This window comes from Chryseobacterium sp. ON_d1, from assembly GCF_006829085.1.
GTDB lineage: Bacteria > Bacteroidota > Bacteroidia > Flavobacteriales > Weeksellaceae > Chryseobacterium.
The window spans coordinates 173,014-229,560 of sequence record NZ_BJTC01000009.1 but is presented as its reverse complement, the minus strand read 5'-3'; the positions used below and the strand labels follow the sequence as shown (position 1 = coordinate 229,560).

The 56,547-nt window shown below is 36.8% G+C and carries 63 protein-coding genes and 2 tRNA genes (2 of these 65 cut by a window edge); 32 read left to right on the top strand and 33 right to left on the bottom strand.

The features are described 5' to 3' along the window. Positions 1–2,458, top strand: the 3' portion of a protein-coding gene (locus CRS_RS15755; RefSeq protein WP_142724974.1) for a pitrilysin family protein. Its footprint begins 407 nt before the window's first position; 2,458 of the gene's 2,865 nt are visible here — the last part of the coding sequence; its start codon lies off the left edge, out of view; it ends in the stop codon at positions 2,456–2,458. 75 nt (positions 2,459–2,533) lie between these two features. On the opposite strand, the gene CRS_RS15750 is transcribed toward CRS_RS15755, so the two are convergent. Beyond that, positions 2,534–3,118 (bottom strand): DUF3109 family protein, encoded by a 585-nt coding sequence (locus CRS_RS15750; protein ID WP_142724972.1) that lies wholly within the window; start codon positions 3,116–3,118, stop codon positions 2,534–2,536. Between the two features lie 6 nt (positions 3,119–3,124). Beyond that, the gene (locus tag CRS_RS15745; RefSeq protein ID WP_142724970.1) at positions 3,125–4,030 is read right to left on the bottom strand and encodes a DUF6427 family protein; all 906 of its coding nucleotides are present in this window, start codon (positions 4,028–4,030) and stop codon (positions 3,125–3,127) included. Between the two features lie 42 nt (positions 4,031–4,072). Here CRS_RS15745 and CRS_RS15740 point away from each other — a divergent pair, with 42 nt between their 5' ends. Beyond that, entirely contained in the window at positions 4,073–4,306 is a 234-nt protein-coding gene (locus CRS_RS15740; RefSeq protein ID WP_002976854.1) for a hypothetical protein, read from the top strand. Positions 4,307–4,389: 83 nt separating this feature from the next. On the opposite strand, the gene CRS_RS15735 is transcribed toward CRS_RS15740, so the two are convergent. The 5 genes from CRS_RS15735 to CRS_RS15715 all read right to left on the bottom strand — a co-directional run bounded on the left by CRS_RS15735 (position 4,390) and on the right by CRS_RS15715 (position 7,509). Next, complete coding sequence (locus tag CRS_RS15735) at positions 4,390–4,827, bottom strand: universal stress protein (protein ID WP_142724969.1); 438 nt, start codon at positions 4,825–4,827, stop codon at positions 4,390–4,392. A 59-nt stretch (positions 4,828–4,886) separates the two neighbouring features. After that, positions 4,887–5,492, bottom strand: a complete 606-nt coding sequence (locus CRS_RS15730; RefSeq protein ID WP_142724967.1) for a fumarylacetoacetate hydrolase family protein — start codon at positions 5,490–5,492, stop codon at positions 4,887–4,889. 96 nt (positions 5,493–5,588) lie between these two features. Then, positions 5,589–5,987, bottom strand: coding sequence for a DUF2007 domain-containing protein (locus CRS_RS15725; RefSeq protein ID WP_142724966.1), 399 nt, complete (start codon positions 5,985–5,987; stop codon positions 5,589–5,591). A gap of 2 nt (positions 5,988–5,989) precedes the next feature. Next, the gene (locus tag CRS_RS15720; protein WP_131435691.1) at positions 5,990–6,754 is read right to left on the bottom strand and encodes a 3'-5' exonuclease; all 765 of its coding nucleotides are present in this window, start codon (positions 6,752–6,754) and stop codon (positions 5,990–5,992) included. A 41-nt stretch (positions 6,755–6,795) separates the two neighbouring features. Continuing rightward, a complete protein-coding gene (locus CRS_RS15715) occupies positions 6,796–7,509 on the bottom strand; it encodes a phosphatidylcholine/phosphatidylserine synthase (RefSeq protein ID WP_142724964.1) in 714 nt (237 codons plus the stop codon). An 89-nt stretch (positions 7,510–7,598) separates the two neighbouring features. Between CRS_RS15715 and CRS_RS15710 the strand changes: the two genes are divergently transcribed. The 9 genes from CRS_RS15710 (at position 7,599) to CRS_RS15670 (ending at position 18,505) form a co-directional block, all read left to right on the top strand. Beyond that, on the top strand, positions 7,599–9,527 hold the full coding sequence (locus CRS_RS15710; RefSeq protein ID WP_142724962.1) for an LTA synthase family protein: 1,929 nt from the start codon (positions 7,599–7,601) through the stop codon (positions 9,525–9,527). Positions 9,528–9,738: 211 nt separating this feature from the next. Then, positions 9,739–10,158 carry a DUF2147 domain-containing protein gene (locus tag CRS_RS15705; protein WP_142724961.1) on the top strand — a complete coding sequence of 140 codons (420 nt, stop codon included), beginning with the start codon at positions 9,739–9,741 and terminating at the stop codon, positions 10,156–10,158. Between the two features lie 236 nt (positions 10,159–10,394). Next, the gene (locus tag CRS_RS15700; protein WP_101239556.1) at positions 10,395–11,375 is read left to right on the top strand and encodes a pyruvate dehydrogenase complex E1 component subunit beta; all 981 of its coding nucleotides are present in this window, start codon (positions 10,395–10,397) and stop codon (positions 11,373–11,375) included. 114 nt (positions 11,376–11,489) lie between these two features. Further along, positions 11,490–13,484 carry a KUP/HAK/KT family potassium transporter gene (locus CRS_RS15695; RefSeq protein ID WP_142724959.1) on the top strand — a complete coding sequence of 665 codons (1,995 nt, stop codon included), beginning with the start codon at positions 11,490–11,492 and terminating at the stop codon, positions 13,482–13,484. A gap of 65 nt (positions 13,485–13,549) precedes the next feature. Continuing rightward, positions 13,550–14,023, top strand: coding sequence for a Fur family transcriptional regulator (locus CRS_RS15690; RefSeq protein WP_027374694.1), 474 nt, complete (start codon positions 13,550–13,552; stop codon positions 14,021–14,023). A gap of 3 nt (positions 14,024–14,026) precedes the next feature. Beyond that, complete coding sequence (locus CRS_RS15685) at positions 14,027–15,766, top strand: OstA-like protein (RefSeq protein WP_142724958.1); 1,740 nt, start codon at positions 14,027–14,029, stop codon at positions 15,764–15,766. A 95-nt stretch (positions 15,767–15,861) separates the two neighbouring features. After that, positions 15,862–17,037 (top strand): aspartate aminotransferase family protein, encoded by a 1,176-nt coding sequence (locus CRS_RS15680; protein ID WP_142725011.1) that lies wholly within the window; start codon positions 15,862–15,864, stop codon positions 17,035–17,037. Between the two features lie 187 nt (positions 17,038–17,224). Beyond that, entirely contained in the window at positions 17,225–17,611 is a 387-nt protein-coding gene (locus CRS_RS15675) for an START-like domain-containing protein (protein WP_002976884.1), read from the top strand. A gap of 78 nt (positions 17,612–17,689) precedes the next feature. After that, positions 17,690–18,505 carry an aminotransferase class IV gene (locus tag CRS_RS15670; RefSeq protein ID WP_142724956.1) on the top strand — a complete coding sequence of 272 codons (816 nt, stop codon included), beginning with the start codon at positions 17,690–17,692 and terminating at the stop codon, positions 18,503–18,505. A gap of 87 nt (positions 18,506–18,592) precedes the next feature. On the opposite strand, the gene CRS_RS15665 is transcribed toward CRS_RS15670, so the two are convergent. Together CRS_RS15665 and CRS_RS15660 are read right to left on the bottom strand one after the other, a co-directional pair. Beyond that, on the bottom strand, positions 18,593–19,174 hold the full coding sequence (locus CRS_RS15665) for an N-acetylmuramoyl-L-alanine amidase (RefSeq protein WP_142724955.1): 582 nt from the start codon (positions 19,172–19,174) through the stop codon (positions 18,593–18,595). Between the two features lie 105 nt (positions 19,175–19,279). After that, complete coding sequence (locus tag CRS_RS15660) at positions 19,280–19,828, bottom strand: YqgE/AlgH family protein (RefSeq protein ID WP_142724954.1); 549 nt, start codon at positions 19,826–19,828, stop codon at positions 19,280–19,282. A gap of 24 nt (positions 19,829–19,852) precedes the next feature. Between CRS_RS15660 and pdxH the strand changes: the two genes are divergently transcribed. Further along, positions 19,853–20,494, top strand: a complete 642-nt coding sequence (gene pdxH, locus CRS_RS15655) for a pyridoxamine 5'-phosphate oxidase (protein ID WP_142724952.1) — start codon at positions 19,853–19,855, stop codon at positions 20,492–20,494. A 438-nt stretch (positions 20,495–20,932) separates the two neighbouring features. Here the strand turns inward: pdxH and CRS_RS15650 are convergent, their stop codons facing one another. Then, entirely contained in the window at positions 20,933–21,223 is a 291-nt protein-coding gene (locus CRS_RS15650) for an HU family DNA-binding protein (RefSeq protein WP_002976900.1), read from the bottom strand. A gap of 399 nt (positions 21,224–21,622) precedes the next feature. Between CRS_RS15650 and panD the strand changes: the two genes are divergently transcribed. The 8 genes from panD (at position 21,623) to CRS_RS15610 (ending at position 29,029) form a co-directional block, all read left to right on the top strand. Continuing rightward, on the top strand, positions 21,623–21,973 hold the full coding sequence (gene panD / locus CRS_RS15645) for an aspartate 1-decarboxylase (protein ID WP_002976902.1): 351 nt from the start codon (positions 21,623–21,625) through the stop codon (positions 21,971–21,973). 3 nt (positions 21,974–21,976) lie between these two features. Next, entirely contained in the window at positions 21,977–23,005 is a 1,029-nt protein-coding gene (locus CRS_RS15640) for a lysylphosphatidylglycerol synthase transmembrane domain-containing protein (RefSeq protein ID WP_142724951.1), read from the top strand. A 167-nt stretch (positions 23,006–23,172) separates the two neighbouring features. Continuing rightward, entirely contained in the window at positions 23,173–23,748 is a 576-nt protein-coding gene (locus CRS_RS15635; RefSeq protein WP_142724950.1) for a TerD family protein, read from the top strand. 27 nt (positions 23,749–23,775) lie between these two features. Then, entirely contained in the window at positions 23,776–24,453 is a 678-nt protein-coding gene (locus tag CRS_RS15630) for a TerD family protein (protein WP_142724949.1), read from the top strand. Positions 24,454–24,535: 82 nt separating this feature from the next. Continuing rightward, positions 24,536–25,174, top strand: a complete 639-nt coding sequence (locus tag CRS_RS15625) for a VWA domain-containing protein (protein ID WP_142724948.1) — start codon at positions 24,536–24,538, stop codon at positions 25,172–25,174. Positions 25,175–25,191: 17 nt separating this feature from the next. After that, positions 25,192–26,235: a TerY-C metal binding domain-containing protein gene (locus CRS_RS15620; protein ID WP_142724947.1), complete on the top strand. Its 1,044-nt coding sequence runs from the start codon at positions 25,192–25,194 to the stop codon at positions 26,233–26,235. A 50-nt stretch (positions 26,236–26,285) separates the two neighbouring features. After that, positions 26,286–27,512, top strand: a complete 1,227-nt coding sequence (locus CRS_RS15615; protein WP_172617092.1) for a PP2C family serine/threonine-protein phosphatase — start codon at positions 26,286–26,288, stop codon at positions 27,510–27,512. A gap of 5 nt (positions 27,513–27,517) precedes the next feature. Next, positions 27,518–29,029: a helix-hairpin-helix domain-containing protein gene (locus CRS_RS15610; RefSeq protein ID WP_142724945.1), complete on the top strand. Its 1,512-nt coding sequence runs from the start codon at positions 27,518–27,520 to the stop codon at positions 29,027–29,029. Between the two features lie 93 nt (positions 29,030–29,122). On the opposite strand, the gene CRS_RS15605 is transcribed toward CRS_RS15610, so the two are convergent. From CRS_RS15605 to CRS_RS15580, 6 genes are all read right to left on the bottom strand, one after another. Beyond that, complete coding sequence (locus CRS_RS15605) at positions 29,123–29,563, bottom strand: N-acetyltransferase (protein ID WP_142724944.1); 441 nt, start codon at positions 29,561–29,563, stop codon at positions 29,123–29,125. A 15-nt stretch (positions 29,564–29,578) separates the two neighbouring features. Then, the gene (locus CRS_RS15600; RefSeq protein WP_142724943.1) at positions 29,579–30,100 is read right to left on the bottom strand and encodes a 3'-5' exoribonuclease domain-containing protein; all 522 of its coding nucleotides are present in this window, start codon (positions 30,098–30,100) and stop codon (positions 29,579–29,581) included. Between the two features lie 204 nt (positions 30,101–30,304). Beyond that, positions 30,305–31,504 carry a tyrosine--tRNA ligase gene (gene tyrS / locus CRS_RS15595; protein WP_142724941.1) on the bottom strand — a complete coding sequence of 400 codons (1,200 nt, stop codon included), beginning with the start codon at positions 31,502–31,504 and terminating at the stop codon, positions 30,305–30,307. Positions 31,505–31,977: 473 nt separating this feature from the next. Continuing rightward, entirely contained in the window at positions 31,978–32,568 is a 591-nt protein-coding gene (locus CRS_RS15590) for an NAD(P)H-dependent oxidoreductase (protein WP_142724940.1), read from the bottom strand. A gap of 204 nt (positions 32,569–32,772) precedes the next feature. Beyond that, positions 32,773–33,267, bottom strand: a complete 495-nt coding sequence (locus CRS_RS15585) for a GNAT family N-acetyltransferase (RefSeq protein ID WP_142724939.1) — start codon at positions 33,265–33,267, stop codon at positions 32,773–32,775. Next, positions 33,245–33,865: a TetR/AcrR family transcriptional regulator gene (locus CRS_RS15580; RefSeq protein WP_142724938.1), complete on the bottom strand. Its 621-nt coding sequence runs from the start codon at positions 33,863–33,865 to the stop codon at positions 33,245–33,247. Before CRS_RS15580 ends, CRS_RS15585 begins: the two co-directional genes overlap by 23 nt. A 98-nt stretch (positions 33,866–33,963) precedes the next feature. Here CRS_RS15580 and CRS_RS24765 point away from each other — a divergent pair, with 98 nt between their 5' ends. After that, on the top strand, positions 33,964–34,098 hold the full coding sequence (locus CRS_RS24765; RefSeq protein WP_262711793.1) for a hypothetical protein: 135 nt from the start codon (positions 33,964–33,966) through the stop codon (positions 34,096–34,098). Beyond that, on the top strand, positions 34,098–34,457 hold the full coding sequence (locus CRS_RS15575) for a hypothetical protein (protein WP_142724937.1): 360 nt from the start codon (positions 34,098–34,100) through the stop codon (positions 34,455–34,457). Before CRS_RS24765 ends, CRS_RS15575 begins: the two co-directional genes overlap by 1 nt. 81 nt (positions 34,458–34,538) lie before the next feature. On the opposite strand, the gene CRS_RS15570 is transcribed toward CRS_RS15575, so the two are convergent. Further along, positions 34,539–36,911 (bottom strand): outer membrane beta-barrel family protein, encoded by a 2,373-nt coding sequence (locus CRS_RS15570; protein ID WP_142724936.1) that lies wholly within the window; start codon positions 36,909–36,911, stop codon positions 34,539–34,541. A 136-nt stretch (positions 36,912–37,047) separates the two neighbouring features. Here CRS_RS15570 and CRS_RS15565 point away from each other — a divergent pair, with 136 nt between their 5' ends. Together CRS_RS15565 and CRS_RS15560 are read left to right on the top strand one after the other, a co-directional pair. After that, the gene (locus CRS_RS15565; protein ID WP_142724935.1) at positions 37,048–37,623 is read left to right on the top strand and encodes a Crp/Fnr family transcriptional regulator; all 576 of its coding nucleotides are present in this window, start codon (positions 37,048–37,050) and stop codon (positions 37,621–37,623) included. A 59-nt stretch (positions 37,624–37,682) separates the two neighbouring features. Next, complete coding sequence (locus tag CRS_RS15560) at positions 37,683–38,702, top strand: NAD-dependent epimerase/dehydratase family protein (protein WP_142724934.1); 1,020 nt, start codon at positions 37,683–37,685, stop codon at positions 38,700–38,702. 10 nt (positions 38,703–38,712) lie between these two features. Here the strand turns inward: CRS_RS15560 and CRS_RS15555 are convergent, their stop codons facing one another. Next, the gene (locus tag CRS_RS15555) at positions 38,713–39,336 is read right to left on the bottom strand and encodes a hypothetical protein (protein ID WP_142724933.1); all 624 of its coding nucleotides are present in this window, start codon (positions 39,334–39,336) and stop codon (positions 38,713–38,715) included. A 193-nt stretch (positions 39,337–39,529) separates the two neighbouring features. Here CRS_RS15555 and CRS_RS15550 point away from each other — a divergent pair, with 193 nt between their 5' ends. Both CRS_RS15550 and CRS_RS15545 read left to right on the top strand, forming a co-directional pair. After that, entirely contained in the window at positions 39,530–40,093 is a 564-nt protein-coding gene (locus CRS_RS15550) for a TetR/AcrR family transcriptional regulator (protein WP_142724932.1), read from the top strand. 39 nt (positions 40,094–40,132) lie between these two features. Then, positions 40,133–41,536 (top strand): MFS transporter, encoded by a 1,404-nt coding sequence (locus CRS_RS15545; RefSeq protein ID WP_142724931.1) that lies wholly within the window; start codon positions 40,133–40,135, stop codon positions 41,534–41,536. 84 nt (positions 41,537–41,620) lie between these two features. Here the strand turns inward: CRS_RS15545 and CRS_RS15540 are convergent, their stop codons facing one another. The 13 genes from CRS_RS15540 to CRS_RS15480 form a co-directional block, all read right to left on the bottom strand. After that, a complete protein-coding gene (locus CRS_RS15540; RefSeq protein WP_142724930.1) occupies positions 41,621–42,898 on the bottom strand; it encodes a serine hydrolase in 1,278 nt (425 codons plus the stop codon). Between the two features lie 81 nt (positions 42,899–42,979). Continuing rightward, positions 42,980–43,711, bottom strand: a complete 732-nt coding sequence (locus tag CRS_RS15535; protein WP_142724928.1) for a bifunctional 2-polyprenyl-6-hydroxyphenol methylase/3-demethylubiquinol 3-O-methyltransferase UbiG — start codon at positions 43,709–43,711, stop codon at positions 42,980–42,982. A gap of 234 nt (positions 43,712–43,945) precedes the next feature. Beyond that, positions 43,946–44,359 carry an SRPBCC family protein gene (locus CRS_RS15530; protein WP_142724927.1) on the bottom strand — a complete coding sequence of 138 codons (414 nt, stop codon included), beginning with the start codon at positions 44,357–44,359 and terminating at the stop codon, positions 43,946–43,948. A 2-nt stretch (positions 44,360–44,361) separates the two neighbouring features. Beyond that, positions 44,362–44,865 carry an SRPBCC domain-containing protein gene (locus CRS_RS15525; protein WP_142724926.1) on the bottom strand — a complete coding sequence of 168 codons (504 nt, stop codon included), beginning with the start codon at positions 44,863–44,865 and terminating at the stop codon, positions 44,362–44,364. 68 nt (positions 44,866–44,933) lie between these two features. Next, positions 44,934–45,254, bottom strand: coding sequence for a helix-turn-helix transcriptional regulator (locus CRS_RS15520; protein ID WP_142724925.1), 321 nt, complete (start codon positions 45,252–45,254; stop codon positions 44,934–44,936). Positions 45,255–45,410: 156 nt separating this feature from the next. Continuing rightward, on the bottom strand, positions 45,411–45,611 hold the full coding sequence (locus CRS_RS15515) for a YqaE/Pmp3 family membrane protein (RefSeq protein ID WP_228451271.1): 201 nt from the start codon (positions 45,609–45,611) through the stop codon (positions 45,411–45,413). A 27-nt stretch (positions 45,612–45,638) separates the two neighbouring features. Next, positions 45,639–46,022 carry a tetratricopeptide repeat protein gene (locus CRS_RS15510; RefSeq protein WP_142724923.1) on the bottom strand — a complete coding sequence of 128 codons (384 nt, stop codon included), beginning with the start codon at positions 46,020–46,022 and terminating at the stop codon, positions 45,639–45,641. A gap of 94 nt (positions 46,023–46,116) precedes the next feature. Then, positions 46,117–46,189, bottom strand: a tRNA-Lys gene (locus tag CRS_RS15505). 4 nt (positions 46,190–46,193) lie between these two features. Continuing rightward, a tRNA-Lys gene (locus CRS_RS15500) sits at positions 46,194–46,268 on the bottom strand. A 10-nt stretch (positions 46,269–46,278) separates the two neighbouring features. Continuing rightward, a complete protein-coding gene (locus CRS_RS15495) occupies positions 46,279–47,589 on the bottom strand; it encodes a hypothetical protein (RefSeq protein WP_142724922.1) in 1,311 nt (436 codons plus the stop codon). A gap of 23 nt (positions 47,590–47,612) precedes the next feature. Continuing rightward, positions 47,613–47,981 carry a DUF1801 domain-containing protein gene (locus CRS_RS15490; protein WP_142724921.1) on the bottom strand — a complete coding sequence of 123 codons (369 nt, stop codon included), beginning with the start codon at positions 47,979–47,981 and terminating at the stop codon, positions 47,613–47,615. A 154-nt stretch (positions 47,982–48,135) separates the two neighbouring features. Continuing rightward, positions 48,136–48,552 carry a hypothetical protein gene (locus tag CRS_RS15485; protein WP_142724920.1) on the bottom strand — a complete coding sequence of 139 codons (417 nt, stop codon included), beginning with the start codon at positions 48,550–48,552 and terminating at the stop codon, positions 48,136–48,138. Positions 48,553–48,564: 12 nt separating this feature from the next. Continuing rightward, positions 48,565–50,583 carry a M3 family metallopeptidase gene (locus tag CRS_RS15480; protein WP_142724919.1) on the bottom strand — a complete coding sequence of 673 codons (2,019 nt, stop codon included), beginning with the start codon at positions 50,581–50,583 and terminating at the stop codon, positions 48,565–48,567. A gap of 211 nt (positions 50,584–50,794) precedes the next feature. On the opposite strand from CRS_RS15480, the gene CRS_RS15475 reads away from it, so the two are divergent. From CRS_RS15475 to rimM, 6 genes are all read left to right on the top strand, one after another. After that, positions 50,795–51,325 carry an SRPBCC family protein gene (locus CRS_RS15475; protein ID WP_142724918.1) on the top strand — a complete coding sequence of 177 codons (531 nt, stop codon included), beginning with the start codon at positions 50,795–50,797 and terminating at the stop codon, positions 51,323–51,325. Between the two features lie 143 nt (positions 51,326–51,468). Continuing rightward, positions 51,469–51,918, top strand: a complete 450-nt coding sequence (locus CRS_RS15470; RefSeq protein WP_142724917.1) for a hypothetical protein — start codon at positions 51,469–51,471, stop codon at positions 51,916–51,918. Positions 51,919–52,038: 120 nt separating this feature from the next. Beyond that, a complete protein-coding gene (locus tag CRS_RS15465; RefSeq protein WP_142724916.1) occupies positions 52,039–52,674 on the top strand; it encodes a DoxX family membrane protein in 636 nt (211 codons plus the stop codon). A gap of 46 nt (positions 52,675–52,720) precedes the next feature. Further along, on the top strand, positions 52,721–53,230 hold the full coding sequence (locus CRS_RS15460; RefSeq protein ID WP_142724915.1) for a nitroreductase: 510 nt from the start codon (positions 52,721–52,723) through the stop codon (positions 53,228–53,230). Positions 53,231–53,387: 157 nt separating this feature from the next. Next, positions 53,388–53,951: a 30S ribosomal protein S16 gene (locus CRS_RS15455; RefSeq protein WP_142724914.1), complete on the top strand. Its 564-nt coding sequence runs from the start codon at positions 53,388–53,390 to the stop codon at positions 53,949–53,951. Between the two features lie 14 nt (positions 53,952–53,965). Beyond that, positions 53,966–54,508 (top strand): ribosome maturation factor RimM, encoded by a 543-nt coding sequence (gene rimM / locus CRS_RS15450; protein ID WP_142724913.1) that lies wholly within the window; start codon positions 53,966–53,968, stop codon positions 54,506–54,508. A gap of 53 nt (positions 54,509–54,561) precedes the next feature. On the opposite strand, the gene CRS_RS15445 is transcribed toward rimM, so the two are convergent. Continuing rightward, a complete protein-coding gene (locus tag CRS_RS15445; RefSeq protein ID WP_142724912.1) occupies positions 54,562–56,214 on the bottom strand; it encodes a serine hydrolase in 1,653 nt (550 codons plus the stop codon). A gap of 94 nt (positions 56,215–56,308) precedes the next feature. Further along, positions 56,309–56,547, bottom strand: partial view of an AraC family transcriptional regulator gene (locus tag CRS_RS15440; protein ID WP_142724911.1) — the end only. The gene runs 676 nt beyond the window's last position; only the last 239 of its 915 coding nucleotides appear in the window; the start codon falls outside the window, past its right edge; it ends in the stop codon at positions 56,309–56,311.

Below are 56,547 nucleotides of genomic sequence, written 5' to 3'. Positions count from 1 at the left end.
AATGGAAGACTGGGCATTCAATGCAACACTTTCTGATGAACAGATCAATAAAGAAAGGGGAGTTGTGCTGGAAGAATTAAGATTGGGGCTTGGAGCAGATAAAAGGATGATGGATAAATATCTTCCGAAGTTTTTGTACAAATCACAATATGCAGAAAGGCTGCCGATCGGAAAAAAAGAAATTTTGGAAAACTTCAAACCCGATGTGATCCGAAAATTCCACCAGGACTGGTACAGACCGGATCTGATGGCGATTATCGTAGTAGGAGATATCAATGTAGATGAGATCGAAAAAAAGATCAAGGATAATTTCAGTAAATATAAAAATCCTTCAAATCCAAGAGAAAGAAAATCTTTTGATCTTCCCAATCACAAAGAAACTTTAGTAGCTATTGAAACAGATCCGGATGCTACCAATTCTATGGTACAGTTTATCATGAAAGATGCTGAGGCCTACAAACCGGATGTAACAATTGAACAGTACAATCAGAGCCTTATAGAAAACCTTTCAACCACAATGTTGAATAACAGATTGAGAGAACTGATCAATTCTACAAATCCACCGTTTACTTTCGGATCAGTATATCACGGAGGAACGTATGCAAGAAGCAAAGAAGCCTTCCAGGGGTTTGCCATGGTAAAAGAAGGAAATCAGCTGAATGCATTGAAAGTTCTGTTAGAGGAAGTAGAAAGAGCCAAAAGATTCGGTTTTACACAATCTGAACTCGACAGAGCAAAATCTCAGGTCCTTTCCAACCTTGAAAGATCTTATAACAACAGAGATAAAACAGAAAGTGATATGCTGGTAGGAGAGTATGTAAGAAACTTCCTGGAACAGGAGCCGATTCCTGGAATTGCGTGGGAATATGAAGATACCAAATCTTTCTTACCGTCTGTTACCCTGGCGCAGACCAACGAAGTCATCAAGAAAATGGTGAAGGATGACAGCAGGGTAATTGTGATCACCGGCCCTAAAAAAGACAATATAACCATGCCTACAGAAGCAATGGTTCTGAATACATTTGATGCAGTGAAAATGGCAGATCTTAAACCTTATGAAGAAAAGGCTACCATTAAAAATTTAGTAAAACCTTTCAAATCTGAAGGGAAAATTGCGAAAACAGAAACGGATGCCAAATTAGGGACAACAACCTGGACTTTAAGCAACGGGGCTAAAGTAACTTTCAAGAAAACAGATTTTAAAGATGATGAGATTGTATTTACAGCGAGAAGTTTAGGCGGAAATTCTATTATTCCTGATGCTGATTTTAATAAAACGCAGTTTGCTTTCTCAGCATTGTCAGAAGCTGGTGTTGGTGGATTTTCCAAAGCAGATCTTACCAATTATCTTGCCGGTAAACAAGTAAACGTGAATCCAATGGTAACTGCTCTCTTTGAAGGGGTTTCCGGAAGGACTACCCAAAAAGATTTGGGAACAGCGATGGAACTTATGTATGCCTATTTTACAAATCTGAACTATAATCCTGCTTCTTTCAATGCTTATAAAGAAAAGCAGTCTGCCATGCTGAATAATCTTTTGTCTAATCCACAGACTTATTTTGCGAGCGAACATGCCAAATTCATGAATCAGAAAAACCCTAGATTTATAGGTCTGTTCCCAATGGAGAAAGATTGGGCGAACACCGATTATAAAAAAGCATATGATATCTATAAAGAAAAATTTGCCAATGCAGGAAACTTCCATTTTTATTTTGTAGGAAATATTGATGAAGCGAAATTCAAAGACCAGGTGCTGCAGTACATTGCAAGTCTTCCTTCATCAGGAAAGGCTGGTATGTTCAAAGATACAGGATACAGACAGATGACCGGAGATTATACCAAGGTGTATAAAAAAGGTAAAGATCCGAAGAGTATGGTAACCATTTCTTATGCAGGAGAAGCTCCTTATAATGAAAAAGAAGCATTGGCTTTATCAGCTCTTGGAGAAGTGGCAACCATCAAAGTGATCGAAAAACTGAGAGAAGATGAAAGCGGCATCTATGGCGGAGGAGCAAGAGGAGGAATGAATAAAATTCCTTACAATTCCTACAATTTCAGCATCAGCTTCCCTTGTGGCCCTGAGAATGCTGAGAAGCTTACGAAAAGCGCTATTGCTGAGCTTCAGAAACTGATTGATAAAGGACCTGAGCAGAAAGATCTTGACAAATACAAGGAAGGAGAATACAATGACAATAAAACAGAACTGAAAGATAATATGTTCTGGATGAATGCTATTGCCAAGAATCAACTGGACGGAAGTGATAAGTACGATATCTTGAATTATCAGGATAAAGTAAAAGCGCTTACAGTAAAAGACCTTCAGGATGTTGCTAAAAAATACCTTACAAAAAGTAGAATTGTAGCGACTTTGATGCCGGAAGACGGATGGGAAAATGCTAAAAAAGAAGAGGCTAAAAAGGTAGAAACTGTGACGGTAAAAGCAGGAGCTGCCAACTAGTCAACTTTTTGCTGACAATAAGAAAACCGCAGATTTTTCTGCGGTTTTTGTTATTTAATTCAAATACGTATCAGGTTAAGAACCATATTCTTTTTTCCATTCATCAGCTGCTTCGCTCAGAACATTGTAGAATTCTTCGCCGTATTTTCTGATCAGCGGAGTTTTTAAGAACTTATATACAGGAACCTGAAGCTCTTTTCCAAGGGTACAGGCATCGCTGCATACATTCCACTCATGATAATTCAATGCAGTAAAGGCAGAATATTCCGTAACACGGATCGGGTAGAGGTGACAGGAGATCGGTTTTTGCCAGTCTACAGCACCATCTTCATACGCTTTTTCAATACCACATTTGGTAATTCCTTTTTCATCGAATGTTACATAGGCACATTCGCGGTTCTCCACCATAGGAGTAACATACATTCCGTCGTGCGGATCAGTAGTCCATGTTCCCTGTTCTTCAAGGGCTTTGATTCCTTCCTGGGTGAGGTAAGGTTTTATTTTATCAAAAATACTGTCCAATATTTCAAGCTCGCTTTTATCCAACGGAGCTCCTACATCTCCTTCCACACAACATGCACCTTTACATTTTGTAAGGTTGCAAACAAATTCTTCGGAAAAAATTTCCTCGGAAATCAATTTATCGTCTATCTGAATCATAATTTCTTAAAATAAATCAAAAACTGTACCTGCCTTAAAGGTAAGCAGGCTAATAATAATAAGCCATACACTGGCTTCACGCATCCAGTATTTAGGTAAAAATCTCATCATTCTGCTCAGGATAATGCTTGAAGGAAATGCCAGAAGAAGCAGGTATTCATAGCTTTTATTCATGTACAGGATAATAGAAATAAGCTGTGCTACAGAAAAGACCAATAGAAAGGTATATTTATACCTGCTTATCGGACTCTTCTTATTATAATTTTTAAAATGGTCATATACAGCATAAATAAGCATCAGAACCACGGGAATTAATGGCAGAAGTTCTGTGTAATCCGTTACCGGTTTCATTTTTCCAAATGGAAAATAATCGATATTCCATGATGTGAACTGTACAAAATACATGACAGAAAAATAACTGAATATAATCAAAACAATTCCCAGCAGAAATCTGAAAAGATTCAGTCCGATCTTGGCAGAGGTGGCAATCACGTGGATGATCACAAAAACAGCCATCGGCCAGGTAGTAGGGAGAAAAATAAAATTCAAAGCTACTATAGAGCCTACCAACACATAAGATTTTTTTCTGATATCCTCATCTGCACTGGTCAGAAGAAGGATAAGAAAAGAGTTGGTAAGCAGTGAAACGGCGATTCCTATATCCAGGTTCCCGGGGTATAGCCCGAAAATAAAAAAGGTATATAAGAATAAAGGCAGATGGGTCTGATAATTAAGAGCGATACTGTGAAAACAAAAATATCCCAAAGCAATTCCCAGAAAAGTTATTCCGGCAACAATAGCTTCGTAAGTGTTGAAATTCAGTATGTTAAATATTACGACTACTAAAAGAAGAAAACCAATATAAACAGGAATTGAAAAAATATTGCTTTCTTTTGAAAGTAATTTAAACATTTTTTATAAATTTGTACAAAGTTAATTTAAAAAAGGAAAATAATGACGTCTTTCTTTCTATTCTTAAGCAAAGTTTTCAAATGGTCTTTCGGTTTCTTTGATGCTTTCGGTAATGTTTTAAACTGGATTCTGTTTATCGTTTGCTGTGTACTGTTCACTTATTGGTGTTATGTACTGGTGGTTACACTAGGTGGTGACAAAGATAAAGACTATTATTCTCCAACGGAAGGTAAGCATCCTTACTACGATCCGAATATCTACAAAAAAGAAGGTTAATTAATTGGTTATATAGTAAAAAACCGATCAAACAATATGCTTTGATCGGTTTTTTTATTACTAACGATTAAAATTTTCTTTTCTTAGTCGTGAATCGGAAGTACCAGAACAGGAATGCTTGAACTTTTCGTAATTCCTTTTGTTAAACTTCCCACGAATACATCATAGATTCCGCTTCTGCCATGTGATCCCATCACAATATAGTCTGCATTTTTTTCTTTTGCATGTTCCAGAATAATATCTTTTGCAATTCCCTGTTTCAAAAGGTGTTCACAATCAATATCATGGCCGATGATTCTTTGCTCAATTTTATTAAGCTGTACCAGCTCTTCTCTGATTTCGTTGGCTTCCACTTCCGGAAAATATTGAAATCCCATATCACCAATGGCAAAGCCGATATCTGATGGCGCTACGTGGATCAGGTAAATTCTGCCGTTAAGCTGTTTTGCAAATTTTATGGCACCGTCTACCAGTTGGTCTGTCTTGTCCCCAAAATCTACGGGTAATACAATATTTATCATAACCTCTAATTTTGTTACCTAAAGGTATGAAAAATTTGTCATATTCTGATGTTAAATACTTATAATATTCGGATATCAAGGATTTTTTCTTCTTCAAGATAAGCTTCCAGGATATCATTTTCATTTACCTTTCCAACCCCTTTCGGAGTTCCTGTGAAAATAAGGTCTCCTACTCTTAACGTAAAGTATTGGGAGGCAAAAGCAATAATGTCGTCAAAGTTGAACATCATATCTTTTGTATTGCCATCCTGTACTTTCTCTTTATTTTTTAATAATGAAAACTGAAGGTTCTCCAGACTGAAATTTTCTTTTTTAAAGAAGTTGCTTACCACAGCAGAACCGTCAAAACCTTTGGCAAGCTCCCATGGAAGCCCTTTTGATTTCAGTTCGCTCTGAAGATCTCTTGCCGTAAAATCTATTCCCAAACCTATTTCTTCATAATGCTTGTGTGCTGTTTCTTTCTGAATATATTTTCCTCCCTTTGAAATTTTTAATACCACTTCAAGCTCGTAGTGGATATCATTTGAAAATTCAGGAATGTAAAAATCATTTCCTTTCAGAACGGCGGTGTCCGGTTTCATAAAAATAACCGGATTCTCTGGAATTTCGTTTCCAAGTTCTTTTGCATGCTCACTGTAATTTCTTCCTATGCAGATGATTTTCATAATTCTTTTATTTTATTTTTTTGACTTCGTCATTGTGAGGAACGAAGCCATCTTCCTTTTTATTGATACAGCTTAATGGATATTAATTTCTATTGGCTAATGGGTAAACTCATTCCCGCAATAATAACATTTGAATTTATGGCTCGTCAGAAAAGAAATTCCGAAGAAACTGGTGGCACTGTCGTCCCTGTAAATATGATTGGAACCACATTTCGGGCAGGCAAAGTCAAATTCGGGATCCTCAATGGTGTGTTCTACTTCCAGCGAATATTGTTCATTGTCTTTGTAATCCTGCAGAATCTGTTGGGCCTTTTCCATATCATCCTCAAATACCTGGAGCTGTATGCCGCCTACCGCCTGTGAGAGAAGCCAATCCGACTGGATGAGCTGCTCATTCGCAATGAAACTGTTAATCCCGTTTTCAGCCAGGATCTGTTTGTCCCTGTTAGCTTCAAGGGCAGTTTCATAAAATTTAAAACGAACTAGGTCAGACATATTTAAAATCTGCTTGAGAGTTGAATCTTTGTAAAAATTTTCTTGGTGTACAACGGAAAGTCAGCATTCTGCAGCCATCCGAAATACCCTAAATCTTTTTGAAACACTGCTTTCACACCCTGACCTTTATATTTTCCAAAGTTGAAAACTTCTTCCATTTTCTCGTTATATCCTATAAATCCGGCAAGATCTGCATTTTTATTATGGAACGTAAATTCACTTAGTGGTGCTATCTCATTCGGTATATCGTCATATTTTCCCACCTGCGCATCCAGAACTTCGAATGTTGCCATGACATCAGCTTCTGCAGAGTGTGCATTTTCCAGTGTTTTTCCACAGTAAAACTGATAAGCCGCCCCTAAATTTCTGGGCTCTTTTTTATGGAAAATAGTCTGTGCATCTACCAGTCTGAATTTGCTCAGATCAAAATCCATTCCTACTCTTAAAAGTTCTTCAGCCAAAAGCGGAACATCAAATCTGTTGGAATTAAAACCACCCAGATCACTACCTGATATCATTTCCATAATTTTAGCGGCAATATCCCTGAAAGTAGGAGCGTCTTTTACATCTTCGTCATAGATGCCGTGGATTTCACTACATTCCTTAGGAATCGGCATTTCCGGGTTGACACGCCATGTTTTGCTTTCTCTGGAAGCATCCGGGTTTACCTTTAAGATACAGATTTCAACAATTCTGTCTTTTCCGATGTTGGTCCCTGTGGTTTCCAGGTCAAAAATACAAAGTGGTTTATGGAGTTTTAAATTCATGTTGATGATTAATAATTTGAAATGTGTTCTATTGAAATATGTTATTTTAACTGTCCCTGAAAAATAAGAGACACCAATATATAATAAATAACAAGCATCGGGATTCCTACTACCTGAAATAAAGCCAGAATAATAATTCCCCCTGCCAGTAATACAATTTTAGGGTAGTTATCTTTTAACTGTTTTGATTTGAATTTCATCGCCATCATCTTGATCGGACTGATCAGAAGCCATGATGTAATAAGAGTCAGCAGAACCAATAGCAGTTCATTGTTAAATAAAAAGCTGAAAGTTCCGGTTTCCTTAAAGGCATAATAAAGACCAAAAAGTAAAACGGTATTGGTAGGCGTGTTTAATCCCTTGAAATAATAACGCTGTTCTTCATCAAGATTGAAGATAGCAAGCCTTAGACAGGAAAATACAGTAACAATAATCCCGATGTATTTGATGTCAAATGGAAAGTGAATCCCAAGAAGTTCAGTTCCAAAAGGTTCAAGTGCTTTATACATTGTAAGGCCTGGAATCACTCCAAAGCTCACCATATCGGCAAGAGAATCAAGCTGAAGACCAAGGTTGGAGTTTGATTTTAAAGCCCTGGCCACAAAGCCGTCAAAAAAATCGAAAATCGAAGAGAGAATAAGGCAGATTGCTGTTGTCTGATAATCTCCTAAAATAAGATGTATTGCACCTACACACCCCGCAAATAAATTTGCCAGGGTTAAGGCATTGGCCAGATTATTCTTTATAAAATCCATAAGCACAAAATTACAGTTTTTAAAAATTCTAACTCAAAATAATCTGAACTAAAAAATGCATTAAAGTGATTTTGATGTAAATTTGCCCCATGAAATTTTTAAAAGGATTTAGAAAACAGGAAGTTCTGGTATTGGTATACAGGATTTTTCTGGCCTATGTTTTTTATCAGATTGCCAGGCTTTTATTCTGGTATTTTAATAAAGATCTTATTAAAGTTGATTCCGTTTCAGAATATATAAAGCTGGCCTTTCATGGTACTGCTTTTGATACCACCGCTATTCTGTACGTCAATGCGTTATTTATACTTCTTAGTTTATTACCTTTGGTAATCAATACGAAGAACGTTTTTCAAAAAATACTTTTCTGGCTCTATTTTATCACCAATGGTATTGCCTATGCGATGAACTTCGGGGATTTTATTTATTATAAATTTTCCCAGGCGAGGCTTACTTCAGCGGTATTTCAGGTAGCAGAGCATGAGTCTAACGTTTATAAAACGCTGATGATTTCTGTTGGGCAGCATCCTTTTGTGCTGATCTGGTATGTAGTGCTGATGATTCTTTGGGTTTTCCTTTATAAAAAAGTAAAAGTAGAGGAGCTGAAACCTGCCAAGCTGCTTCCCTATTTTCTGACTTCCATTCTGACTTTATGTATTACTGCTGTATTGGTGGTGGGGGGAATCAGAGGAGATTTTAAACACAGTACAAGGCCTATCAATATGGTGGATGCTACGCGGTTTGTAACAAATCCACTGCAGGGAAATATGGTGTTGAACAGTACATTCTCATTTTTCAGAACTTTAAATACCAATAATTTTAAGGAAGTTCATTTTGTGAGTGAAAAAGACATCGAAGAGTATGTACAGCCTTATAAAGTGTATGACAGAAAAGTAAAAAACCGTCCCAATATTGTTATTTTCATTGTAGAATCTTTCAGCAGAGAATATTCCGGTGCTTTTAATAAAGACAAAAATATCAAAGATTATATTTCTTACACCCCGTTTATGGACAGTTTGGCTGGTCAGAGTCTTATTTTTCCCAATACTTTTGCAAACGGAAGACAGTCTATTCATGGGATGAGCAGTGTTTTGGCCGGAATTCCCAGTCTTACTGACGCATTTACGGGATCTCCATATTCCAATCAGAAAATTCAGTCTATTGTTTCTGTATGTAATGATCTGGGATATGATACCTCCTTTTATCATGGGGCACCCAACGGTTCAATGGGATTCCTTGGATTTGGAAATATTTTAGGATTTAAACATTATTTCGGAAAAACAGAATATAACCATGATGAAGATTTTGATGGCATGTGGGCGATTTGGGATGAACCTTTCTTGCAGTATTTTGCTAAAAATGTAGGAAAAAAACAACCTTTTATGACCACTGTATTTACCGCTTCATCACATCACCCTTTTAAAATTCCGGAAAAATATAACGGGAAATTTAAAAAAGGGAGGATAGAAATGCATGAACCCATCCAGTATACTGATTTCGCCATCAAAAAATATTTTGAAACTGCCAAAAAGCAGCCTTGGTTCAATAATACCATCTTTGTTTTTACAGGAGATCATACCAATCAGGTATATTATCCGGAGTATGAGAGAGCAATGAACCGTTATGCCGTTCCGTTGATTTTTTATTCTCCAAATCCTGAATACCAGCTTAAAGGAGTCAGTCAGGAAATTGCACAGCAGGCAGATATATATCCTACCCTGGCAGATCTTATCGGATATGATAAACCCATCAGAAGCTGGGGAAGAAGTCTGGTGAGTGATAAGAAGTATCCTTTTATTGTTGTGAACTCAGACGGAAGCACGGAGCAGTTCATGATCGGAAATTATATTTACCGTTTTGATGGAAAAGAATTCATAGGCGTGTATGACAAATCTGATCTGGGTCTTGAAAAAAATCTGATCAATGAAGTTAAAAATCCTGAAGTAGAACAGGGGAAGAAAACCGCAAAGGCCTGGTATCAGGATTATATGGATAGGGTGATTAACAGGAAGCTGTATTAGAGTGAAATGGTGAAAAGGTAAAACAGCAAAAACGTATAATTGCAAAAACATAACGGGCTGATTGAAATTTAGCTTTTTTACCTTTTAACGATTTTACTTTTTTATCCTCTTTATGCTTTGTATAATAAAAGTTTTTGTTTGTTGAAAATTAATTTATACTTTTATAAAATACGTAGACAAGAATATTGTATCAATTAAAACTATAAGAAATATGAAAAAAATATTGTTAACATTCGCGCTTTCTTTATTTAGTATGCTAACGTTTGCGCAGATAGAAGGAAAGTGGAAAACAATAGATGATGAAACAAAACAGGCAAAATCTATTGTAGAGATATTCAAGAAATCAGACGGAAAATATTATGGAAAAGTTTCCCAGCTATTGATCAAACCGGCTGAACCTAACTGTACTTCTTGTAAGGATGACAGAAAAGGAAAACCGATTTTGGGTCTTGAAATTATCAGAGGATTGAAAAAGGATGGTGATGAGTTTACCGGAGGAACCATTACTGATCCTAAAACAGGAAAAACGTACAAATGTACCATTACAAGAAGCGGAGATAAACTGAATGTAAGAGGTTACTTAGGATTATCTTTATTAGGAAGAACTCAGGTTTGGGAGAAATCTAATTAATTCAGGTTTATATAAAATTTAAAACGGCATTTCAGCAATGAAATGCCGTTTTTTTGTGAATGAAAATGTTGTGTAAAATTTTCGGAACCTGGAAAAACCATAAGTTCTAAGTAGAAAGAAGGAAAATTCATTTTAAATACAGTTAATATTATAACTTCTCATTGAAATGAGATGGCTTTTTATGATGTGTATCATAAAAAAACACTATTTTTGTAGTCTAAATTTTTCAAGAAAATATGGCAGAATATACTTTTCGTGAGGTAATTGCGCAGGCAATGAGCGAGGAAATGCGTAAAGACGAATCCATCTACCTGATGGGAGAGGAAGTTGCAGAATATAATGGTGCATATAAAGCTTCAAAAGGAATGCTGGATGAATTTGGTCCGAAAAGAGTAATTGATACACCAATTGCAGAGCTTGGATTTGCAGGGATCTCTGTAGGAGCTGCAATGAACGGTAACAGACCTATCGTAGAATTTATGACATTCAATTTCTCCTTGGTAGGAATTGATCAGATTATCAATAACGCTGCAAAAATCCGCCAAATGAGTGGTGGACAGTGGAACTGTCCAATCGTTTTCCGCGGCCCTACTGCTTCTGCAGGACAATTGGGAGCTACCCATTCCCAGGCTTTTGAAAGCTGGTATGCTAACTGCCCGGGACTGAAAGTAGTAGTACCTTCAAACCCTTATGATGCAAAAGGATTGCTGAAAACCGCGATTCAGGATAATGATCCGGTGATCTTCATGGAATCTGAGCAGATGTATGGTGATAAAATGGAAATTCCTGAAGAGGAATACTATCTGCCAATAGGAAAAGCAGATATCAAGAGAGAAGGTAAGGATGTAACTCTGGTTTCTTTCGGTAAAATCATGAAGTTGGCTATCCAGGCTGCTGAAGATATGGAAAAAGAAGGAATTTCTGTAGAGGTTATTGACCTTAGAACAGTTCGTCCTTTAGATTTCGATACTATTTTGGAATCTGTGAAGAAAACAAACAGACTGGTTATTTTGGAAGAAGCGTGGCCGTTTGGTTCTGTATCTTCAGAAATTACTTATATGGTACAGCAAAAAGCATTTGATTATTTAGATGCTCCTATCAAGAGAATTACTACTCCTGATGCACCTGCACCTTACTCTGCAGCATTGTTTGCAGAATGGTTCCCTAAACTTGAAAAAGTAAAAGAGGAAATCAAAAAAGCGATGTACGTAAAATAGTTATAGAAAAAAACTTCCGAAAGGAAGTTTTTTCATTTATTATATTCATGAAGAAAAATTCTTGACGTCATAAAATTAGTATAAATTTGCGCCTTTAAAATAAATTAAGCTGATATGGCAGAAGTTACAGAAGATGGTTACCACTTCGATCTAAAGAAACTTTCTTTTATAGGAGTTTTAGTGTCTCTAGGAATTGTTTTTGGAGATATTGGTACCTCTCCGCTTTACGTAATGAAAGCAATTGTGAATGCGAGATCTCAGGGGAGCAATATGCCTTTCAATGAATACATAGAAGGAGCTCTCTCCTGTATTATCTGGACCCTTACTTTGCAGACCACAATAAAATACGTGATTATTGCTCTGAGGGCAGATAACAAAGGTGAAGGAGGTATTCTTGCCCTGTTTTCACTGGTAAGAAACCTTAAGAAAGGATGGCTGTATCTCATTGCGATTATTGGGGCTGCAGCCCTTATTGCAGACGGTGTAATTACTCCATCACTGACGGTAATGTCAGCTATTGAAGGTCTTGAAATTTATAACCCACATACACCGGTGGTTCCTATTACCATCGGAATTCTGATTGCTATTTTTGTGGTACAGCAGTTTGGAACCAGCTTTATCGGAAAGTTTTTCGGTCCTGTAATGGTAGTTTGGTTCTTAGTATTGGGAGGTCTTGGAGTAATGCATTTAAGCGAGAATTTTGAGATTTTAAGATCATTCAATCCTTATTACGCATATAAACTGATTGTCAACTCACCAAGTGCAATTGTTATCTTAGGGGCTGTTTTCCTTTGTACAACCGGAGCAGAAGCACTGTATTCAGATTTGGGTCACTGTGGGGCTAAAAATATCAGAGTAAGCTGGGCATTTGTTAAGATCATGCTTATTCTAAATTATCTTGGACAGGGAGCATGGCTTTTGACTAATTATAACAAACCCGGATTCTCTGTTGTTAATCCGTTCTTCGGAATTATGGAAGAATGGATGATCATCCCGGGAGTAATTTTAGCCACAGCCGCTGCTATTATTGCCAGCCAGGCATTGATTACAGGTTCTTTTACCATATTCTCAGAAGCAATGTCCCTTAACTTATGGCCGAATCAGAAAATTGATTATCCTTCAGGGGTTAAAGGACAAATGTATATCCCAAGAATCAACTGGGGACTTCTTATCCTGTGTATCATTGTCGTTCTGCATTTCAAAGAATCTGGGAAAATGGAAGCCGCTTACGGTCTTTCCATTACCGTAACCATGCTGATGACAACAGTGCTGTTGGTATTCTGGCTGCTGAAACATAGAGTAAGCAAAGTTTTGATTTTGTTTTTCGCATTAGTCTATATGGCTATCGAATTAGGATTCTTCAGTGCGAACATCATCAAATTCATGGAGGGAGGATGGATTACCGTTGTATTGGCGGGTTCTATCGGAGTTTCTATGTATGCATGGTATAACGGAAGATTAATAAAAACAAGATTTATCCAGTTTGTCAAAATAGAAAAATATGTGTCTATTCTTAAAGACATGAAACTGGATGAAACCATTCCGAAATATGCCACAAACCTGGCTTATCTGAGCAGAGCAAAAAGAAACGATGAAGTGGAATCAAAGATTATTTATTCCATCATCAAAAAACAGCCAAAAAGAGCTGACCATTATTTCATCCTGAGCATCGTAAACCAGGAAGATCCATACACGTTCAGATATACCGTAGACGAAATTCTTCCGGGAACAGTATATAAAATCAATTTCCTCTTAGGGTTTAAAGTAGACCGTAGAATCAACGATTATTTCAATATGGTATTGAAGGATTTAATGGCAGACGGAACCATTCCTTCCAGAAGCAGTCATCCTTCTTTAAGAGCCCATGATATACCGCCGGATCTTAAATATGTAATCATAGATAACACCTATATCAACGATATTCTTTTAACTGTTAAACAGAAGATTGTTCTTAACATTTACAACTTTGTGAAGTATATCGGAAGTGATGACTTTAAGGCTTGGGGAGTATCTTCTCATAATGTTGAGGTAGAATCTGCACCGATTACAGAATTGACAGTTTATGATAATAAGATCGAGCAGTCCGGCTATTTCCGTCACAACTCTTAATCCTTTAGTATTTACCATAATATCTATTTAAATAAAATTCAATAAATTTGTAGATAATTTTTTTAATGGATACAGTACAAAAAGAAAAAAATATAGCTTTGATCAAGGATGTGTTGAGAAACTACTTATTAGAAAAAGGGTTTAGAAACACTCCTGAAAGATATACGATATTGGAAGAGATTTATAATATGGATCATCACTTCAACGTTGATGATCTGTATCTTCTGATGATGCAGAAAAAATATCATGTTTCCAAAGCAACGATTTACAACACTATTGAAATTTTCCTTGATGCAGGATTGATCCGTAAGCATCAGTTTGGAGAAAAGACATTGACCTCTTCATCTTATGAAAAATCTTATTTTGATAAACAGCATGACCACCTGGTGATCTACAAAAAAGATTCTGATAAAGAAATTGAAGAAATTATTGAATTCTGTGACCCAAGAATTCAAGGAATCAAAGAAGCCATTGAAGAAGCATTTGGCGTAAAAATTGATTCTCATTCGCTGTATTTCTATGGCACTAAGAATGACTAATTAATGAGAATAGCTTTTTTTCTGTTACTCTTTATTTCTACGCTAAGCTTTGCGCAGGATAAAACCCCTGTGAAGCGAGATCCTTATTTGCAGGCTCCTTCACCCACTCAGCCTAAACAGGTGAGACCTGAAGATAAAGTAAAGATCATCCATGCGGACGAGATCAAGAAAAACCCTGAAAAATACGATGGGAATCAATATTTTACCGGAAATGTTCAGATTGAACACCAGGGCTCCATTCTTACAGCAGATGAAGTTGTTCTGTATAATGAGGAAAATTTTGTAAAAGCAATAGGCAATACAAGACTTCAAAACACAGACGGTTCTGTAATTACTGCAGGAGAAATGGAATATGATGCCAATACCCAAAAAGGTGTTGCCAGGAAAAATGTAGTTCTTACCGATCCCAAACAAACCATAAAAACAGACATTCTGTATTATGACAGATTAGCCAATCAGGCTTATTTCAATACAGGAGGAACGATTTCTGACGGCCAGAATGTAACCTATGCCAAGGTAGGAACTTATTTCCTTAATACAAGAGTCGTAGACCTTACCGGAAATGTAAAAATTGAAACCCCTCAGTATACAATAGAAGGGCCTAATATTAAGCAGAATCAAAATACGAAAATTGCTGATTTTATAGGTCCTACAACTATTACCAGCAAAACCAATCCAAGAAACAGAATCTATACTGAAAAGGGGACTTATAAAATGGATACCAAGGAGGCTTATTTAAACAAAAACTCCAGGATCTTTTATAATGAGAAAATCCTTACCGGGGATGATATGTATTATAATCAGATTTCAGGATTCGGTAAAGCAACAGGAAATGTAACCCTTGATGATCCTAAGGAAAGGAGATATATAAAAGGAGGTTACGGAGAAATTTTCGAGAAGAAAGACTCTGCCATGATGACGAAAAGTCCTTATGCTGTAAAAGTAATGGAGAAAGACTCTATTTATTTTGCAGCTGAAAAAATCATCTCTTACCAAAGACCGGATTCCCTGGATGTCAAAGTGAAGAAAAGCTACCTGAGAGCCTTTAAAAAAGCCCGTATTTATAAATCCAATGCACAGGGAAGAGCAGATTCTATTGCTTTCAATGAAACGGACGGAATTATGCACATGTATACCAACCCTATTCTTTGGAGTGGTGAAAAACAGGTAACGGGAGATAAAGTGGAAGCTTACTTCAATACCCAGACAGAAGATATTGATTCTTTAAAAGTAATCGGAAATGCCTTTGCTATTAGTAAAGTAGACTCTCTGAATCTTAAAGATGAGTTCAATCAGGTCAAAGGAAAATTCATGACGGTATACTATGAAAAGAATGCCATTAAAGAAGCAAGAGTAGTAGGAAACGCCCAATCTATTGTCTATGTGGATGATACTGATCAGGAAACCAAAAAGCCGGAAAGAATAGGGATTACGCTTTCCACCTGCGGAATTATCGGAGCATTGTTTGAAGAAAGGGCATTACAGATTATTTCATGCAGTATCGGAGCGGCTTCAGATACCTATCCCATGAGTATGATAGAACCTTCAAAAAGGAAATTCCCGGATTTTAACTGGAATACGAAAGACAGGATCAGAAAATGGCGGGATATCCTCGTAGATAGTCCCAACAACGAAGAAATACAATATACAGCTGATAATGAGCTCTTCGATAAAGCCCAGAAAGCCATTGATGATGAAAGAGCAAAAGAAGAAGCTAAAAAGCCTAAACGAACAAGAAAATAATAAAATGACCAGTATTCGCTGGTCTTTTTTATGGATTAATTTTAACCTTTAATGAATCTTTTATAGCTTTGCTGAAATTTTTGGAGACAATGGAAATGCATAAAGATTTTTTTATATATCAGGCTCAAACCACAAAATTTGCGGCAGGTTTTGAAGTTGAAAAAGCAGAAGGAAGCTATATTTATGGTACAGACGGAAAAAAATACCTTGACTTTGTAGCAGGAGTTTCTGCCAATACGCTGGGGCATTCACATCCTAAGATCGTAAATGCAATCAAAGAACAGGCAGATAAATATCTTCACGTAATGGTATATGGCGAATACGCGCAGGAAAAACCTGTTGCCCTATGCAGACTGCTTGCAGAAGCCACTCCGGAGCCTTTAGAAGTTACCTATCTTGTAAACAGCGGCGCAGAAGCTATTGACGGAAGTTTAAAGCTGGCAAAAAGATATACAGGAAGAGAGGAAATTGTTTCCTTTAAAAATTCCTATCATGGAAATACCCATGGTGCCTTAAGTGTTTCAGGAAATGAGACCCACAAAAGAGAATTCCGTCCCTTACTGCCGATGGTTTCTTTTATCGAATTTAATAACGATGAAGATCTTGATAAAATCACGGAGAAAACTGCATGTGTAATCCTGGAAACCATTCAGGGTGCTGCAGGATTTTTGGTTCCTGCCCGAGACTATCTGATCAGATTGAAAAGAAGATGTGAAGAAGTAGGAGCACTTCTGATTCTGGATGAAATACAACCAGGATTTGGAAGAACAGGGAAGTTATTCTCTTTTGAACACTTTGGAATCGTTCCGGATATTCTGGTAATGGGTAAAGGAATGGGAGGAGGAGTTCCTGTAGGCGCTTTTATGAGTTCCAGAGAAATTATGGAAACCCTTTCACATTCACCAAAGCTTGGACACATCACTACTTTTGGAGGAAATCCGTTAATTGCGGCAGCAAGTTATGCTACCTTAAAAGAAGTTCTGGATAGTGGCCTTATGGATGAGGTGGATGAAAAAGAAAAGCTCTTCAGAGAACTTTTGGTTCATCCTAAAATCAAAAATATAAATGGTAAAGGATTGATGCTGGCTGTAAATCTAGGAACTCCTGAATATACGCTGGAAGTAGCCAAAAAATGTATGGAAAGAGGGCTTATTGTTTTCTGGCAGCTGTACAGAAATGAATACCTGAGAATCTCTCCGCCGCTCACCTTATCAATGGATGAAATCCGAGAAGGATGTCAGATTATCCTGGATATATTGAATGAAAATTAAAGTATAAACCTCTCCAGAAAGGAGAGTTTTTTTATGTTTAGCATGGCAGTTTTAAGCCTTAAAACTTAGTCTGATAAAGATTTGAATCCGGTGATAAATATCATACAGATTCTTTAAAAAAGTATTTGTTTTTTTGCGTAATAAAAAAATTAATTTATATATTGCGGGACGATAAAACAAAGATTATATGGCGAAACATAAAGTCCATTACGAATTTCCAATGCACTGTTTATCAGAGATTTTATATGAATATCTGGCGACTGCAGAGGGATTGTCTGAATGGTTTGCGGATGAGGTAACAGAGAAAGGCGATGATTTCTTTTTTAGCTGGGGCGGAGGGCCTGCTGAGAAGGCCACTTTGATCAGATATAAGCCTGAAGGTTTCGTGCGTTTCAGATGGGAAGAAGATGAAGGAACTAAAAACTTCTTTGAAATGACTATCGTTATAGATGATATTACAGAAGATCTCTCTCTTAATATTACAGACTTCTGTGAAGATGGTGATGAAGATGAAAACGCAATGTATTGGGAGAATCTTATTGAAAACCTCAGAATAAAATTAGGTGCAGCTTAATACTGTACTATATTAAATGATAAAACTGATGAACGATTTATCGTTCATTATTTTTTTGTAAATAAATCATATCAAAAATTGGAAAATCAATATTTTACATCAGACGAGTTAAATGTAAAGAACAGAGCATTTCTGTGGGGTGACTCAGTAAAGGTTTCTTTCTTTGTAAGAAATGGTAGTTTGATCATGGACGAAGAATGCTATTTTTTCCTGATGGCTTCCATGAGAAAGATGAGAATGAATATTCCTTTAACGTACACGCTGGAGTTTTTTCAGACACTTTTTCATAAAGATATTATTGAAGGTAAAGGAGTGAAAAACGGAATTGTCAATTTTCAGGTATTCAGGAATAATGATGGTATTATTTTGGCAAAATCCTCTGTCTCTTATTTTTATGAAGTAACAGAAATGGAGGATGTGCTGGCTGTTCATCGAAGGCCTCTGGAACTGGATATGATCAAAGAAATTAACGTTAATAACAACCTTTTGAGCAATATCAGGGTTCACTGTCCGGAAAATATCTACGGGGAGATCTATGCTCAGGAAAACGATCTTGACGATGTAATTCTCCTTAATCCGAATAAAAGAATTGCACGTACCACTACAGGAAATCTTCTTTTTTTGGAAGGTAATGTTATCAAAATACCAAGACAGACCGAAGGTGCTTACATTTCTCCTTTAATGGAAAATTTTGTTACTTTCTTACATAAAAATAATCTTGCCGATATCCAGGAACATGAGATTATTGCCTTTGAATCGCAGAAGGCCGAGGAAATTTTAATGATTTCTGAAGAGAAAGGTATATTTTCTGTAGGTAAAATAAGAAATAAGACTTTTGAAACCGCCCGTTTCTCAGAATTGGTAGCAAGCTGGAAGTCCGGTTTTAATCAATAAAAAAATTGACAAACCCGGTAAACAACAAAGTTCCAGAAGTCCTTTACCGGGTTTTATTCTGAGTAAATCAGAAATTGTTTTTTTTATTTAATACTCGTTGATAATTTCAACGAATTTCTGTGCGATTTCTTTCTGCCCTTTTTCACTGGTAATATAATTCCTGTTATCAGAATTATTGATGAACCCAAGTTCTACCAATACAGCAGGTGCTTTGGTTTCTCTTAGTATATGAAGATTGCGCTCTTCAATTTTACGGGCGTTGAATTTCTTGTAAATTTTCCCAGCCAATTCTTTTGAAACATCAGAATTCTGAACATAGACTTCAAATCCGTTGTCTGATCTTTCTTTTTGTGGAGAGTTGTTAACATGGAGGGAAATAACCATTTCAGGATTCAGCTTATTGATCTGCTCTGTTCTTTCAGATAGGGTAGGATAGCTGTCCGAATCCCTTGTTAGAATAACCTCATATTTATCCTGGTTTTCATTGATCTTCTGGATTTCCTTAGCAACGCTTAATGAAATATTTTTTTCCAGCACTTCACCATACGTTGCCCCAAAATCATTTCCGCCATGCCCGGCATCTATGACAATGTATTTTTTATTGGTAGGAGTAAATGATAAAAACGCTGTAGAAAATATTGATAAAGCAAGTAATGTAATACCTTTCATATCAGTGATTTTAGTTTTTTCAAAGAACGGAAAAACTTTCTTTAAAATTGGTTAAAAGAATCTTAAAGTTTGTTAATTGTCAATTTGATACGAAAAATATACTTTTTAATTGAGTGAAATGTCTTCAGGTGAATTGGCCCAAAGGAGAAATTCTCCTCCAAGATTCTGCATAATAGATTTCCAGAGTGTCTGATCGTTGGGAAGCGTATAATCCAGATTGTAAACATCCACTACCGTCCACATTTTTCTCTGCACTTCAGTATCCAGCTGGTTAGGAGACCATCCGGAATATCCTGAAAATATTTTAATATGTTCAATATTGAGTTCACCACTCAGCACAGCATTAATGATACGCTCTATATCTTCTGTAAGATAGTATTCATCAGTAATATCTGTATAGATTTCCGTGACTCTTTTGCCTTTTACAATGAAAAAAACTTTATCATTTTCTACAGGACCTCCATCATATACTTCAATTTTAAAGTCAAAGAAATCTTTGAATTTGCTACTCATCTGGCTGTTCTTTTTATTCAATATCAAACCAAATGCACCACTTTCATTGTGTTCAATAACCAATACTACCGATCTTGAAAAAATATCGCCGGAAATGTCAGGTGTCGAGATTAATATTTTACCTTTGTATGAGTGATTCATACTCAAATTTAATAAAAAAAAATTATGGAAAACCTGCACGACAAAAGAAAAGTGTATGAGAAATCCCAACTTATTGAAAGTGAGATCAAACAAAATCCAATAGAGCAGTTCAGAGACTGGTTTTTGGACGCAAATGAGAATCCGATGATCTCAGAAGCTAATGCTATGGCGGTTTCTACAGTGGAAGAAGATGGATGTCCGAGAACAAGAATGGTCCTTCTTAAAGCCTATACTCATGAAGGATTTATTTTTTATACCAATTACAGCAGCAGAAAAGGAAAAGCAATAGAAAACAACCATAAGGCCTGCCTGCATTTTTTCTGGCCTAATCTGGAACGCCAGATTATCATTAAAGCGGATCTTGAGAAAGTGGCTGAAAATCTGAGTGACGGGTATTTTCATTCGAGACCGAAAGGAAGTCAGCTGGGAGCTGTTGTATCTCCGCAGAGCCAGGTGATTCCCAACAGGGAATTTCTGGAAGATAAGTTAAGAGAGCTTGAAAAAGAATATGAAAATACGGAAGTTCCAAGACCTGCCCATTGGGGAGGGTATCTTGCAAGACCTTATGAAATAGAATTCTGGCAGGGAAGACCAAATCGTCTTCATGACAGGATTATTTATCAGCTTGAAGATCTTGACTGGAAAATTTCAAGATTGGCGCCGTAACGGAAAAATTACGAATTGCCAATAATATCTCAATAGAAGCGGGTTTTAATCCGCTTATTTTTATGGTGCATAATGATAGAGGCTTCAGTCAAAACTTATTCAGTTTGAACAGAATAATGACAACATTTGTCATATTAGATTACCTTTTAAGTTTTGGCTAAAGCCGTGGGAATTGATATTTATTTTTAAACGGGCTAAAGCCCGTTCCTATTGAATAATGTCTTTTTCAAATGTAATAGATTCTTTTTATGGCTAAATTTATTAATAGAGGCGGGTTTTAACCCGCTTATTTTTATGATGCATGATCTAAAGGCTTCAGCCAAAACTTAATACTTCTAAACCCCTTAAAACTTCTTAATGGTTTAATTCTCTATCATCATTTAAAATAAAAAAAGGCTGTTTCTAGAAACAGCCCTTGAATTTTTGTAATCTGAATGATTATTTTTTCTTAGCACCTGAAACTGCGTTTGATAAATCAGCTCCAGCTTTGAATTTAGCAACTTTTTTAGCAGCGATCTTGATCGGTTTTTTAGTTGCAGGGTTAATACCTTGTCTAGCTGCTCTCTCAGCTACTGAGAAAGTACCGAAACCTACTAGAGAAACTTTTCCGTCTTTTTTCTTTAAAGTAGTAGTTACGTTACCAATGAAAGATTCTAGAGCAGCTTTAGCTGCAACTTTAGTGATACCTGCATCTTTTGCGATTGCGTCGATTAATTCAGACTTGTTCATAATTTTTAATATTAAAGTTAGTTCGTAATTATAGCAAATATAGTACTATTTTCTAATTGTGCAATTTTTTTATTAAAACTTGTACAATTTTTTTGCTTTTCAGTGAAATCAGTTAAAATATGATAATTCTAATTTTCACAGAAAATCTACGTTACGGGTTACTAAAATCATGCCAAATGCTTATGTTTATTGACTTTAGCAAAAAGTAGATATTATTTCCTCTATTTATTAAATCCTAAATTTTGTATAAACAATTAATATTTTTAACCATATGATTATTAAATCTATAAGTAATTATTGTAATCCTTGTGTTTTGTAAAATTAAACCCCTGTGTTTGTGGGAGTTTTTTAATGAGAGTAAAGACCCGATTTATTAATTTTTATTAATAAATTTGCAACATGTTAATAGAAGTTTTCAAGTCCAAAATCCATAGGGTGAGAGTAACTGCCTCTGACCTTAATTATATAGGGAGTATAACGATAGATGAAGATCTTATAGAAGCTGCCGGCCTGGTAGTAGGAGAGAGGGTCTATATCGTCAATGTGAATAATGGAGAACGTTTTGATACGTATGTGATCAAAGGGAAAAGAAAATCTGGAGAAGTATGTCTGAACGGGCCTGCTGCGAGAAAAGTACAGAAAGATGATATCATTATCATTATTGCTTATGCACAGATGACACCTGAGGAAGCAAAAGATTTCCAGCCAAAAATTGTTTTCCCGGACGAAAAAACAAACCTTCTTACGTAGTACATGGAGAAAATATCAAAAAGTCCAGTAAAAACAATAATTACAATAGTAATATCGCTTGCTTTTGCAGGCTTTTTTTTATGGCTTGCTTTAAGAGGGCTTGATTTTAAAACTATTCAGAAATCTCTGGCAAAAGCCAATTATCTTTGGGTGCTGTTGGCTTCCGTATTTGGGCTTCTTGCCTATGGGTTCAGAGCGATCCGCTGGAATCTGATGCTGGAACCTTTGGGGTACAGGATTTCAAATTACAATGCGTTGTGGTCAATATCTTTCGGTTATCTGATGAATCTTACGATCCCTAGAAGCGGTGAAGTGGCAAGAGCTACTGCTTTGTATGGAGTAGAGAAGGTGCCTGTAGACAAATCTTTTGGAACTATTATTCTGGAAAGGGTAGTAGATCTTATCTGTATGCTTGGTTTCTTAGGACTGACTTTACTGTTTAAATATGAGGCTATTCTGTCATTCTATAAAAATTCAGGAATCAATATGAACCCCAACAAGATCATGCTGGCTCTGTCAATTCTGATTGTAGGGACAGTTCTGTTTTTTGTATTTAAAAAGAAGCTTTCAGGAATTCCGTTTTTAGGAAAAGTGGTCGGTTTTATCGATGGCATTTTTCAGGGACTCACATCAATATTTAAATTAAAAGAAAAAGGAAAGTTCATCCTTTATACATTAGGAATCTGGATTTGCTATTATCTGGCTGCTTATCTTGTATGTTTTGCTCTTCCTGAAACATCTGCATTTACCTTCGCAGACGGTTTTTTTATTATCGTAGTAGGAACATTGGGAATGATTATTCCTGCCAGTGGGGGGATCGGAGCCTATAATCTTGCTATGAAATACGGTTTTATGGCACTCTTTATCTCTGTAGGGAAAAGTGCTGATTTCGGAGGTGAAATGGGACTTACCTATTCCTTTATTTCTTTACCGCTGCAAATTGTAATTATGTTGGTCATGGGCTTGATTTCTATTCCTATGCTGGCAAAAGCAAGAAATGTGGCTGTTGCAGATAAAAACTTTGAAAATTAAGGCTCAACACACTTTTTTATACTATACAAGGTTCAATTTTTAATTGGACCTTTTTTATATAATGTGGCTTAAATGGGCTGTATGGAATATTTTTTAATAAATAAATTTGGTTAATTCGTAAATCAAATCTATCTTAATGCAAAAAATAATTCATAATATAAGACACTATGGCAATTAATCTACAGAAAGGGCAAAAGATTGAAATAGGATTGACGAAAATGACTATTGGACTAGGCTGGGATCCCAATGAAGGAACCGGCTATGATTTTGACCTGGATGCTTCTGCAATCATGATTGATTCTGACAGAAAATTAGTAAGCGAAGAATATTTTGTTTTTTACAATAATCTGAAATCTCCGGATGGTGCCCTTACTCATACAGGTGACGATCCCAATGGTAAAAACAGTGATGGTGATGATGACGAAGCAATCGTTATAGATCTTGATAAAGTAGATTCAAGAGTGGAAGAGATTCTTTTCGTGGTAACCATAGAAGACTTTGAAAGAAGAAGACAGAATTTCGGGCAGGTAAGAAACTCTTACATCAGAGTTGTGGATAACCATTCAAACCAGGAAATAGCAAAATATGAACTGGATGAAGATTTTTCTATCGAAACGGGAGTGGAATTCGGAAGACTTTACAAAAGAAACGGAAGCTGGAAGTTTGAAGCCTCAGGAATAGGATACAGAGCAGACCTTGGCTTCTTCCTTGAAAAGTACTATAAGGGACAGATTATCAAATAACATCATCAAATACACAAAACGATAACTATGGCAATTAATTTACAGAAAGGACAAACGATAGATTTAAGAAAGAATGACCGCGGTGAAAGCGTTTATGATCTTTCAAAAGTGACCATCGGTTTAGGATGGGATGTAAGAAAGCAAGGGGGAGGATTCTTCGGTAAACTGTTCAGTAAAGAAGCTGAATACGATCTTGATGCAGTAGCTTTTCTTTTAGATGGAAATGGTAAAGTGGCTAATCTGGGAAGAACAGTACAGACCAACGATGGAAGACAAATGGGGCTTTACCAGGGAGATGTGGTTTTTTTTAATTCTATGCAGCATCCCAGCGGGAATGTATGGCTTACAGGAGACAACAGAACCGGAGCAGGTGATGGGGATGATGAGCAGATCATTGTAAGACTGGATCAATTGGATCAGAGTTATCAGAAAATTGTATTTCTTGTTACTATTTATCAGGGAAGAACCAATAACCAGCATTTCGGAATGATAGAAAATGCATTTATCCGGGCGGTAGATGCTACAGGAAAGGAAATTACCAAATACAGTCTCTCCGGTGATTCAAGCATGAATGGAATGTGTGCAATGGTTTTTGCAGAAGCATACCGTCACAACGGAGACTGGAAATTCCGCGCAGTAGGAGAGCCGCATCATACAGATAATTTTATAGATATTCTGAGACAGCAGTACGCTTATTCTAACTAGATTCAATTTTTCAACTTACATAAAAGCCGGCTAGGAAGTCTCCGACTCCCTCCGCCGGCTTCAGAATTAATACTTGTCTATAATGAGCAGGAGATTATTAGCTTATTTTTTATTAGATACTTCGGGGTCTATGAACGGAGAGCCTATTCAGGCACTGAACAATGGTTTCAATGGCCTTATCAGTATGCTTCGCGCAGACCCGCAGGCGATGGACAGCTTACATTTAAGTGTCATTACCTTTGATAGAGAGGTTAAGAATATTATACCCTTAACAGATCTGGCAAGTTTTTATCCAATGGAAATTACCTGCCCGGATAGTGGGCCTACCCACACAGGAGCAGCTTTGGAAATGGTTGCTGAATTGGTGCAGAAAGACCTTGTAAAAGAATCTGCTGATACAAAAGGAGACTGGCAGCCTCTGCTTTTTATATTTACAGATGGTAAACCGTCGGATATTCAGAAATACAGACAGATGATCCCGGTGATCAGAGGACTGGAATTTGGGGCTATCGTAGGATGTGCAGCAGGTCCGAAAGCAGACGAACAGTTTTTGAAGGAACTGACGGATCATGTGGTAAAGCTTGATACTACCGATGCTATTACCCTTTCTTCCTTTTTCAGATGGGTGAGTTCTTCCATTACACAAGGGGGGCAGTCTCATAATACAGGAGAAAACATCACATTACCTCCGCCGCCATCGGAACTTAATATTATTATTTAAAAAATTGTCTTTACAGCATGAGAAGACTGCCTATTTATTTTTTAGTGGACATCTCCGAATCTATGGTAGGAGAACCTATTGAGCAGGTACAGGAAGGTATCGCCAATATCATCAGAGAATTAAAAAAAGATCCGTATTCACTGGAAACCGTTTATATTTCGGTGATAGGTTTTGCGGGAGAAGCAGAAGTAATTACTCCGCTTCAGGACATTATCAGCTTTTATCCGCCTAAAATTCCGATAGGGAGCGGTACATCACTTTCACAGGGCTTAATTAAGGTAATGGATTGTATAGACAGGGATATTATCAAAACCACTTATGAAAGAAAAGGTGATTGGAAACCTATTGTTTTCCTTTTTACAGATGGAGTGCCCACTGATGATGCCACCAAAGCCATTGAAAGATGGAATACCAAATACAATGGCAAATCCAATACGATCGCTGTATCTATAGGAGAAAATACCAATTATAAACTTCTCGGTTCTCTGGCAGAGAATGTTTTACTGTTCAATAATTCCGATGAGAATTCTTATAAAGAATTTTTCAAATGGGTTACAGATTCTATTAAAACTACCAGCCAGAGTGTAACAGAAGCAAAAAAAGAAGGAATCAATCTGTCTAAAATTGATGCTCAGATTCTGGAGAAAGTAGATCCTGAAATGCAGCAGAGATTTCCGGATAATAATTTTGTTGTCCTGAACGGGAAATGTCAGGAAACGGAAAAACTTTACCTGATGAAGTTTAAAAAGACATTTGCAGAATCCAGCATTCCGGGAATGGCTACAAGATATTACAGATTGGATGGTGCCTATAAAATTGACGAAAAAGCGTATTACAGGCTTTCTTCAAATCAGAAAACCCAACTTAAAATTAATATAGAAGAGCTGGATGGAGGCACTTCATGTCCTCACTGTGCCAATCCTATTGCATTGGCTACCTGCTCCTGCGGAGGAATTCACTGTTTAAGAGGAGAAGGATACAGTAAATGCCCATGGTGTGGAACTTCGGATTACTACGGATATTCCGGAGGAGGATTTGATATTAACAGAACTCTGGGCTGATGATGGGTAAATTTTTTCGGAAATCAGATGCTGAATCTAAACCAAAGACGATGGAACAAGCTCTTATCCATAAAGAAAAGGAGGAATTCAAAGATGCTCATTGGGTATTAAAGAATGCCAGTGCAAAGCAGTTCTATGAATTTCATCTTGACATGGAAGATTTTCCGAACATAAAAATTCAGAATATCAATGGTCTTGAAGAAACAGGACTTCGTTTTGAAAATAATATAATTTCGGGAATTCCGGTAATCAATAATATGTATCATCTGGAAGTTCAGTTTTATCATACTCATGATCAGAAGCAGGCTGAAACAAAGAAAATACAGCTGTTTGTAAACGCGGACCCGAAAGACCTGTGGAAAAATATTCCAAGCGATAAAAATGCTGCTTTTTATAAATCTGAAGAAGATGCATTCAAAGGCTCATTTTCAGACAGAAAAATTGTGGTAGCTTCCAAAAGAGGGCGATCTCATGCCCATGAAGGGAAATTTCGGGAAGATGATTTTGCCGTGCATACACTTCCTTCAGATTGGAATATTGTTTCTGTTTCAGATGGAGCGGGCTCGGCTGCAATGGCAAGGGAAGGTTCAAGACTGGCAACGGTAACGATCAATGAATTTTTCAGCTCACAGGAGACTGTCAACAAGATTGAAGAGTATATCAACCATTTGTATGCAGTTCAGGCTTCTGATGAAAATCAATCGGAAGCTGAGCAGAATATCAAAAATATTTTATCAGAAAGTGTTTTACATGTTTATCAAAGGTTGGAAAAAACGGCATCAGAAAATGCTCTCTCTGTAAGTGATCTGCATGCCACGCTGATTTTTACTTTACTTAAAAAGTTTAGTTTCGGGTATGTAATCCTTAGTTTTGGAGTAGGAGATTGCCCGATTAATCTTATCAATCCTGATTTTTCTGAAGTGAAACTTTTGAATCTGATGGATGTAGGTGAATTTGGCGGTGGTACCCGCTTTATTACGATGAAAGAAATTTTCAATGATCAAATAGCTTCCCGCTTCAGAATTACCTGTATAGAAGATTTTGCCTATCTTGTATTGATGACCGATGGTATTTATGATGCTAAGTTTGCAACAGAAAATAAACTGGAAGATACCGATAGCTGGAAAACGTTTTTTGAAGACCTGGCCGGAAATAATGATGACCGTACAAAAACAGACTTTATCAATGATGAAAAAATTGATGAAGAACTTTTAATCTGGAGCGATTTCTGGAGCAGAGGAAATCATGATGACCGTACATTGGCAATAATCTATTAAGACCCATGAAAAAGACCATTAAGGTTGTTTCTGTCCTGGATACAGCCAAATCCTATGAATATGTAGATGAAACCCCTATCCGGGGGGGGATGAAAGATGTTTATTTTTCGCCTGATAAAGACTATGTAGTCGCTTTCTACCGGAATCCGCTGGATGAAGGACAAAAAGAAAGGATCATGAGAATTGTTTCTATCTACCTGCAGAGTATACAGAACGGAAATGCTTCCGAATACTTTTTGAACGAAATATTCCGATGGCCTTACGATATTGTTGAAAAAAATAATCTTACAGGAATTGTGGTTCCTGTTTATCACCATAAATTTTATTTTGCCAAAGGATATATCGGTTCGGATAATATCCAGGGACAGGATAAAGTGGGGAAGTGGTTTACTGCTCCTATGTTCAGAAATCAACAGTATCCCCTGAGACTGGACCAGTCGGAACTGGGAGATTGGCTGAGCTATTTTCAGATCGCGATCAATATCAGCAGAGGAGTAAAAAAGCTGCATCAGATGGGGCTGGCACACTCAGATTTATCCTATAATAATATTCTGGTAGATCCCGTTACAAAATCTGCCTGTATTATTGATATTGACGGTCTTGTTGTTCCCAAATTGTTTCCGCCGGAAGTAATAGGAACTGCAGATTTTATCGCCCCTGAAGTTTTAAAGACAAAACACTTAAGCCTTCAGGACCCAGGCCGGCATTTGCCTAATCAAAAAACAGATCTGCATGCCCTTGCAGTGTTGATTTATATGTATCTGCTGAGAAGACATCCTCTCCGTGGAGACAAAATTTGGGATCTGGATTCTGAAAAAGATGAAATCATCTCAATGGGAGAGAAAGCATTATTTGTAGAACATCCAAAAGACCCTTCCAATCAGGTAAAAGCGGATCATCTCAGAAAATGGGATGCTTTCTGGGGAGATCCTCAGAAAATTCCTTATACGGTTACGGGTCCTTATATTTCGGAATTGTTCCGGAAAACATTTATAGAAGGATTGCATGACCCGATCAGACGTCCTACAGCCAATGAATGGGAAACCGCTTTACTGAAAACGGTAGACCTGATCCAGCCCTGCCATAATTCCGGCTGTACTGAAAAGTGGTATGTCTTTGACAATACCAGCAATCCGAAATGCCCGTTCTGCGGGACACCTCATCAGGGAACATTACCGGTTCTGGATCTGTATTTTAAATTTGATGATGAGGTATGGAAACCGGAAAATCACAGATTGATGGTCTATCATAATCAGTATCTGTTCAAATGGCATGTTTCCAGAAAGATTATAAGAAACGAAAATCTGACCATGCAGGATAAAATGCCTGTAGGCTATTTCACCTTCCACCAGGGAAAATGGGTATTGGTAAACCAAAGCTTATCCGGAATGAAAGATATCACAGAGCAGAAAGAAATTCCGCCAGGTTCTATGGCAGAACTCACAGATGGTAAAAAAATATTACTTTCCGCAGAAGAAGGGGGGAGACTGATCTATGTGACCATAGCCAATCAATAAGCTGTTATTATATTAATAGAAACGGACTTTAGCCCGTTTAATCAAAGGAAAAATCAACGGCTTTAGTCAAAAACTTAAATATGCAATTTTCAATTATTGCCTTTCAGTTTCCATAAAATAAGAATGCTTGTCTTCTCCTACAATTTTAAAGCCCAGGCTGCTGTAAAGATGCTGTGCCTTATTGGTTTTTAAGACACTTAATGATACCGTTTTTCCTGCTAATGAAGCTTCCTCCAGGATATCAGACAAAATCCTTTTTCCAAGCCCTTTACCTTGCTGGCCGGGATCAATCTGAAGCTGCAGGACTTCAATGTTGGTAAATGTTCTGTCTATTTTTAACAGTCCTATGGGGTGATTGTCTAAAAGAATAATGTGGGCTTTATCAAACTCATGAAGAACTCTTTGCAGGGTTGTTTCCCTGTCAGTAGAAAGTCCGGAAGTTTCATAGTGGGGATTCATGGTTTTCATTCTGAGAGCCAGAAGAAAATCAAGATCCGTTTCATCAGCTTTTTTGTAACGCAGGTCAGGAATCATAGTTAAAAAGTGTTTTTATTTTAATGCAATTTTCAGTCCCATTTCTTCTTTCATATACAGCAAAACCTCAGCATTTCCTCTGGCATCATCTACTGGATTATGGGTGTGTTCAGTCTTGCGAAGATGTTTCCATTGGGCAAAAGTATCCTTTTCCAATCCGCAGTAAAGATCAGAAAGCCTTCTGGATGAAAAGCCAAAAGGGTTTCGTCTGATAAAATGATGAAAATACCAGCAGATGAACATCCAGTCGAAACCATTATTATCACTGATAAAAATAGGTCTGCCTTTGGAATTCGTTTTAATCCATTCTTCGAAGGCAAGCATTACTTTTTCAGGATCATCGAAACTCATCGTTTCTTCTCTGCTGAACCCAGAAACTGCTAAGGCCTCCGGATTGAATTGTTCAGAAATCGGTTTCAGTTTTCCATAAAAGGTAGTGTCCAGCTCTTCATTGACGAGTACTGCCCCGAAACAGACCATTGAAAAATCACCCGGAATCGGTCCGTCCGATTCTATATCAACCATGATGTAGCTCATTGGAAATAGTTTTTAACATGACGAAGATATTGAAATAAGCTGAAGAATGGAAGGGGAAAAAAGGAAGCTGGAAGTTACTTTTTATGTTGTAAAGAATCTTTGTATTTTTTAATTCAATAAATACTTTCAAAAATATCTCAATCAAAATATTCATAAGTTCCCCGTCCTAAAAAATCTCCCTCTTCCCTCTTCTGGCTTCCATCCTTATATCAACTCAAAAAAGCCTCTTCTCCCGACTTTTATTTTTGTTCCGGGGATCATTTCCATTTCTTCATTAAGGTCTGTTATTTTAGTATTATTGATCTGAATTCCCCCGCTCAGAATCAGTCTCCGGATAGCAGACTTGCTGAGGTCATTTTTGAGATGATGACAAAGTTCAACAATAGAAATCCTGCTGTCTGTACTTGCCAGGGAATCAATTGTAACAGGCTGATATATTTTCTCTTCAAAATTTTTATTCTGAAATTGACTGATAAAGAATTGTTCCGCCTGTTCTGCCGCAGTTTTATCGTGGTATTGTGTAACGATATTCTTCGCAATCAATTTTTTGATATTCATTGGATTTTCACCTTCTGTCATTCTGGAAACAAGAGTTACCTTTTCCTCCATGGAGAAATCGGTGATCAGGTTGATGAATTCCTCAATTAAGACATCCGGAATAGACATAGTTTTACCAAACATTTCATTAGGTTCGTCCGTAAGTCCGATAATATTGTTCAGAGATTTACTCATTTTTTCTTTTCCGTCAAGGCCTCTTAGCAATGGCATACACATTATAATCTGGGCAGGCATCCGGTGAACTTCCTGAAGCTGTCTTCCCATAGTACAGTTGAAAAGTTGATCTGTACCTCCCATCTCAATATCACATTTTATTTTTACTGAATCAAAACCCTGAAGAATAGGATACACCAGTTCATGCATAGCTATAGAAGTATTCTCTGTGAACCTTTTATTAAAATCATTACGCTGCATCAATTGGGCAACAGTAACCTTTGAAAGCAGTTGGATCACCTCAGAAAAATCAAGTGCGTCCAGCCATTCGGAATTGAATACAATCTTTGTCTTCTTAACATCAATTATTTTGGAAAGCTGATTGATGTAAGTCTGTGCATTATGCTTTACATCTTCCGTACTCAAAGGTTTTCTTGCTTTATTTTTTCCGGTAGGATCACCAATTCTTGCCGTAAAACTTCCGACAACGATGATAATCTGATGCCCCAGATCCTGAAACTGCTTCAGTTTTTTCAATACCACTGCATGTCCCAGATGAAGATCCGGAGCGGTAGGATCAAATCCCAGTTTGACAGATAGTTTTCTGTTTTCTTTTTTTGCCTGATTAAGTTTTTCTTCGAGGCCGTTTTCAGGCAGGATGATGGCCACATTTTCTTGTAATGAATCAATCATGTTGAATAGTTTTAAAATGAAAAAGCCCGGACAGGTACTGTCCGGGCTCTATATATTATAAGTTAGATTATTATTGGATTACAGATATAGAAAGTCTTCCCGAACGATAGCCCGGAGTGTAATATTCACTGAAGAATGGAAGACGTAATATACTGTTCAGATGTTTCATTGTGATGCCAATATACAGAAATTTGCTGTAAATCCAATATTTAAACCATTAAGACGCATTGCAGGGTTATAACAAGATTTGTTTTAAAAAAAACTTAACCATCCATCAGTCTTAATGGCTTAAAATAATGGTTCAAAACAATTTTACTTGCGATTTCTGAAGCTAATTTCATGCCACAAATTGGTTAACAATAAAATAGAAGATCAGGATGTAAAAAACTGTATTTTATTATTTTCCTGAGTTGCTTGTATAAGGTCAATAAGACAGGACTTATGCCCTGTTTCCAATGCATGTTTATAAAAAATTAATAATTAAGTACCTGCTCTGAATATAGATTTTTAATCTGGTCTCTCCATATGTCAAGATCCTCAGAAGAGGCTTTATCTGCTTTGTCAAAAAATAAATGTCTTATGATTTCCAGCCCGGAATAGATGAAAATTCCATGATCAGAAGTCAGGGAAAGGGCTTTATCCATTCCTGTACGCTCATATTCTTCAGATGATTTCCCATGAGTATTGATAATGACTGTTTTTTTACCTTTCAGAAGTCCCTTTTGTATCCCCTGATCATAACGGTATGCAAAGCCATAACTGAAAACACGGTCTACATAGCCTTTCATTACAGCGGGAAGTCCTGTCCACCAGATAGGATAAATGAAAGTGATCTGCTCGGCCCATGAAATATGGTCCTGTTCTGTCTTTACATCATCCGATACTTTTCCCATGCGCTGTCCCTGCATATCATTCAGGGAAAGGACAGGATTAAAACCGATTTGATAAAGATCTCTTACCACGATCTCCTGATTACGGGACCGGAGTGTTTCAACCACCGTGTTCATAAGATGATGATTTAAACTGTTTTCGTTGGGGTGCGTGTAAATAATTAAGTGTCTCATTGTTTTGATGATTTAGATTAACGAGACAAAAGTAGAGGGATGTGCTTTTCAAAAATTGTAAGAAAACGAAACGGGGTCTTTGGACTTTAGGTGGCAGTCCGGATTTTCAGAACAGCTTTCAATCATAAAAGTACGTTTTCGAATTCCTTTGGAACTGAAATTCTGATCACGTTATATACCGGTTGTAATTCCCTCATTCAAAAGTTAAGAAAGATTTTTTGCCATTTTATAATTGGTTAAAGCAATTCCTTTGATATTGACCTCTTGTTCCTGAATCACATGAAAGCCAATTCTCTCGAAAAACGGTCTTGCGGTCTTGCTTACATCAGCTGTTATCTGCATTTGATGATGCAATCGTACTTCTTTTTCAACTTCATTGTAAAGGATTGAGGCTATTCCTTTTTGCTGGTAATCTTTATGTACAAAGAGCATGTCTATATAATTTCCCTGATCAAGAGTACAGAAACCTGCGATCTGATTTCCGGATACTGCAACCAAAACATACTGATCTCTGATCACTTTTATCCATCTTTCTTTGTTGTCTGCTCCGGATTTCCATGCTTCGAGTTGATGCTGGTCATAGTCTTTTTTGCAGACTTCATCTATGCTCGTTTTGAACAAACTCAACATTTCCGGAAGATCAGTCTCGTTCCCTTTTCTGATCGTAATATTTTGGTTATCGGATATATTGTTGTTCATAAAGTTTTTGCTGTTCTTTATTGAGAAGTGGATAAAAAAGATTCATCTGAAGAAGTGTATAATGCTGTATTGCTTCCTGGGAGCTGAGTTTTAGAACAAGCCTGTTGTGGGTCAGCCAGTTGTCTGCAATAATAAAAATCTGTTCTGTAAGGCAGTCTACAACAAAATGAGGAATATCTTTCTTAAAAATATTGCTCTTCTGGAGATCTGAAAATATCAATTGAAACTCTTCTTTTCTGTTGAAATTAATGCCTTTATATCTAGATTCTATTTCAGGAATTTGATTCAGGATATCTATAAAACTGATGAATATAAAACGGTAGGAATAAAAAATTTCAGAAGTAGAAAACGTAAACTGAAAAAGATCTTCCAGGGTTTTATGTTCCTTTTTTTTCATCTGATTCAGAAGTTCATCCATTTTCAGGGTAAGCTCTGAGAAAAGAATTTTAATAATGTCTTCGGAATGCCTGAAATGATAATGCAGATTCCCTGCACTGATACTGAGCTCAGCTGCAATATGCCTGGTGGTAATATTATTATACCCTTTATCATTAAATAATTCCAGTGCTTTGGACAGAATCTTATCCTTGGTCTTCATAGTTCAAAGATAAGAATATAAGAGTGGATATAAATCATATTTTTAAAATTAGAGCAAATGTTCTAATTTAATATATTTGTACCATAAATCTTATCAAAATGGAAGGTAAACAAAAATTCGATTACGAATCAGCAGAAAATACTGGAAAAGAGAATAGAACAGATCCACAGGAAGTTATATCAAAAATACTGCAGGTCCTTCTTGGGATTATCATGGCAGTACTGCATATGTAATGGAAAAAAGAATTTCATACTGGTTTCTGCTGGGTCTGATTGCCTGGGGAATCATTATTCTGCTGAGGCGAAACGGAATCTTTATTCCTGTTATCAATGATTATTTTACAGATGGTATTACCGTTCCCATGTATTGCTACCTGATAGAGTACATCATGAATACTGTTTTAGGGTATCACTGGAAATGTGACCTGAAATTTGTACTGACTTCAGTACTTTATCTTTCTCTTCTGTTTGAAGTGCTTTGCCCTAGGCTATCCGGAGATTTTACAGGAGATTTTTCCGATGCACTTGCTTATTATACCGGAGGAATATTGTATTACTTTATAAAAGTGAGGCCTTTGATAGCCGGTAAATAAAAAGCCGGCATATCCAGATCTTAAGGAAACTGCCGGCAGTGTTATCGTTTTTATCCTGTTTTGGTAATAGATCTACAGGGCTTAGTTGCTGCCACCTGCCCGGTTTGATTCTTCAAATTTTACCTGCTTGGTAGCTCCTTTCACATTATTGTTCCCAAATTTATAAGTAAGAGAAAGGTGAACATTTCTGGTAATTCCTTTGTACTGAAAATCGATATTATAAGAAGGGTAATATTCTATTCCTTTTTCACGGTTGCTATTCAGAATATCGTTAAGATAGAGGTTAACCAGCAGTTTTTTTTCCATAAATGCCAGTTTCATACCCGTATACAATGAAGAACTGTTGTAATAATATGAATTTCCAACCCTGTTAGGAAGACTGCCCCAGAGTCCCAACATAAAAGTGACTGTTTTTTCTTTATTAAGGAAAAAGCTGTTGTCGATATTAAGATTGGCACTGTATCCGGCAGGAGCCGGCAGAATCTGGGGATCATAAGATTTGGATTTCGTATAATATCCGTTTACAAATACCGTAGATTCCAGCCATTTCAGCTTGTTGTAGTTATAGCTGATATTGATACCCGCCTGATCTTCATTGTAGAAGTTTTTGGCCACTGTATATCTGTAATCACCATCTACCATTTGGATCCTGTCCCAGTTGTCCTTATTGTAATTGTAATATAGGGTGATATTAAGATTATTGTTCAGCACATATCCAAATTCAAAATTATCTGAAAACGATGGTAAAAGATAAGGGTTACCTGTGCTGTATTCATACTCGGAAGTATAATATTTGAACGGATTCAGGTTACCAAAGTACGGACGTGAAATTCTTCGTGAGTAGTTGAGAGAGAATGAATGGTTTTCATTGGGCTTATAACTGATGTAAGCAGTAGGAAAAAATTTTCCATAATTGATCTTTGCAGAAGTATCATCATTCATGGAAATCCCCTCCAATGTGGTGTATTCATAACGGAGCCCGGCCTTTGCGTCCCATTTTTCACTGATTTTAAAATTGGTAGAAAAGTAAACGGCATAGTTCTCTTCATTATAAAAGAACGTATTGGTTCTGCCCGTGTTCAGGTCATACTGCCCGTTGTTGATATTGAAGAAATTAAATTCAGAATCATTTTTGATCTTAGTATATTTTATACCGGATTCTGTCTTGATTTTAGCAAAAGTTTTTTCAAGATCAGCCTGCCCTGAATAAATCCGGTATTTACTGATGGGATTGGCCATTGTAGAAATCGTTTCAGAAGTAATGGTATTGGAAAAATTTCTGGCATTGGAATTATTAAGCATCAGATTGGCCGTAATGTTTAGTTTACCTCCAGCACTGTCCAGTTTTGTTTCATAAAATGCTGTAGCGTTATGAACATCTCTGCTGTTCCGGTTCCTGAAATTGGAAAGGATATTCAGCAATCCTTCATCATTGAACCTTGCAGATTGGCTTTCTCCCTGTTCCAATGGATTACTGTGGGAGTAGTTATAATTGATTCCGATAAGATTTTTGTCATTGATCCTGTATTCTGCCTTTGCATTTCCTCCTTTATATTTGTAGTTATTAAGGTTTTGAGTATCCCGGTTCCAGTAATCATTACTGCTGTTGGCAGAAAGATAATTATATGTGGTGTAATACCAGTAATTATCCCCCACGGAAAGGTTGGTACTCAGAGACAGTTTTTCTCCCTGATAATTAAAAGTAGCCCCACTTCTTGCCGATACCGTGGGCCTGCCCCAGAAATAATTACCTGAAGTCTGGATAGATCCGTTCCAGCCCAGATTGGCGTTCTTCTTGAGAATAATGTTGATCAGTCCGCTTTTTCCTTCTGCATCATATTTTGCGGGTGGAGTGGTGATGACTTCAATTTTAAGAATATCATCAGATCGTAATGTTTTCAGATAATTGATAAGCTCCTGGCCATTAAGATTCAGCAGTCTGTCATTGATCATAACAGCAACATTACTTTTTCCGGCAATGCTTATCGCATCATCACTGGTTTTTACCATTGGTGTTTTGGCAAGTGCTTCTATGGCATCAATGCCCTGTGAGGCGACAGAATTTTCAACATTAAAGACCAGACGGTCTACTTTTCTTTCGAATAATTTTTTCTTTGCAGTAACGGTTACCCCTTCTATTTTCTGTTCGGCAACCGGTGCTTCCTTGATTTGCAGATCTTTTCTGTGCGTTCCCTTGACTGTAATTTTTTCACTATTGGTTTTTACCCCGTCTTTTATGACTTCAAATAAATATTCTCCGTCTTCTTTCAATGGAATTTTAAACATCCCTTTATCGTCTGTGATGGCTGAAAACTTCACCTCGTTTTTAGTAATCAGTACTTCAGTTTCCGTCGCCGGCTTATTGTCTTTGTCTGTGATCACCCCTTCAACACTCTGTGCAAAAATAAAAGATGAAGAAATAAGGCTTAAAAGAATAGTAATCTTCCGATTCATATTTTAGCTTTTTATACAAGACAATTATTCTGGCGGAGCTATTACATCTGGTGGTGAAGAATCTTTTTACTGTTCATCAGATATTGAGGTTTTATTTTGGTATTTTTGTATTTGACTCAACAGATATTTATTTTCAATGCACGACAAGCTTTTACAATATATCCGCTCAGGACATAAGTTTACCCAGGAAGAGGCAGAAGCGGTCAGACAATATTTTGAGCCTGTCACATTTTCAAAAAATACCATAGTAGAAGAAGCGGGTAAAGTTCCTTGTTATCTCTATTATATTGTGTCAGGGTATCTCCGTATTTTTTATACTGATCGTAATGGAAATGAAGTAACGACCCATATCAACTGCCCTCCGGGATTTTTTACTTCCTATCAGGATTTTATTAATGGTACTGTCTCCGAAAATAATGTGGAAAGTATCACAGATTCTGAACTTCTCAGAATTTCAAAAGATAACCTGGATGCTCTGATCAGAGAAAGCCAGGCAATGAAAGACTTCAGTATTTCGGTTTTTCAGCAGTCGATAGCCTATAATGAGAACCGTTCCAGAGAACTGTCAGTCCTAAATGCTGAGCAGCGCTATCTCAAACTTATGAAAGATTATCCGGAAATTATTCAGAATGTTCCTGTACAGTATATTGCTTCATTTTTAGGAATGAAGGCGGAAAGTCTCAGCAGGATCCGGAAAAAAATAATTAACTAACAAAAGTCAAGTGGTTCCGGTAAAGAGAAGGTGAACTTTGCTCCATTAAAATGAATGCAATGACAAAGAATAATGTAAGCCTTGTTTCCGGGGCAAACGGACATCTTGGAAATAATTTAGTCAGATTTTTATTGAAACAGGGAGTGCCGGTACGGGCTGCCGTAAGGAATATCAACAACAGAAAACCTTTCGAAGGGCTGAACTGTGAATTGGTTCAGGCTGATATAACAGATAAAGCTTCTTTTGTAAAAGCTCTGCAGGGAGTGGAAACCTTTTATTCGGTAGGGGCTGCTTTTAAATTATGGGCTAAAGATCCTAAAAAGGAAATCTATGATGTAAATATGCGAGGTACCCGCAATACCATCGAAGCAGCTGCAGAAGCGGGGGTGAAAAGAATAGTGTATGTAAGTTCTATTGCGGCGCTCGATTATACCCATCTCCCTACCAGAGAAAGTAATGGTTATAATTCTGACCGCAGGGATATGTATTATAATTCCAAGAATGATGGTGAAAAGTTAGCCTTTGAGCTGGCTGCAAAAATGGGTATAGAGCTGGTTTCTGTAATGCCATCTGCCATGATTGGCAGTGAAGCATTTTTACCGTTAAATGTTTCTTATGGAATACTGAAGCTTATCCTGAACAAAAAAATTCCTGTAGATACCAGAATTACACTGAACTGGATAGATGTGAAAGATGTTGCAGAAGGATGCTATCTGGCTGCTGAAAAAGGACGTTCTGGTGAACGTTATATTCTCGCCAATGAAAAATGTATGACTATTACTGATACGACAATTCTGGCCAACAGACTTTATCCGGAACTGAAGCTGGAAGTTCCACGTTCCGTACCTAAGGGAGTCCTGTTTGCCATTGCTGCCCTTATGGAATTTACAGCCAGGCTGAGCGGTAAGCCACCGGTCCTTACCCGAAAAGATATTGCCATGTTTTCAGGATTACAGCAGGATTTTGATATTTCTAAATCCCGGAATGAGTTAGGATTCAATCCTAAAGGCCCTGAAAAGGCTGTAAAAGAAGCATTAGATTATCTCATAAAAAATCCTGAAATGCTGAAAGAGGTCTGAAAAGCCTCTTTTATTGTTGTTCCAGTTTGATGATAGGACCTTTATAAAACCGGGTAAGATCATACAGATCAGTAAAATGATGCTGAAGATCAGGGATGATTTTACCATCAAATTCCTTCAGGCTGCATTGGTCTTCTGCAAGCAGGTATAAAGATTGATTATCCGGTTTCAGATATTCACAAAGTATATTATCCTGATGCTGTTCTTTATTGAGGATTTCTGTGAGAAAGATCCCATAGATCAGGAACTGATTAAAATTCCTGGAATCCACAATATAATTCATATCCTGCTTCAGGAGTTTTTCGTAATCAGAAAGAATCTGAAGAAAATTTTCCGCATGAACAGTTGTCGGAATTTCATAAAAAAGATCAATACCATTAATGAAAAGCTGTGTTTTGGCTTCTTCGTGATCCGAGGAATAAACTTTGGTAAACCATTGAAAAATAAGTAAGAGTTCCTCCTGAGTAAGTTCTTCAACAGAATCTTTTACTTTGTTTTTAATATTCTCAAGGGTATGTACTGCATCGGAAGGTAGGTGTTTCAGAATATTCTCTTCTTCACGGCTGAGCTTATTGTACAAATTAATTTTGGCAACAGTTGGATTGGTTTTGATGAAATACAGTTCTTCTGCCATAGTTATTTACCAGATAGTCTTTTAAAATGGTTATTTAAAGATACAAAATATGCCACAACTTTATTAAAAAAATAATATGCACTGAATGGTACGGATATTTTACTCTTTCATGTTGTACAGTAAAATTTTTTATCTGTATTAAAAAATAGATAGATTTATCTATTTTTTAACTAGATTTGTAAAAATTTTCAGGATGAAAAAAGAAAAAGTACGCGAAAGGATTATCAGGGTTGCTTCAGATTTGTTTTACAGGCAAGGCTATAATTCTACGGGAATCAATCAGATTATTGCAGAGGCTGATATAGCCATTGGTTCGCTTTACAACCATTTTTCCTCCAAAAATGATCTCCTGCAGGCTTATTTGATCAAAGAGGAAAACAATTGGTTTGAAGGATTTGAAAACAGTACATCCAAAATCTCAGATCCGAAAGAAAAACTTTTAGCTCTTATTGATTACAGGAAAAAACTGCAGCAGACTTCAAAGTTTGCCGGATGCCATTTCATTAAAATTGTTTCTGAAATAGGAGATAGTAATCCTTCTATATCCGGTTTTTCCCAACAGCATAAAGAGAAGCAAAAGAATTTGATTACAGCGCTTGTAAAAGAACATGGAATGCAAAAACAGATTTCAGACCCGGATTTGTTAGCAGAAAATATCTTTTTATTAATAGAAGGTGCTGTGGTTACCTCCACGATCAGAAGACAAAATGATTCTTTTGACCAGGTAAAAAAAATTGTTGAGGGATTATTGCCTTAATTTTTTTGATTATTTAAAAATAGATATATCTATATAAAAATGAAATATAAGTATTTGAAATTATTGGTGATACTGTTGGGGCAATTATTGACAATTATGGATATTTTTATCATCAATGTTTCCATTCCTTCTATCCAAAGGGATCTTCATGCCGATAACGGGGAAATTCAGTTTATGATTGCTGCCTATCTCATCGGATTTGCCTCTTGTCTGATTACCGGCGGCAGATTAGGGGATGTGTATGGGAGAAAGAAGATCTATATGATCGGATTGGCAGCTTTTATGTTGAGTTCAGCAGCTTGTGGAATCTCTGCCGATGCGGGCCAGCTGGCTGTTTCAAGGTTTATTCAGGGGGTAAGTGCTGCCATGATGGCACCACAGGTGCTTTCAATGATACAGATCCTGTTTCCAGATCATCGTGAACGTACGAAAGCGATGGGATGGTATGGGATTACCATTGGAACAGGAACTATTCTGGGACAGTTCCTAGGTGGATACTTTTCTTCCTTGACAATAATGGAAGAACCCTGGAGGCTTATCTTTCTGATGAATATTCCGGTATGTTTGCCAGCCATTTTTCTCAGTCTGAAAGTACTGAACGAATCCAAAATTCCGGTGAAACAGTCTTTTAATATAAGTGGTGTCTTAATGCTTTCTGCCGGATTGTTTTGTGCTGCCTACGCTTTAACCATGTCTGAACATGAAGGAATTCATTTCAAAAATGTTTCATTGATGATGATTTCAGTAATCATTATACTGGTTTTCATTAAAAACCAAAAGAAAAGAATCAAAAATGAACGTTCTTACCTGATTGATTTTAAATTATTCCGGTATAAAAATTTTAATCTTGGAATTGTGGCGGTTTCTTTCTTTTTCATCATGCTGGATTCTTATTTTTATATTCTGTCTGTTTTTTTTCAGAACGGATTAAAAATAAATCCGCTAAAAGCAGGTGAGATTATAGTATTTCAGGGATTGGGTTTTATACTGTCATCCATTATTTCTGTACAGCTCATTTTAAAATATGGAAAAAAAGCCATGGTCGCAGGGCTGGTCTTTATCATTATGATTCTGGTTCTTCAGCTGTTCTTATTCGAGAAACAGGCGGATTTTCTCTTTTTTTGTCTGCTGCTGTTTTTGCATGGGGTGGGAGTTGGTTCAATCATTCCTACGCTGGCCAATATTGCTTTATCCGGGATACCTGAAAAGCTGATAGGAAATGCATCCGGAGTATATAATACGTTTCAGCAGATCGCTGCCATCATTGGAATTGTTGCTGTGGGAAGTATTTTTTATTATTTTCTCGGAGAAAACCCTACAGTACAGCATTATCAAAAAGCTTTTTCTGTGACATTACTGATCAATATTCTCTGTTTGATTCTGGTCATTCTTTCAGTGTTTAAAGTTCCGGATCATGTTCTCCCGGAAATGGATAAAAAATAATATTGGGTTATTTCACAATTGCTGAATACTATTATAGATGTTCACGGGAATACTGTAATGTGATGTTATAAAAATCGATATGAATTACTGTATTTTTTTTGTATTTAATCTGACACCTGTTGAAATGATCATTAAGCGGTATTGCTGATCTTTATCACTCAAAAACTGATATCCATCCTCAGATTCTGGGTTATCAAAAAAAGAGGTCTGGGATTCCGGATAGATTTTGGTTCTCTCCCCATCTTTATCAAGAATATACAGGAAATGATTTTCCAGAATAACAGTAAAAACCTGTGACAGATCGGCTTCAAGGGCAAATTTTCCGGTGTATTGTTTGAGAATTTCATCAGATACTTCAATTGCTTTTCTGCTTACCTTCTGAGGAAAACGATAAGGCTGGCCATTCAAAAGGTTAATGATATCTTCAGTCACTTTCTGAAAAGGAATATCTGTGAAATTTGATGTAAAAATGAAGGTGATTCCCGATTTTAAATCCTGATAATAATAAACCCTGTAGCCTGGTCTGCCTCCAGCCTGCATCAATTGGCTGTTTTGTCCGAACATTTTAAGAGCAAGGTCCTTCCTGATATTTTTTCCGGAAGTAAGCTGTTGGCTAAAGTTGTATAAATCATCAATGGTCGAAAAATAATTTCCTGTTTCAAACCGGTTGATGCTGGTTTGGGGCACAGGAACAATTTTACCACCTTCAGCAGAAAATCCATAAGCGAAATCAGACAATGATTGGGAAGAATTAAACTCACCTGTATTTTTTAAATGGTATTTTTGGATGATTTCTTCCCGGATAAAATGCCAGTATCCCTTATCAGACAATTTGTCAATAAGATAGTGCAGAATAAAATATCCCACATTGGAATATAAGGTCTGGGTTCCAGGTTTGAACTGCAAAGACTCCTGCTTTGACAGCTCTATAGTCTTTTCAAGGCTGAGGTGATCATACTTTTCGTAATCTTTAATTTCTCTTGGAAGTCCGGACTGATGAAATAACAGATTTTCAATAGAAATTTTTTCTCCGTTTGGAAAATCAGGAATGTATTGATTAAGGTGATCTGACAGTTTAAGTTTTCCTTGTTCAACCAGTTTCAGTATTCCATATTTTACAAATATTTTTGAAACTGAAGCAATAATAAATTTACTGTTCTTATTGATCTGTAATGCCTTGTCTTCACCAGAAATATTATAGGTTTTGTCAAGAAGAACTTTATTGTCTTTAGCAACTTTTACATTTCCGTTAAAGTTTTTCAGATCTGTGAGGGCTGTAAAGTAATGATCAAGCTCTTTACTGTATTGTTGGGCTGAAAGGTTTAATGATATAAAAATGAAGAAAAAGGTCAAAAGCTTCATAATCTGTTATTTGTGATGGTACAAATATACATTTTAAACACTGACATCGTTTTAAGTTTATTGCCTTGCACCTTTTTCAAATTATTTTTCAACGGAGATCAACAGCATCATCGGTCTGCGAAGTTCTTCCTTCATTTCCGGAATTTCTTTCAGCATCTCCTGACTGGGCTCAGGTTCTGTGACCGCTTTGATTGTGAAGCCATTTTTTAATAAAGTATTTAAATATGATGTTAAAGTACGATGGTATTTGATAACATTTTCTCCCAAAAAAGTAGTATTCCTTTTACCTTCCAGAAAATAGCGGTTCACGGGCCAGCTGATTTTTTCTCCGTTTTTATCATATATCCAGTCCTGGCTTCCTTCTGCTGTAAAAACAGGATGTTCTACGGAGAAAATAAATGACCCGCCGGGAGTAAGCCATTGGTAAATATTATGGATCAAGCTATCGAATGATTCTACATAATGCAATGTGAGCGAACTCAATATAATATCAAATTTTTCAGCAGGATAATCAACATCTTCCAAAGCTTTCCTTTCATATTGAATTCCTGCCATATTGTTGATTTCTTTAGCTTTGGATAACATTCTTTCCGAAAGATCAATTCCGATTACGGATTCTGCACCATTTTCCATTGCATAACGGCAGTGCCATCCAAAACCGCAGCCGAGGTCAAGAATTTTCTTTCCTTTAAAATCAGGCAGCATATTTTTCAATGCATGCCATTCTCCGGCGCCCTCCAATCCGATCTGTGAACGGAGCATTTTTTCATACTGATCAAAAAATGCAGGATTGTCGTATTTATTTTCTTTCATAACTTCAAAAAATTGTGGTTCTTAATTAAAGTCATTTTGACTTTTTATTTAGCTTATCATTTATCCATGTCAAGGTTTTAAACCCTGACATGGATAAATGTTCTTTCTGATATTCAACTCAGATATTTCAGGCTTTGAAATGTAAATTTACAACAACAATATCAGAGTTCAGAGATTCCTGATACCTGAAAAGAAAAAGCTGAATGTAAAACATCCAGCTTTATAGCAATACTTTTAATTAGCTTCCGCATATTTTTTAAAATTATCAAGGATAGCCTGCCAGCCGCCTTTCTGCATTTCTTCAGGATTTTGGTTTTCTGGGTCGAAAGCTATATCCACATGGGTCTGTCCGTTATTTTCTTTAAAGTCAACATGTACCTGTCTTCCGTCAGGCATAGTATATGTAAAGCTTTTACCCTCATTTATTTCATTATAAACCGCTTCAAAGTCAAAACCGAAACTTCCGTCTTTTGCCTCCATTCTGGCGGCATATTTTCCTCCGACTTTCATATCATTGGAAGCAGAAGGACACTGCCATGAAGGGTCGGCGAAATTCCACCGGATGATATGCTCCGGCTGGTTGTAATAGTTCCATACTTTTTGTGCATCTGCATTGATGATCGCAGAGACTGTGATTTTGTGTCCCATTTTTATTGATTTAGTGTTAATAATAATTCGTCAAGTTTTTCCAGGGTAGCTATCATTCCCTGCTCCATACCCATTTCGATAATGGTTTCCAGATCAGTCAAAGATTGGTAGCTCACAATGGTTTCTACAAGAGTATTTTCATTTTTATCTGTGAAAGTTACCGTCCATTCTGCCTGAGGAAGAGTGGTGTTGATCTCTCCTTTTTCGTTACAGAAAGCATCGCTTGAAGTATAGGAATCAATAGGATTGATCTTATGATAGCTTACCCAGCCCCAATACTCTGTTCCATTGGGTTCTACCATAGCATAATGCCAATGTCCTCCTTCACGGAATTCCATTGATTTTGTTTTGGTGGTCAGTGGTTTCGGGGCAAACCAGCGGTCAAGAAGTTCGCTCTTTGTATAGCAGTCCCAAACCAGTGGTCGGCGGGCCATAAATTCACGTCTGATAGTCAGGGTGTTCTTTTCCTTGTCTGCAAGAAAATCGAACTGAAGATGATGTTTCATAATAGTATTTTTATAGTTTGTTCTGGATTAAAATGTTGAAAAACCTTTGGTTTTTATGGGGTTAAATTTTATTTCTGCTGGCTTTTAAGTGTTGCCAGTAAAGTGTCAAGCTGCTCGAAACGGCTTTCCCAGATCTTTCTGAACTGTTCCAGCCAATGATCTATTTCCTTCATTTTATCAATTTCTAACAGGTAATAAATTTCTCTTCCCTGGTGATTTTGAGTTACCAGTTCGCACTCCGTCAGGATTTTCAGATGCTTTGAAACAGCCTGTCTTGTGGTGTCAAAATGCTCTGCAATGGCATTGGGTGTCATTGCCTGTACAGCGATCAGCGCAATGATGGCCCGGCGTGTGGGATCAGCTATAGCCTGAAAAATATCTCTTCTCATAAACAATGATTTTTAAATGAAACCATATGGTTGCAAATATATGCGCAACTTTTCGGTTTCGCAAATTTTTTTTGAAAAATTTACAAATCAGAAATTAAAAAATGATAAAATAAATTGCGTAAATATTTTACAATCAGAAGTTTAGGTGTTGAAAAGTTATTTTTTGTTTTGCCTCATGGCTTTAATCAATTTGTCGGTTCGCTTATCAGCTCTTTCATTTTGTAAAGAAAGCACAGCCCATATTGCGGCAGGGAGCCAGCCGATCAGAGTGATCTGTAAAATCAGACAGATAATTCCTGTAAAAATTTTTCCACGGACAATAAAAGATAAGAAGGGAAGTAAGATAGCCAGTAACATGATTTAAGTTTTAATTGAACTGATTTTTTAACGCGATTGAGGATCAAAATAGGCTTTAAAAGTAAGAGGATCTTCCGTTTTATCCTCGGCTTCTTCAAGGTATTCCAGATACTCTTCCTGATGTTTTCCCATATAAACAAGCACAATGGAAAGGTTGATAAACAGGTTTTTGTCTTTAGAACCCAGACTTAATGCCGTCTTTAAGTACTCCAGAGCTTTTTCATTCTCACCCATATCAGAATAAACAGCACCCATATTGATTAAAGCTGAAGTATTTTCAGGCTCAATAAGAAGAATTTCTTCCAGCTCTCTGACCAGCAGATCGTTCAAAGCATCCCAGTGATCTTCATTTTCCCATCTTTTAGCCTGAAGTTTTTTTACGTTTTCTAATCTTAGTGTTATCCTGTTCATTATTAAAAATTAGAGAATGGATGTTTTCTTTGCTATACCAATTAAATTTCTACTGGTAGAACATTCATTTACCATCTTTCGTTGTATTAATTAGGTCTGATAACAGGGCTCGAACCTGTGTCCTCCCGGTCCAAGAGCCGGGTGCTCTGCCACTGAGCTATATCAGATATCAGGATAGGTGCAGGGCTCGAACCTGCGTCAACCCGGGTGAAGAGCCGGGTGCTCTGCCACTGAGCTAACCTATCCTTTATTTTTTTCAGATTTTTCCTGAAAAATATTTATTCTGTTTTAAAACCTTTGCTAAAAAAGGATTTGAAACCGTTACACCATGCACCAGTTCAGGAGTGGGCCTGAATGGGCTTACTCCATGAGTACGGGGTGCAATCCATCCTGACTTTTCAGGATCTAAGCCAGCTTTTTTACAAGCATTGACAATGGTTTCCTTATTACAGAAAACTTTTTCCTGAAAAACTTCCCACGGCAAAGGTACATTATTCCATACTTCTGTGTTGGGATCAATCTTACCACCGGAAGACAAGTGCCATGCAATAACATCAGCAGCCATCAGACGCATCACTTTCCCAAAGCAAAGATCATCAAGAACAGAATCGAGCCCTAAGGCATAAATCAAATTCATCCAGTTATCTCTGGCTTTATTCCAGGCTCCGGCGGTATTATTCCAGGTGGTGGAATCATTCCCTTTTTTGACAGCCATGGTTTTCCGGTAGATATCATTTTCATTCCAAAGTGTTTCCAGAAATTCTGAAATTTCTTCAAGAATAACAGTCCATCTTCCTAATAAATTCCCTTTCTGTTCATCTGTCAAATGCTGTAAAACTTCTTTAGAGGAATAGATATAGGAAATAGCTGACCAGTTTGTTTCTGACGGATTTTGTTTGCATCGGCTGAAAAGCATCTCACATATTTCATCGAAAGGTCTGTCCTGGCTTTGATTGGTAAAGGTGCTTCTCAGATTGCTGCGCGCATTGAAGTAAGCGATAAAGCAGGCTGTATTCAGATCACCGGAAAAATCTTCAAAACTGATCGTGTGAGAAAGACCGTGCTTGGCCATTTTCTGAAACTCAATTTTTTTTGATTCTTGAATAAATTTCTGGAGTCTGATCTCAATCCGTTTAAGCAATCTCCATTTTTTATTGTAATTCCGCTTGGAAATATCCAGTCCGGCCAACTTCCTCAGATCTCTGTTAAGGCGATCACTTCTGAAATCATTTTGTCCTATATTTTTGTGAATAATCGGGGACACTTCTTTTAGAAAAGCTTCAATTTCATCTACATTGTTATACCCTGAATTTTCTTTTTCATTGATTTTAAAAATCTCAGTCGCTTTTTTGATCTGCTTTCCTGCTCCGATGGCTGTTCCAAAAGTTTCCAGCATCGAGGTATATCCATAGAAATTTTTATTCAGCGAAAGGTTGGCTGCTTTAGTTAAAATAGCATGTTCCTGAATTTTCAGATCGCTTTTCAAAACATCAACGATCATTTCTGCAACATCTTCTGGACGTCTGCGTTCATCTAAGGTTGTATAAAGCTGGGTGATTATGGTCATAAAGACAAAGTTAAAAGATATTTTTATTCGGAAATATATTGTTTAAGATCATCCTTTATTGCCGCTTTCAGGATTTCAATGTTGATATCTTTCAACGCTTTGAATTTAATGCAATATCCGGTTACGCTGGCTTTACCTAATTTTTCACCATAAGTTTGAGATAAATAGGTTTTATCATTGATATTCATAATGTATATTGAGATTCCGGAAGTATTGGCACTCATTCCGATCTGATAAAAATCTTTGGTTTTTCCATCAGTATATTGTATGGTGTAGAATCCATATCCGATATTGGGATTGGAAACGGTTTTATTTTCACTGTTTTTACCATCAAGAAACCACAGCCGACACTTCGGCATAAGTCCGAGGATGATGCGGTGGAGTTCCTGCATGTCATTGCGTTTCTGTTCTGGCTGACTGTTGATATAGTCTTGGATTTGTTAAGGTTACTCAAACGACTAATTTATCAATTTTTAAGATATGGGATGTATGATCATCAACAAAAAAGAACAGCAATTGCTGTTCTTTTGTACTTATCTTTTTGATTTACTGAATCAGTTCTTCCATTGTTTTATCCGTTTTCATCAGCTCACCATGAGGGATCTGATGATGAAGATAAGTGAAAAATAAATTGGTTACCCAATTGTTTTCAATCTGATGGATATAGTAAGAGCAGATTAATCCAAAATCATCAGAAATATAAGCAGGTAACTCAGAAGAACCTGTAGTTCTGAAGATTGATATAAAAATCTCCTTTCTGATATCACTGATTTTATCTTCCGTTTCCTCACCAGCAGACTTTTCTTCAATGGTGTGATAGGCTTTCATCCATGCCTCTGAAAACTCAGCTGAATCTCTGTTATCAAGTATTTCATCAATCTTTTCGGGAGTAATACTGATAAGAGCTGTTTTTAAGGAATCATTAAAAATGACTTCCAGCTTATTGATTTTTTCTGTCATCATTGAACCTGTATTCTACCCGAACGCTCTTTTCAATAAACTCTCCACTTTGGGCTCACTGCCTCTGAACGCTTTATATAATTCCATTGGATCTTTGGTTCCGCCTGAAGAAAGCAATACTTTATATTTGGCTGCGATTTCAGGATTGAAGATTCCGTTTTCCTTGAAATATTGGAAAGCATCAGCATCCAGAACTTCCGCCCATTTGTAAGAATAATAACCTGCAGAATATCCTCCCTGGAAGATGTGTGAAAAACTCGGACTCATAGCTGTTTCTGAATTAGAAGGATAAAGGCTTGTTGCTTTGGTGTATTTATCTTCGAACTCCTTAATGCTTTCATTTTCCAATTCTTTAACTTTAGTATGATAGTTCATATCCAGAAACCCAAAGCCTAGCTGTCTTAGCGTCTGGTAGCCTTCCATGAAGTTTTTAGACTGCTCGATTTTTTCAATCTTCTCGTCTGGAAGTACTTCTCCGGTCTTATAATGTTTTGCAAACGTTTTTAAGAATTCCGGCTCATAGCAGAAGTTTTCCAGAAACTGTGATGGAAGTTCTACAAAGTCCCATTTCACAGAAGTTCCTGACAGCGTAGGATATTGAGTATCTGCCATCATCCCGTGAAGTGCATGCCCAAACTCGTGGAATAGAGTAGTCACCTCCTGGAAAGTAAGTAAGCTGGGTGTATCTTTTGTCGGTTTGCTGAAGTTGCAGACAATTGAGATATGCGGACGCGAATTTTCACCATTTTGCTTATACTGATTTTTATAGCTGGTCATCCATGCGCCGGCTCTTTTCCCTTTTCGTGGGAAATAATCAACATATAACAGTGATTTATAATTTCCGTTCTCTTTTACTTCATATACTTTTACATCCTCGTGGTATTTCGGAATATCGTTTCTTTCCTCGAAAGTCAGCCCAAAAAGTTCTCCTGCCAGTCCGAATACGGCATCCTGTACCTGGTTTAACGGGAAATATGGCTTCAGTTCTTCATCATTAAGATCAAATTTTGCCTTACGAAGCTTTTCTGCATAGTAGGCGTGATCGTAGCTTTGCATGTCTTCGATTCCGTCAGCTTTGGCTAAAGACTTTAATTCTTCAATTTCTTTATCCGCATATGGTTTTGCTTTGGTTAAAAGCTCATTCAAAAAATCAAAAACTTTTACCGGAGACTTAGCCATTCTTTCTTCCAAAACGTAGTCAGCATAGTTTTTATATCCTAAAAGCTCGGCTTTCTGCTGTTTCAGATCAAGCAGTTCCTTGATCAGGTTCTGGTTATCAAATTCACCACCATCAAAAGATTTTTTACCGTTGGCAAGCGCCAGTTCCTTTCTCAGTTCACGGTTTTCTGCATAGGTCATGAAGGGGATATAGCTTGGATATTGTAGTGTCACTACCCAGCCTTCAAGATCTCTTTCTTTAGCTTCCTCAGCATACTGATCAATGATAGCCCCGGGGATTCCTGCAAGATCTTCTTTATTGGTGATATGTTTAAAATAAGCATTCGTAGAAGCCAGTACATTCTGCCCAAACTGTAAAGACTTTAAAGAAAGATCCATGCTGATTTTCTTTAATTTTTCTTTGTCTTCCTCATTCAGTAAAGCTCCGCTTCTTACAAACCCTTTGTAGGTTTCATTCAAAAGCATTTGTTGCTCTTCATTGAGGTTATATTTTTCCTTTTCATCATATACTTTTTTGATTTTGTTGAAAAGGGCTTCGTTTTGAGATATTTTTGAAGAATATTCTGTTAAGATCGGCGAAACTTCCTGGGCGATCTGCTGAATCTCGTCACTTGTTTCTGCTGAGTTTAAATTGAAAAAAATATTCGAAACCACATCCAGCTGTTCCCCCGAATAGGCTAATGCTTCAATAACATTTTCAAAAGTGGGTGTTTCAGGATTGTTGACAATAGCATCGATTTCTGCTTCAGATTTTTGGATCAGCTCTTTAAATGCCGGAAGATAATTTTCATTTTTAATGTCACTGAACGGAGCCGAATGATATGGAGTGTTAAATTGTTCTGTTAAAATATTCATTTTTCGATTTTTATTATAAAGTAAATTTAATGATTCACGGGGAATCACAGCTGAAATGCTCAAAAATAATGCCTTACTGACAAGTTATGACAAAAATACCTTATCTTTAAATAATCTTGTCATATGGAAAGAAGGAGTGATGTGTGAATATTTAATTTTGGGAACAGATTTAAAATCATCATTAAATAATATAACCTTAAATATATAGACTATGAAAACACTCTTAAAAATTATTGGTATCATCATTGTGCTGATTCTTATATATGCTGTAATTGCTGTACTGGCTTTCAGTAAAGATTACCACTATGAAAAATCTGTTGTTATCAATGCACCGCAGGATAAAATATGGCCTTATGTAGGCACATTAAAAGGATACAATCAGTGGGATCCTTTTTCCAAGGCTGATAAAAACATTGTCATTACCTATTCAGGAAACGGGGATAAAGTAGGGGATTCCTATCATTGGAAAGGAGATAAAAATGTAGGAGAAGGAGAGCAGGCTATTACGGAGCTGGTTCCCAATCAGAAAATGGCTACAAAACTTCACTTTATAAAACCTTTTGAAGGAGATATGAAGGCCAATTTCGTTATGGCTCGTGAAGGAAGCGGTACCAGAGTGACCTGGATGATTGATAATGAGCTGACGCCTATGATGAAGATTATGAAACCTCTGATGAACGGTAATATGGACAAAATGTTTAGCCAGGGTCTGGGTGATCTGAAGAAACTTGCTGAAAAATAAAATGAAAGCCCTGTAAAATCTACAGGGCTTTTTTAGTATAATTCTTTTTTATTAATCCCGTTGATTGAGAAGAAGAGTTATTTTATGCTAAGTCATTGAAATATTATTCTAAAAATATTATCTTTATATAAAGAATCGATTGTATGGAGAAGATTGTATTTGAAAAAAGTGATATCAGAGACTTTGTGAAAACTACCATCGCAGAGAAAATTGAAAAATTGAAAAATTTTATCGAATTTACCCTGGAGGCCAGCCGTGACATCAAAAAAACTCCTAAATATGACAGCATGAGAGAAGAGATGCAGGAGGAGATTTATCAGATGCAGCGTCAGCTGGGTGCTTTGAATGATCTTAAAAGAAATATGGCAAAAGTCCTGAATACAGCTACAGAAAGGGTACAGCTGGGTTCATTGGTTATTACCAACAAGGCCAGGTTTTATATTTCAGTGTCATTGGGAGAATTCTTTTTTGAAGGAGACCGGTTTTATGCTATTTCTCCTGAAAGTCCTATGGCCAAAAAAATGATGGGAATGAAACCCGGAGATGAGTTTACTTTAAATAAAATCCATCAGAAAATTGTAGAGGTACTTTAAAAGAGATTCAGCAGTATCTCTTTTTCCACGAATAGTTATTCATCTTTATAAGGATTAACTTCAGGTTTATATTTGAAGTTTTATTTTTATTTAGTACCTTGCTATGCAAAATACTATACTATGGAATTTGAAAAATTAAGAACAGGCAGAATTAACCAGTGGGTCATTATTCATCTTCGTTATCTTGTAGGATCTGCTTTTTTTCCATCGGGTTTAATAAAGCTTATAGGAGAAAGGTTTACCAGAATTTCAACCGATAACCCGATCGGATATTTTTTTGAAGCTTTATATCAATCCGGATTTTATTGGAATTTTTTAGGACTGGCACAGGTGACGGCGGGAATTTTACTGATGACACAACGCTTTGCAACACTTGGAGCACTAATGTTTCTGGCTATATTGAGTAATATCTGGGTGATTACCCTCAGTCTTTCTTTTACAGGGACCTGGATAATCACCTCCTTAATGATGATTGCTGTACTGATATTGGTTATTTGGGATCAACATAAACTGCTTCCTCTTTTTAATTACAATGAAGCAAGTACGGTGAGGGAATATCCTGATCCTGGTAACAGATGGGTTATTGCCGGGGTAGTATATTCCATAAGTTTTATTGCGTTGTTTATGCTGAATCCTGCAAAAGGCGAGGTCTATGAAAAATGGCTGAGTATTCTGATTGCTTTGATCATCGCAGCAACATTTATCATAAGCAATTATCAGGCGTATAAAAATCGTAAACTGGCTGTAAATCCTTAACGTTTTAAATGAGAAAGATTGAGTTCCATGTTGTAAATTTGCAGGTATGAATAAAGCAACCATTTTAAAAGAAATCATAGAGGAGAGAAAAAGTATTTTCCCTAAAGATTATACTGACACAGAAATTCCACAGGAAATTTTGGCGGAAATTTTACAAGCTGCCACGCTGGCTCCTAACCATAAACGTACCAAGCCATGGCGTTTTAAAATATTCAAAGGAGAAGAAAAAGCTAAGCTGGCTGCAGAAATGCAGGCAATCTATAAAGCAACCCAGCCTGAACAGCTTTTTCTGGAAAAAAAATATAATGATATCGGTTTCAAAATCAATAAAGCTGATGTACTGGTTTCCATTGTTGTCAATTTCAGCGGAATGGTTCCTGAATGGGAAGAAATAGCGGCTACCTCAATGGCTGTTCAGAATATGTATCTTACCTGTACGGCCAACAATATCGGATGTTACTGGAGTTCTCCCAAAATTGTAGATCACTTGAAAGATGCTCTGACTATTGAAGAAAACCAGAAATGTCTTGGATTGTTTTACATGGGAGCTGTATAATATTTTTAATGTAACAATCTGAAAATTTACCAATGTAACAATGGTTTGAAAACAAATTAAATATTGTTATACTTATTAATTGTTCAATTAGAATTTTTGTGTATCTTTGCACTCTTAAATATTTAACTGGGACGAGTTCCCGTAAAATTCAAACATTATGTCAGTAAAAATCAGATTACAAAGACACGGTAAAAAAGGAAAACCTTTTTTCCACATCGTGGTTGCAGATTCTAGAGCTAGAAGAGATGGTAGATTCATCGAAAAACTAGGAACTTACAACCCAATTACTAATCCGGCAACTATCGAATTGAACGTTGATTCTGCTGTAAAGTGGTTAAACAACGGTGCTCAGCCTACTGATACTGCTAGAGCTATTCTATCTTACAAAGGTGCTCTTTACAAAAAACACTTACAAGGTGGTGTAGCTAAAGGTGCTTTTGACGAAGCTGAAGCTGAAAAAAGATTCAATGCTTGGGTAGAAGCTAAAGATGCTAAAGTTCAAGGTAAAGTAGATGGTTTAGCTACTGCTAAAGCTGATGCTAAGAAAGCTGCTTTAGAAGCTGAAGTAAAAGTAAACGAAGCTAGAGTAGTTGCTGCTGCACAAGCTGAAGCTGATGCTAAAGCTGCTGAAGAAGCTGCAAACGCACCTGCTGAAGAAGTTGCTGAAGCTACAGAAGGAGAAGCTCCTGCTGCTGAAACTGAAGAAAACACTGAAGCTTAAGAACAAACCCTGTTATGCGTAAAGAAGATTGCTATTTTTTAGGAAAAATCACACGCAGACATGGACTTGCGGGTAACGTAATCCTTAAACTGGATACCGATCAACCCGAGCTTTACAATAAATTGGAATCAATATTCGTTGAAATCAACGGATTATTGGTTCCTTTTTTTATTGAAAAATCATCATGGAGCAAGCTTGATGCTCTGAATCTTGCATTCAAAAACTCTTCTGAAGCCATGGTAGACCAAGTGTTGGGTAAAAGCGTTTACCTTCCGCTTGCTACGCTTCCAAAGCTTTCAGGAAAACAGTTCTACTATCACGAAATTATCGGATTTGAAATTTTTGACCAAAATGATAATAACTGTGGTGTGATCAGATCCGTAAACGATCAGACAGCACAGGTATATTTCATTACAAATCTGGATGGAAAAGAAGTGGTTATTCCTATGATCAAAGACTGGATTCTTGAAGTTGACAGAGAAGAAAGAATCATCAAAATGGAACTTCCTGAAGGTCTTATTGATGTTTTTCTGATTCCTTCGAAGAAAGACGAATAGTTTTGCAATAAGCTATTCTTTCTCACTTTTCTCATTATTCATTTCATTACTGATTATTCATTACTCATCTTTAAGGCGGGTAAAAGATATTCCTGTACTATTTTATCGGCTTGCTGATGAGCATAAGGTTTGTTATATGCCCTGGCTGTAATCACAATCACAACCGGAATCTCAGTAAACATAATGATTTTATTTCCGCCATTTCCGCTGGATTGAAATGCTTCAAAGCTTCTATTTCCTGCAGTGTAAACTTTTCTCCAGAATAAATATCCGTAGCCCTCAAAATCAGAATGATCTGTAAAATAATTGGTGAACGACTTCTTAACCCACTCTTTATCCAGAATAGTCTTTTCATTCCAGATTCCATTATTTTTATACAGCTGCCCAAACTTGGCAAAATCAAGCGCTCTCATCCGTAATCCTCCTGCCAGCGAAGGTTTTTGCTGAGGAGTGAATTGCCATTGATAACGGATGATTCCAAGAGACTGAAACAACTTTTTGTCTGCATAATTTTTTAAACCTTCAGGAACTGTTTTATCCAGAATATCTCCGGTTACCACGACTCCGGCTGTAAAATAATTCCACCTTTTTCCTGCTTCACTCTCAGTCATTGGCAGATCCAAGGCAAACTTTACCCAGTTTTCGGTCGGGTACATATTTTCTTCATTTCCGGGAGATTCAGGATCATCATCATTTCCTTCAAAACCCGAGCTCATTGTCAGTAAGCTCTTTATAGTGACATTGTCTTTTTGAGCAGAGTAATTTTTAAACTGTTTTAAATCATAAAACTCTTTTAACTGTTGATTTTCGTTTTTTAGAAATCCATCTTTGATCGCTATTCCTGTCAAAGCTGAAGAAAAAGACTTGCCTACTGATCTTGTATCCTGTAAAGAATCTCTTCCTGAACCGTTAAAATATTCTTCCAGAAGCAGTTTTCCGTCTTTTATCATCACAATTCCGGTAAGATCTTTAAATCTTTTTTCGGCAATTTTCCTATTCAGGATCCTGATGACTTCGGTATTGATTTTTTCTTTGGAAATCTTCCAGCCACTGTTGGGCAGGATAGACTGAACAGCCATCTGTTTTTCAGGAATGTTTTGGGAAGGAACAGTAAGGTTGATCTGTCCTTCTGCAATGGCGGGTCCTGTTTTGATGTGGGTAGCCTTCAGATAAGGACGGATTTCAAGTTTTAAAATGTGATTTCCTGCAGTCAGCGCGTCGATTCCGTCATGAGCCATGTAAAAACGCATCCATAAATATCTGCCCCATGAGTCTTCATTCTTACTGCTGATAAGAGGGATCCGTAATGCTGTTTTGAACTTTTTATTTTCCGGAGTACCAGCTCCAGTGTTAAGATTTTCTGTGTAGATCAGTTTTCCGTCAACATAGAATGAAAACTGGTAATTGCCGTTTTTCAACAACTCATCTACAGTCCAGCTGGGTTCAAGCTGATGAAGATCATTAACAAGTGAATTGTTGAAAAAAGCGTAGATACCCAGATCATCATTTTCCTGAAATACAGAGGACGTAACAATATCCGTATCTTTCAGGTTTTCCAGGGAGATGGTTTTATTGAGAAAAACAATTTTTCCGGAATATTTTTTCTGGAGGAGATTTTCAATTTTTTCAGGATTGACAATATTACTGTTTTGCCCCTGGTAAAGACAAAATATAAAAATAAAGATCAATAATAGAAATGGTTTCATCTCAAAGAAGTATTTAAACAAAAATAATAAACTTCTTTAGGTTAAAATAGAATGAAATTAACATTACTATGGATAATACACTTCAAAATGATAGTTAATTGAAAAGCTTCCTGAATTCTCCTGGTGACTGATTCGTTTTTTGTTTAAAAAGTTTACTGAAAGACTGCGGATGCTCAAATCCCAGCTCATAAGCAATTTCACTCACAGACAGACCCGTTGTGCTCAGACGTTCTTTAGCAAGATCTATTAATTTATTCTGAATATGCTGCTGCGTGTTTTGCTGGGTATGAAGACGAAGCAGTGTCCCAAGATAATTAGGCGAAATATTCATCT

Excerpts from the sequence above, each read along its gene's own strand:
- CRS_RS15555 (WP_142724933.1), bottom strand. The coding sequence starts at position 39,336 with ATGGCAGAAGAACTGTATTTCATCAAAACCAATCCAACTGTTGCCAAA.
- rimM (WP_142724913.1), top strand. The coding sequence starts at position 53,966 with ATGCGTAAAGAAGATTGCTATTTTTTAGGAAAAATCACACGCAGACAT.
- CRS_RS15560 (WP_142724934.1), top strand. The coding sequence starts at position 37,683 with ATGACAAAGAATAATGTAAGCCTTGTTTCCGGGGCAAACGGACATCTT.
- CRS_RS15625 (WP_142724948.1), top strand. The coding sequence starts at position 24,536 with ATGAGCAGGAGATTATTAGCTTATTTTTTATTAGATACTTCGGGGTCT.
- CRS_RS15515 (WP_228451271.1), bottom strand. The coding sequence starts at position 45,611 with ATGTTACTGGCTATCTTACTTCCCTTCTTATCTTTTATTGTCCGTGGA.
- panD (WP_002976902.1), top strand. The coding sequence starts at position 21,623 with ATGTTAATAGAAGTTTTCAAGTCCAAAATCCATAGGGTGAGAGTAACT.
- CRS_RS15495 (WP_142724922.1), bottom strand. The coding sequence starts at position 47,589 with ATGACCATAATCACCCAGCTTTATACAACCTTAGATGAACGCAGACGT.
- CRS_RS15730 (WP_142724967.1), bottom strand. The coding sequence starts at position 5,492 with ATGAAAATCATCTGCATAGGAAGAAATTACAGTGAGCATGCAAAAGAA.
- CRS_RS15460 (WP_142724915.1), top strand. The coding sequence starts at position 52,721 with ATGAATAAAGCAACCATTTTAAAAGAAATCATAGAGGAGAGAAAAAGT.
- pdxH (WP_142724952.1), top strand. The coding sequence starts at position 19,853 with ATGGAAAACCTGCACGACAAAAGAAAAGTGTATGAGAAATCCCAACTT.
- CRS_RS15545 (WP_142724931.1), top strand. The coding sequence starts at position 40,133 with ATGAAATATAAGTATTTGAAATTATTGGTGATACTGTTGGGGCAATTA.
- CRS_RS15570 (WP_142724936.1), bottom strand. The coding sequence starts at position 36,911 with ATGAATCGGAAGATTACTATTCTTTTAAGCCTTATTTCTTCATCTTTT.
- CRS_RS15690 (WP_027374694.1), top strand. The coding sequence starts at position 13,550 with ATGGATACAGTACAAAAAGAAAAAAATATAGCTTTGATCAAGGATGTG.
- CRS_RS15745 (WP_142724970.1), bottom strand. The coding sequence starts at position 4,030 with ATGTTTAAATTACTTTCAAAAGAAAGCAATATTTTTTCAATTCCTGTT.
- CRS_RS15480 (WP_142724919.1), bottom strand. The coding sequence starts at position 50,583 with ATGAATATTTTAACAGAACAATTTAACACTCCATATCATTCGGCTCCG.
- CRS_RS15620 (WP_142724947.1), top strand. The coding sequence starts at position 25,192 with ATGAGAAGACTGCCTATTTATTTTTTAGTGGACATCTCCGAATCTATG.
- CRS_RS15535 (WP_142724928.1), bottom strand. The coding sequence starts at position 43,711 with ATGAAAGAAAATAAATACGACAATCCTGCATTTTTTGATCAGTATGAA.
- CRS_RS15580 (WP_142724938.1), bottom strand. The coding sequence starts at position 33,865 with ATGAAGACCAAGGATAAGATTCTGTCCAAAGCACTGGAATTATTTAAT.
- CRS_RS15520 (WP_142724925.1), bottom strand. The coding sequence starts at position 45,254 with ATGAGAAGAGATATTTTTCAGGCTATAGCTGATCCCACACGCCGGGCC.
- CRS_RS15510 (WP_142724923.1), bottom strand. The coding sequence starts at position 46,022 with ATGAACAGGATAACACTAAGATTAGAAAACGTAAAAAAACTTCAGGCT.
- CRS_RS15710 (WP_142724962.1), top strand. The coding sequence starts at position 7,599 with ATGAAATTTTTAAAAGGATTTAGAAAACAGGAAGTTCTGGTATTGGTA.
- CRS_RS15485 (WP_142724920.1), bottom strand. The coding sequence starts at position 48,552 with ATGATGACAGAAAAAATCAATAAGCTGGAAGTCATTTTTAATGATTCC.
- CRS_RS15550 (WP_142724932.1), top strand. The coding sequence starts at position 39,530 with ATGAAAAAAGAAAAAGTACGCGAAAGGATTATCAGGGTTGCTTCAGAT.
- CRS_RS15615 (WP_172617092.1), top strand. The coding sequence starts at position 26,286 with ATGGAACAAGCTCTTATCCATAAAGAAAAGGAGGAATTCAAAGATGCT.
- CRS_RS15720 (WP_131435691.1), bottom strand. The coding sequence starts at position 6,754 with ATGAATTTAAAACTCCATAAACCACTTTGTATTTTTGACCTGGAAACC.
- CRS_RS15715 (WP_142724964.1), bottom strand. The coding sequence starts at position 7,509 with ATGGATTTTATAAAGAATAATCTGGCCAATGCCTTAACCCTGGCAAAT.
- CRS_RS15540 (WP_142724930.1), bottom strand. The coding sequence starts at position 42,898 with ATGAAGCTTTTGACCTTTTTCTTCATTTTTATATCATTAAACCTTTCA.
- CRS_RS15700 (WP_101239556.1), top strand. The coding sequence starts at position 10,395 with ATGGCAGAATATACTTTTCGTGAGGTAATTGCGCAGGCAATGAGCGAG.
- CRS_RS15735 (WP_142724969.1), bottom strand. The coding sequence starts at position 4,827 with ATGATAAATATTGTATTACCCGTAGATTTTGGGGACAAGACAGACCAA.
- CRS_RS15525 (WP_142724926.1), bottom strand. The coding sequence starts at position 44,865 with ATGAAACATCATCTTCAGTTCGATTTTCTTGCAGACAAGGAAAAGAAC.
- CRS_RS15675 (WP_002976884.1), top strand. The coding sequence starts at position 17,225 with ATGGCGAAACATAAAGTCCATTACGAATTTCCAATGCACTGTTTATCA.
- CRS_RS15575 (WP_142724937.1), top strand. The coding sequence starts at position 34,098 with ATGGAAAAAAGAATTTCATACTGGTTTCTGCTGGGTCTGATTGCCTGG.
- CRS_RS15585 (WP_142724939.1), bottom strand. The coding sequence starts at position 33,267 with ATGAACAACAATATATCCGATAACCAAAATATTACGATCAGAAAAGGG.
- CRS_RS15565 (WP_142724935.1), top strand. The coding sequence starts at position 37,048 with ATGCACGACAAGCTTTTACAATATATCCGCTCAGGACATAAGTTTACC.
- CRS_RS15695 (WP_142724959.1), top strand. The coding sequence starts at position 11,490 with ATGGCAGAAGTTACAGAAGATGGTTACCACTTCGATCTAAAGAAACTT.
- CRS_RS15470 (WP_142724917.1), top strand. The coding sequence starts at position 51,469 with ATGGAGAAGATTGTATTTGAAAAAAGTGATATCAGAGACTTTGTGAAA.
- CRS_RS15665 (WP_142724955.1), bottom strand. The coding sequence starts at position 19,174 with ATGAAAGGTATTACATTACTTGCTTTATCAATATTTTCTACAGCGTTT.
- CRS_RS15650 (WP_002976900.1), bottom strand. The coding sequence starts at position 21,223 with ATGAACAAGTCTGAATTAATCGACGCAATCGCAAAAGATGCAGGTATC.
- CRS_RS15685 (WP_142724958.1), top strand. The coding sequence starts at position 14,027 with ATGAGAATAGCTTTTTTTCTGTTACTCTTTATTTCTACGCTAAGCTTT.
- CRS_RS15725 (WP_142724966.1), bottom strand. The coding sequence starts at position 5,987 with ATGTCTGACCTAGTTCGTTTTAAATTTTATGAAACTGCCCTTGAAGCT.
- CRS_RS15465 (WP_142724916.1), top strand. The coding sequence starts at position 52,039 with ATGGAATTTGAAAAATTAAGAACAGGCAGAATTAACCAGTGGGTCATT.
- CRS_RS15600 (WP_142724943.1), bottom strand. The coding sequence starts at position 30,100 with ATGAGCTACATCATGGTTGATATAGAATCGGACGGACCGATTCCGGGT.
- CRS_RS15705 (WP_142724961.1), top strand. The coding sequence starts at position 9,739 with ATGAAAAAAATATTGTTAACATTCGCGCTTTCTTTATTTAGTATGCTA.
- CRS_RS15605 (WP_142724944.1), bottom strand. The coding sequence starts at position 29,563 with ATGATTCCTGACCTGCGTTACAAAAAAGCTGATGAAACGGATCTTGAT.
- CRS_RS15680 (WP_142725011.1), top strand. The coding sequence starts at position 15,862 with ATGCATAAAGATTTTTTTATATATCAGGCTCAAACCACAAAATTTGCG.
- CRS_RS15610 (WP_142724945.1), top strand. The coding sequence starts at position 27,518 with ATGAAAAAGACCATTAAGGTTGTTTCTGTCCTGGATACAGCCAAATCC.
- CRS_RS15590 (WP_142724940.1), bottom strand. The coding sequence starts at position 32,568 with ATGAGACACTTAATTATTTACACGCACCCCAACGAAAACAGTTTAAAT.
- CRS_RS15490 (WP_142724921.1), bottom strand. The coding sequence starts at position 47,981 with ATGCAGGAACTCCACCGCATCATCCTCGGACTTATGCCGAAGTGTCGG.
- CRS_RS15630 (WP_142724949.1), top strand. The coding sequence starts at position 23,776 with ATGGCAATTAATTTACAGAAAGGACAAACGATAGATTTAAGAAAGAAT.
- CRS_RS15635 (WP_142724950.1), top strand. The coding sequence starts at position 23,173 with ATGGCAATTAATCTACAGAAAGGGCAAAAGATTGAAATAGGATTGACG.
- CRS_RS15660 (WP_142724954.1), bottom strand. The coding sequence starts at position 19,828 with ATGAATCACTCATACAAAGGTAAAATATTAATCTCGACACCTGACATT.
- CRS_RS15750 (WP_142724972.1), bottom strand. The coding sequence starts at position 3,118 with ATGATTCAGATAGACGATAAATTGATTTCCGAGGAAATTTTTTCCGAA.
- CRS_RS15445 (WP_142724912.1), bottom strand. The coding sequence starts at position 56,214 with ATGAAACCATTTCTATTATTGATCTTTATTTTTATATTTTGTCTTTAC.
- tyrS (WP_142724941.1), bottom strand. The coding sequence starts at position 31,504 with ATGATTGATTCATTACAAGAAAATGTGGCCATCATCCTGCCTGAAAAC.
- CRS_RS15455 (WP_142724914.1), top strand. The coding sequence starts at position 53,388 with ATGTCAGTAAAAATCAGATTACAAAGACACGGTAAAAAAGGAAAACCT.
- CRS_RS15640 (WP_142724951.1), top strand. The coding sequence starts at position 21,977 with ATGGAGAAAATATCAAAAAGTCCAGTAAAAACAATAATTACAATAGTA.
- CRS_RS24765 (WP_262711793.1), top strand. The coding sequence starts at position 33,964 with ATGGAAGGTAAACAAAAATTCGATTACGAATCAGCAGAAAATACTGGA.
- CRS_RS15475 (WP_142724918.1), top strand. The coding sequence starts at position 50,795 with ATGAAAACACTCTTAAAAATTATTGGTATCATCATTGTGCTGATTCTT.
- CRS_RS15740 (WP_002976854.1), top strand. The coding sequence starts at position 4,073 with ATGACGTCTTTCTTTCTATTCTTAAGCAAAGTTTTCAAATGGTCTTTC.
- CRS_RS15530 (WP_142724927.1), bottom strand. The coding sequence starts at position 44,359 with ATGGGACACAAAATCACAGTCTCTGCGATCATCAATGCAGATGCACAA.